The 56,451-nt window shown below is 57.4% G+C and carries 57 protein-coding genes, 1 tRNA gene and 2 pseudogenes (2 of these 60 running past the window's edge); 31 read left to right on the top strand and 29 right to left on the bottom strand.

Going from position 1 to position 56,451, the window contains the following annotated elements:
* The 7 genes from rplP to ACR0BK_RS12235 all read right to left on the bottom strand — a co-directional run.
* Positions 1-105, bottom strand: partial view of a 50S ribosomal protein L16 gene (gene rplP, locus ACR0BK_RS12265; protein WP_267364819.1) — the 5' end (the start) only. The gene continues 309 nt to the left of window position 1, outside the view; only the first 105 of its 414 coding nucleotides appear in the window; the start codon lies at positions 103-105; its stop codon lies beyond the left edge, outside the window.
* A gap of 12 nt (positions 106-117) precedes the next feature.
* Complete coding sequence (gene rpsC / locus ACR0BK_RS12260; RefSeq protein WP_209505853.1) at positions 118-828, bottom strand: 30S ribosomal protein S3; 711 nt, start codon at positions 826-828, stop codon at positions 118-120.
* Entirely contained in the window at positions 828-1,208 is a 381-nt protein-coding gene (gene rplV / locus ACR0BK_RS12255; protein ID WP_039538267.1) for a 50S ribosomal protein L22, read from the bottom strand. The genes rpsC and rplV overlap by 1 nt, the downstream gene beginning before the upstream one ends.
* Before the next feature lie 3 nt (positions 1,209-1,211).
* Complete coding sequence (gene rpsS, locus ACR0BK_RS12250) at positions 1,212-1,490, bottom strand: 30S ribosomal protein S19 (RefSeq protein ID WP_005980699.1); 279 nt, start codon at positions 1,488-1,490, stop codon at positions 1,212-1,214.
* A 3-nt stretch (positions 1,491-1,493) separates the two neighbouring features.
* Positions 1,494-2,336: a 50S ribosomal protein L2 gene (gene rplB, locus ACR0BK_RS12245; RefSeq protein ID WP_170531634.1), complete on the bottom strand. Its 843-nt coding sequence runs from the start codon at positions 2,334-2,336 to the stop codon at positions 1,494-1,496.
* 225 nt (positions 2,337-2,561) lie between these two features.
* Positions 2,562-3,590 carry a hypothetical protein gene (locus ACR0BK_RS12240; protein ID WP_480554838.1) on the bottom strand — a complete coding sequence of 343 codons (1,029 nt, stop codon included), beginning with the start codon at positions 3,588-3,590 and terminating at the stop codon, positions 2,562-2,564.
* Between the two features lie 332 nt (positions 3,591-3,922).
* Entirely contained in the window at positions 3,923-4,957 is a 1,035-nt protein-coding gene (locus ACR0BK_RS12235; protein ID WP_480547319.1) for a fatty acid desaturase, read from the bottom strand.
* Positions 4,958-5,276: 319 nt separating this feature from the next.
* Here ACR0BK_RS12235 and rplO point away from each other — a divergent pair, with 319 nt between their 5' ends.
* The 18 genes from rplO to ACR0BK_RS12145 all read left to right on the top strand — a co-directional run bounded on the left by rplO (position 5,277) and on the right by ACR0BK_RS12145 (position 21,629).
* On the top strand, positions 5,277-5,750 hold the full coding sequence (gene rplO / locus ACR0BK_RS12230; protein WP_480496037.1) for a 50S ribosomal protein L15: 474 nt from the start codon (positions 5,277-5,279) through the stop codon (positions 5,748-5,750).
* Between the two features lie 110 nt (positions 5,751-5,860).
* Entirely contained in the window at positions 5,861-7,225 is a 1,365-nt protein-coding gene (gene secY / locus ACR0BK_RS12225; RefSeq protein WP_480496035.1) for a preprotein translocase subunit SecY, read from the top strand.
* On the top strand, positions 7,222-7,866 hold the full coding sequence (locus ACR0BK_RS12220) for an adenylate kinase (protein WP_480554836.1): 645 nt from the start codon (positions 7,222-7,224) through the stop codon (positions 7,864-7,866). Before secY ends, ACR0BK_RS12220 begins: the two co-directional genes overlap by 4 nt.
* A 16-nt stretch (positions 7,867-7,882) precedes the next feature.
* Positions 7,883-8,242: a hypothetical protein gene (locus tag ACR0BK_RS12215; protein WP_480554835.1), complete on the top strand. Its 360-nt coding sequence runs from the start codon at positions 7,883-7,885 to the stop codon at positions 8,240-8,242.
* Positions 8,243-8,506: 264 nt separating this feature from the next.
* Positions 8,507-8,875: a 30S ribosomal protein S13 gene (gene rpsM / locus ACR0BK_RS12210; RefSeq protein ID WP_209505862.1), complete on the top strand. Its 369-nt coding sequence runs from the start codon at positions 8,507-8,509 to the stop codon at positions 8,873-8,875.
* Positions 8,876-8,890: 15 nt separating this feature from the next.
* Positions 8,891-9,280, top strand: a complete 390-nt coding sequence (gene rpsK, locus ACR0BK_RS12205; RefSeq protein ID WP_170462414.1) for a 30S ribosomal protein S11 — start codon at positions 8,891-8,893, stop codon at positions 9,278-9,280.
* Positions 9,281-9,394: 114 nt separating this feature from the next.
* Positions 9,395-10,411 carry a DNA-directed RNA polymerase subunit alpha gene (locus ACR0BK_RS12200; protein WP_480474044.1) on the top strand — a complete coding sequence of 339 codons (1,017 nt, stop codon included), beginning with the start codon at positions 9,395-9,397 and terminating at the stop codon, positions 10,409-10,411.
* Positions 10,412-10,586: 175 nt separating this feature from the next.
* Entirely contained in the window at positions 10,587-11,009 is a 423-nt protein-coding gene (rplQ, locus tag ACR0BK_RS12195) for a 50S ribosomal protein L17 (RefSeq protein WP_480474043.1), read from the top strand.
* Positions 11,010-11,118: 109 nt separating this feature from the next.
* Complete coding sequence (locus tag ACR0BK_RS12190) at positions 11,119-11,526, top strand: hypothetical protein (RefSeq protein ID WP_480554834.1); 408 nt, start codon at positions 11,119-11,121, stop codon at positions 11,524-11,526.
* Between the two features lie 65 nt (positions 11,527-11,591).
* Positions 11,592-12,977, top strand: a complete 1,386-nt coding sequence (locus tag ACR0BK_RS12185) for a trypsin-like peptidase domain-containing protein (protein WP_480496029.1) — start codon at positions 11,592-11,594, stop codon at positions 12,975-12,977.
* Between the two features lie 3 nt (positions 12,978-12,980).
* Positions 12,981-14,291 carry a replication-associated recombination protein A gene (locus tag ACR0BK_RS12180; protein ID WP_480554832.1) on the top strand — a complete coding sequence of 437 codons (1,311 nt, stop codon included), beginning with the start codon at positions 12,981-12,983 and terminating at the stop codon, positions 14,289-14,291.
* A 186-nt stretch (positions 14,292-14,477) separates the two neighbouring features.
* Positions 14,478-15,521 (top strand): RluA family pseudouridine synthase, encoded by a 1,044-nt coding sequence (locus ACR0BK_RS12175; protein WP_480554831.1) that lies wholly within the window; start codon positions 14,478-14,480, stop codon positions 15,519-15,521.
* Positions 15,518-16,189 (top strand): HAD-IA family hydrolase, encoded by a 672-nt coding sequence (locus tag ACR0BK_RS12170; protein ID WP_480554829.1) that lies wholly within the window; start codon positions 15,518-15,520, stop codon positions 16,187-16,189. The genes ACR0BK_RS12175 and ACR0BK_RS12170 overlap by 4 nt, the downstream gene beginning before the upstream one ends.
* A 3-nt stretch (positions 16,190-16,192) precedes the next feature.
* Positions 16,193-16,900 (top strand): ATP12 family chaperone protein, encoded by a 708-nt coding sequence (locus ACR0BK_RS12165; protein WP_480554828.1) that lies wholly within the window; start codon positions 16,193-16,195, stop codon positions 16,898-16,900.
* A gap of 205 nt (positions 16,901-17,105) precedes the next feature.
* On the top strand, positions 17,106-18,122 hold the full coding sequence (locus ACR0BK_RS12160; RefSeq protein WP_480474036.1) for an amino acid ABC transporter substrate-binding protein: 1,017 nt from the start codon (positions 17,106-17,108) through the stop codon (positions 18,120-18,122).
* Positions 18,123-18,250: 128 nt separating this feature from the next.
* Positions 18,251-19,519 (top strand): amino acid ABC transporter permease, encoded by a 1,269-nt coding sequence (locus ACR0BK_RS12155; RefSeq protein WP_480554826.1) that lies wholly within the window; start codon positions 18,251-18,253, stop codon positions 19,517-19,519.
* A gap of 1 nt (position 19,520) precedes the next feature.
* Positions 19,521-20,825 carry an amino acid ABC transporter permease gene (locus tag ACR0BK_RS12150; RefSeq protein WP_480554825.1) on the top strand — a complete coding sequence of 435 codons (1,305 nt, stop codon included), beginning with the start codon at positions 19,521-19,523 and terminating at the stop codon, positions 20,823-20,825.
* Between the two features lie 12 nt (positions 20,826-20,837).
* On the top strand, positions 20,838-21,629 hold the full coding sequence (locus tag ACR0BK_RS12145; RefSeq protein WP_480484762.1) for an amino acid ABC transporter ATP-binding protein: 792 nt from the start codon (positions 20,838-20,840) through the stop codon (positions 21,627-21,629).
* 44 nt (positions 21,630-21,673) lie between these two features.
* On the opposite strand, the gene ACR0BK_RS12140 is transcribed toward ACR0BK_RS12145, so the two are convergent.
* The 8 genes from ACR0BK_RS12140 to ttcA all read right to left on the bottom strand — a co-directional run bounded on the left by ACR0BK_RS12140 (position 21,674) and on the right by ttcA (position 29,635).
* Positions 21,674-22,171, bottom strand: coding sequence for a SixA phosphatase family protein (locus ACR0BK_RS12140; protein WP_480520349.1), 498 nt, complete (start codon positions 22,169-22,171; stop codon positions 21,674-21,676).
* Positions 22,168-22,854, bottom strand: a complete 687-nt coding sequence (locus ACR0BK_RS12135) for a ferredoxin (protein WP_480554823.1) — start codon at positions 22,852-22,854, stop codon at positions 22,168-22,170. Before ACR0BK_RS12135 ends, ACR0BK_RS12140 begins: the two co-directional genes overlap by 4 nt.
* Positions 22,855-22,876: 22 nt before the next feature.
* Positions 22,877-23,740 carry an acetylglutamate kinase gene (gene argB / locus ACR0BK_RS12130; RefSeq protein ID WP_480474030.1) on the bottom strand — a complete coding sequence of 288 codons (864 nt, stop codon included), beginning with the start codon at positions 23,738-23,740 and terminating at the stop codon, positions 22,877-22,879.
* 60 nt (positions 23,741-23,800) lie between these two features.
* On the bottom strand, positions 23,801-24,454 hold the full coding sequence (gene yihA, locus ACR0BK_RS12125) for a ribosome biogenesis GTP-binding protein YihA/YsxC (protein ID WP_480474029.1): 654 nt from the start codon (positions 24,452-24,454) through the stop codon (positions 23,801-23,803).
* Positions 24,451-25,188 carry an MOSC domain-containing protein gene (locus tag ACR0BK_RS12120; RefSeq protein ID WP_480474028.1) on the bottom strand — a complete coding sequence of 246 codons (738 nt, stop codon included), beginning with the start codon at positions 25,186-25,188 and terminating at the stop codon, positions 24,451-24,453. The genes yihA and ACR0BK_RS12120 overlap by 4 nt, the downstream gene beginning before the upstream one ends.
* Positions 25,185-27,014, bottom strand: a complete 1,830-nt coding sequence (gene yidC, locus ACR0BK_RS12115) for a membrane protein insertase YidC (RefSeq protein WP_480554821.1) — start codon at positions 27,012-27,014, stop codon at positions 25,185-25,187. Before yidC ends, ACR0BK_RS12120 begins: the two co-directional genes overlap by 4 nt.
* Before the next feature lie 126 nt (positions 27,015-27,140).
* On the bottom strand, positions 27,141-28,697 hold the full coding sequence (locus ACR0BK_RS12110; RefSeq protein WP_480554819.1) for a putative bifunctional diguanylate cyclase/phosphodiesterase: 1,557 nt from the start codon (positions 28,695-28,697) through the stop codon (positions 27,141-27,143).
* A gap of 44 nt (positions 28,698-28,741) precedes the next feature.
* Positions 28,742-29,635, bottom strand: coding sequence for a tRNA 2-thiocytidine(32) synthetase TtcA (ttcA, locus tag ACR0BK_RS12105; RefSeq protein WP_480554818.1), 894 nt, complete (start codon positions 29,633-29,635; stop codon positions 28,742-28,744).
* A gap of 114 nt (positions 29,636-29,749) precedes the next feature.
* Between ttcA and ACR0BK_RS12100 the strand changes: the two genes are divergently transcribed.
* Positions 29,750-30,685: an alpha/beta fold hydrolase gene (locus tag ACR0BK_RS12100; RefSeq protein WP_480554816.1), complete on the top strand. Its 936-nt coding sequence runs from the start codon at positions 29,750-29,752 to the stop codon at positions 30,683-30,685.
* On the opposite strand, the gene yidD is transcribed toward ACR0BK_RS12100, so the two are convergent.
* From yidD to rpmH, 3 genes are read right to left on the bottom strand one after another with little or no spacing between them, the layout of a single operon-like run.
* A complete protein-coding gene (yidD, locus tag ACR0BK_RS12095) occupies positions 30,682-30,915 on the bottom strand; it encodes a membrane protein insertion efficiency factor YidD (protein ID WP_209505895.1) in 234 nt (77 codons plus the stop codon). The two genes, ACR0BK_RS12100 and yidD, sit on opposite strands and share 4 nt — an antisense overlap.
* The gene (gene rnpA, locus ACR0BK_RS12090; protein WP_480554814.1) at positions 30,912-31,337 is read right to left on the bottom strand and encodes a ribonuclease P protein component; all 426 of its coding nucleotides are present in this window, start codon (positions 31,335-31,337) and stop codon (positions 30,912-30,914) included. Before rnpA ends, yidD begins: the two co-directional genes overlap by 4 nt.
* A 26-nt stretch (positions 31,338-31,363) precedes the next feature.
* The gene (gene rpmH, locus ACR0BK_RS12085) at positions 31,364-31,498 is read right to left on the bottom strand and encodes a 50S ribosomal protein L34 (RefSeq protein WP_480554813.1); all 135 of its coding nucleotides are present in this window, start codon (positions 31,496-31,498) and stop codon (positions 31,364-31,366) included.
* 269 nt (positions 31,499-31,767) lie between these two features.
* On the opposite strand from rpmH, the gene ACR0BK_RS12080 reads away from it, so the two are divergent.
* The 4 genes from ACR0BK_RS12080 to ACR0BK_RS12065 all read left to right on the top strand — a co-directional run bounded on the left by ACR0BK_RS12080 (position 31,768) and on the right by ACR0BK_RS12065 (position 35,490).
* Positions 31,768-32,526, top strand: coding sequence for a TVP38/TMEM64 family protein (locus ACR0BK_RS12080; protein WP_480554811.1), 759 nt, complete (start codon positions 31,768-31,770; stop codon positions 32,524-32,526).
* Between the two features lie 3 nt (positions 32,527-32,529).
* A complete protein-coding gene (locus tag ACR0BK_RS12075; protein WP_480554810.1) occupies positions 32,530-33,948 on the top strand; it encodes a dihydrolipoyl dehydrogenase family protein in 1,419 nt (472 codons plus the stop codon).
* 15 nt (positions 33,949-33,963) lie between these two features.
* Positions 33,964-35,349 (top strand): ATP-binding protein, encoded by a 1,386-nt coding sequence (locus ACR0BK_RS12070; RefSeq protein WP_480554848.1) that lies wholly within the window; start codon positions 33,964-33,966, stop codon positions 35,347-35,349.
* A 64-nt stretch (positions 35,350-35,413) separates the two neighbouring features.
* Positions 35,414-35,490, top strand: a tRNA-Arg gene (locus tag ACR0BK_RS12065).
* 201 nt (positions 35,491-35,691) lie between these two features.
* Here ACR0BK_RS12065 and ACR0BK_RS12060 read toward each other — a convergent pair.
* From ACR0BK_RS12060 to ACR0BK_RS12045, 4 genes and pseudogenes are all read right to left on the bottom strand, one after another.
* Positions 35,692-36,308 (bottom strand): annotated as a pseudogene (locus tag ACR0BK_RS12060) (transposase family protein); the annotation flags it as partial.
* 241 nt (positions 36,309-36,549) lie between these two features.
* On the bottom strand, positions 36,550-38,379 hold the full coding sequence (locus tag ACR0BK_RS12055) for a caspase family protein (RefSeq protein WP_480554809.1): 1,830 nt from the start codon (positions 38,377-38,379) through the stop codon (positions 36,550-36,552).
* A 38-nt stretch (positions 38,380-38,417) separates the two neighbouring features.
* Positions 38,418-39,098, bottom strand: coding sequence for a DUF928 domain-containing protein (locus tag ACR0BK_RS12050; RefSeq protein WP_480554808.1), 681 nt, complete (start codon positions 39,096-39,098; stop codon positions 38,418-38,420).
* Positions 39,095-41,005, bottom strand: a complete 1,911-nt coding sequence (locus ACR0BK_RS12045) for a CHASE2 domain-containing protein (RefSeq protein ID WP_480554807.1) — start codon at positions 41,003-41,005, stop codon at positions 39,095-39,097. Before ACR0BK_RS12045 ends, ACR0BK_RS12050 begins: the two co-directional genes overlap by 4 nt.
* Positions 41,006-41,446: 441 nt before the next feature.
* Between ACR0BK_RS12045 and ACR0BK_RS12040 the strand changes: the two genes are divergently transcribed.
* The 3 genes from ACR0BK_RS12040 to ACR0BK_RS12030 are packed head-to-tail and all read left to right on the top strand — an operon-like array spanning position 41,447 to position 46,248.
* Entirely contained in the window at positions 41,447-42,442 is a 996-nt protein-coding gene (locus tag ACR0BK_RS12040; RefSeq protein ID WP_480519323.1) for an HlyD family secretion protein, read from the top strand.
* A complete protein-coding gene (gene rbbA, locus ACR0BK_RS12035; RefSeq protein ID WP_480554805.1) occupies positions 42,439-45,132 on the top strand; it encodes a ribosome-associated ATPase/putative transporter RbbA in 2,694 nt (897 codons plus the stop codon). The genes ACR0BK_RS12040 and rbbA overlap by 4 nt, the downstream gene beginning before the upstream one ends.
* Positions 45,133-46,248, top strand: coding sequence for an ABC transporter permease (locus ACR0BK_RS12030; RefSeq protein ID WP_480554804.1), 1,116 nt, complete (start codon positions 45,133-45,135; stop codon positions 46,246-46,248).
* A 158-nt stretch (positions 46,249-46,406) separates the two neighbouring features.
* Here ACR0BK_RS12030 and ACR0BK_RS12025 read toward each other — a convergent pair whose 3' ends face one another.
* Positions 46,407-47,123, bottom strand: a complete 717-nt coding sequence (locus ACR0BK_RS12025; protein ID WP_480554803.1) for a GlxA family transcriptional regulator — start codon at positions 47,121-47,123, stop codon at positions 46,407-46,409.
* Between the two features lie 219 nt (positions 47,124-47,342).
* Between ACR0BK_RS12025 and ACR0BK_RS12020 the strand changes: the two are divergent.
* The 4 genes and pseudogenes from ACR0BK_RS12020 to ACR0BK_RS12005 all read left to right on the top strand — a co-directional run.
* A pseudogene (locus ACR0BK_RS12020) lies at positions 47,343-47,942 on the top strand (CoA transferase); the annotation flags it as partial.
* Complete coding sequence (locus ACR0BK_RS12015; protein WP_480554801.1) at positions 47,935-48,780, top strand: CoA transferase; 846 nt, start codon at positions 47,935-47,937, stop codon at positions 48,778-48,780. The pseudogene ACR0BK_RS12020 and the gene ACR0BK_RS12015, both read left to right, overlap by 8 nt.
* A 6-nt stretch (positions 48,781-48,786) precedes the next feature.
* Complete coding sequence (locus ACR0BK_RS12010; protein WP_480554800.1) at positions 48,787-50,157, top strand: N,N-dimethylformamidase beta subunit family domain-containing protein; 1,371 nt, start codon at positions 48,787-48,789, stop codon at positions 50,155-50,157.
* Between the two features lie 230 nt (positions 50,158-50,387).
* The gene (locus tag ACR0BK_RS12005; protein WP_480519333.1) at positions 50,388-51,734 is read left to right on the top strand and encodes an adenylate/guanylate cyclase domain-containing protein; all 1,347 of its coding nucleotides are present in this window, start codon (positions 50,388-50,390) and stop codon (positions 51,732-51,734) included.
* 150 nt (positions 51,735-51,884) lie between these two features.
* On the opposite strand, the gene ACR0BK_RS12000 is transcribed toward ACR0BK_RS12005, so the two are convergent.
* The 6 genes from ACR0BK_RS12000 to ACR0BK_RS11975 form a co-directional block, all read right to left on the bottom strand.
* Positions 51,885-52,544, bottom strand: coding sequence for a DUF2461 domain-containing protein (locus ACR0BK_RS12000; RefSeq protein ID WP_480554799.1), 660 nt, complete (start codon positions 52,542-52,544; stop codon positions 51,885-51,887).
* A gap of 12 nt (positions 52,545-52,556) precedes the next feature.
* Positions 52,557-52,901 carry a TfoX/Sxy family protein gene (locus ACR0BK_RS11995; RefSeq protein ID WP_480554797.1) on the bottom strand — a complete coding sequence of 115 codons (345 nt, stop codon included), beginning with the start codon at positions 52,899-52,901 and terminating at the stop codon, positions 52,557-52,559.
* Positions 52,901-53,122: an MAPEG family protein gene (locus ACR0BK_RS11990; RefSeq protein WP_480473988.1), complete on the bottom strand. Its 222-nt coding sequence runs from the start codon at positions 53,120-53,122 to the stop codon at positions 52,901-52,903. The genes ACR0BK_RS11995 and ACR0BK_RS11990 overlap by 1 nt, the downstream gene beginning before the upstream one ends.
* Before the next feature lie 24 nt (positions 53,123-53,146).
* Entirely contained in the window at positions 53,147-53,533 is a 387-nt protein-coding gene (locus ACR0BK_RS11985; RefSeq protein WP_480554796.1) for a VOC family protein, read from the bottom strand.
* A gap of 68 nt (positions 53,534-53,601) precedes the next feature.
* Entirely contained in the window at positions 53,602-54,837 is a 1,236-nt protein-coding gene (locus ACR0BK_RS11980) for an RNA polymerase sigma factor (RefSeq protein WP_480554794.1), read from the bottom strand.
* 3 nt (positions 54,838-54,840) lie between these two features.
* Positions 54,841-55,212, bottom strand: a complete 372-nt coding sequence (locus ACR0BK_RS11975) for a YciI family protein (protein ID WP_480554793.1) — start codon at positions 55,210-55,212, stop codon at positions 54,841-54,843.
* A 210-nt stretch (positions 55,213-55,422) separates the two neighbouring features.
* Here ACR0BK_RS11975 and ACR0BK_RS11970 point away from each other — a divergent pair, with 210 nt between their 5' ends.
* Positions 55,423-56,451 carry the 5' end (the start) of a HEAT repeat domain-containing protein gene (locus ACR0BK_RS11970; RefSeq protein ID WP_480554791.1) on the top strand. 1,212 nt of this gene lie beyond the right edge of the window, so 1,029 of the gene's 2,241 nt are visible here — the first part of the coding sequence; its start codon is at positions 55,423-55,425; its stop codon lies beyond the right edge, outside the window.

The raw sequence follows: 56,451 nt of genomic DNA, 5'->3' as shown, positions 1-56,451 counted from the left end.
TTTCAGGCCGTAGGTGCCAAAGTTCAGATCAGAGCCGCCCTTGGCTTCGCCCTTGATCCGGCCTTTGTGCAACTTGCGGAATTTTGTACGCTTTGGTTGAAGCATATCTTTCCCTCCTTAGCGACGACCGCCACCAGCACCACGAGGTGCAGGGCCGTCCTGGAGTTCCTGTGCTTTACGGTCACGTGCCTGCGGATCGTGCTCCATGATCTCCCCTTTGAAGATCCAGACCTTGATCCCGATGATCCCGTAGGGGGTCATCGCTTCGGCATGTGCGTAATCGATGTCGGCGCGCAGCGTGTGCAGCGGCACACGGCCTTCGCGGTACCATTCGGTCCGTGCGATTTCGGCACCACCCAGACGGCCAGCGACGTTCACCCGGATACCCAGGGCGCCCATGCGCATGGCGTTCTGTACGGCACGCTTCATCGCGCGGCGGAACGAAACACGGCGTTCCAGCTGCTGAGCGATCGACTCGGCAACCAGCTGACCGTCAAGCTCGGGCTTGCGCACTTCGACGATGTTCAGGTGCAGTTCGCTGTCGGTCATCGCAGCCAGCTTCTTGCGCAGGACTTCGATGTCCGCACCTTTCTTGCCGATGATGACACCCGGACGTGCGGTGTGGATCGTAACGCGGCACTTCTTGTGCGGACGTTCGATGATCACACGGGCAACACCGGCCTGCTTGCACTCTTTCTGGATGAACTCACGGATCTTGAGGTCTTCCAGCAGAAGATCACCGTAGTCCTTGGTATCTGCGTACCAGCGGCTGTCCCAGGTGCGGTTGACCTGAAGGCGCATGCCGATCGGATTGACTTTATGTCCCATTAGGCTTGCTCCTCAACTTGACGCACCTTGATGGTGATCTCCGAGAACGGCTTCATGATCTTGCCGAAACGGCCACGCGCACGCGGGCGACCGCGCTTCATGACCAGGTTCTTGCCAACCCAGGCTTCGGCGACGATCAGCTCGTCAACGTCCAGGTTGTGGTTGTTTTCGGCATTCGCGATTGCGGACTGCAGGCACTTCTTGACGTCCTGCGCGACGCGCTTGTTCGAGAAAGTCAGGTCGGTCAGGGCCTTCTCGACTTTCTTGCCGCGGATCATTTGCGCTACCAGGTTCAGTTTCTGCGGGCTGGTGCGAAGCATGCGCGTTTTCGCCATTGCTTCGTTTTCAGCCACGCGGCGGGGGTTCTTTTCCTTGCCCATGACTTACTTCCGCTTCGCTTTTTTGTCTGCGGCGTGGCCATAATAGGTCCGTGTCGGCGAATATTCACCGAACTTCTGACCGATCATGTCTTCCGAGACGTTTACCGGGATATGCTTCTGGCCGTTGTACACACCAAAGGTCAGACCCACGAACTGGGGCAGGATGGTGGAACGACGCGACCAGATCTTGATGACTTCGTTGCGGCCCGACTCGCGCGCTGCTTCGGCTTTTTTCAGCACGTAAGCATCGACGAAAGGACCCTTCCAAACAGAGCGAGACATGGATTAACGTCCCTTCTTCTTGGCGTGCCGCGAGCGGATGATCAGCTTCTGGGACGCTTTGTTCTTGTTGCGGGTACGCTTACCCTTGGTGTCCTTACCCCACGGCGTAACCGGCGTACGGCCACCCGAGGTACGACCCTCACCACCACCATGCGGGTGATCGATCGGGTTCATAGCAACACCACGAACCGACGGACGCACGCCCTTATGGCGCATACGACCGGCTTTACCGAGGTTCTGGTTGCTGTTGTCGGGGTTGGACACGGCACCGATGGTGGCCATGCATTCCTGACGGACCATGCGCAGCTCGCCCGAGCTCAGACGGATCTGAGCGTAACCGCCATCGCGGCCCACGAATTGCGCGTAAGTACCGGCCGCACGTGCGATCTGACCGCCTTTGCCAGGCTTCATCTCGATGTTGTGGACAATGGTACCGATGGGCATGCCCGAGAACGGCATTGCGTTGCCCGGCTTGATATCGGCCTTTGCCGACGCGATGACCTTGTCACCAACAGCCAGACGCTGCGGAGCCAGGATATACGCCTGCTCGCCGTCTTCGTATTTTACCAGTGCGATGAACGCGGTCCGGTTCGGGTCATATTCGATCCGCTCGACGGTTGCCGCGACATCAAATTTGTTCCGTTTGAAGTCAACGATCCGGTAGAGACGCTTTGCGCCACCGCCGCGGCGGCGTGAAGTGATCCGTCCGGTGTTGTTCCGGCCGCCCGATTTGGTCAAACCCTCTGTGAGAGACTTGACCGGACGTCCTTTCCAAAGCTCCGAACGGTCGATCAGCACCAGCCCGCGCTGGCCCGGCGTCGTCGGCTTGTACGACTTGAGTGCCATGCTTTCTGTCTTCCGTTTAGCAAGTGCAGGGGAGGTCCCCCGCTATGTGATAGGCCCCCGTAGGTGCCAAAGGTATAGGGCCCCGAAGGTCCCCGGTTGCAAAATATCTAAGGCCCCGGAACGAATCCGAGGCCGCAAGATTGGGAGCGTTTAGCAGTGTTGGGGGTGGGTGTCTATAGGTGATCAGCTAGTTCGACGTCTTTTGTCACTCAAGTTACTTTCAGCTTAACTAGTATCATTCCAAAACGCCGAGGCTTCAGCAACTTTTATGTTTTCCGATGCAGCATTTAACAAATCGACAATCGCATAGTTGGCCGGATCTCGAAGGCGCACTTGATATTCTGGAAACATATCCGGCCCGAAATCCACAGCCAAAAGAAGCGATTCCAAAATTTCACTACATGCCTCGATAGTTCCCAAAACCAGATGCGCCACCCAAGGCTTCAATGAAACCAAGTTCTCATTATACCGGTGATAGTCTTGCCACTCTATCTCATCAAACGGAGCGCTGTTTGGGTTAACCGCAAAACCGCGCTCAGTAATGTATATATGCTCTGTACTCCTAGTGCCGTGGACGATCAAATCTCTCGCACCCCGTATCCGTTGAAGTGACGAAGCGTGTTTATTGTAGGTTTCGGCTATTTTATCCGGGAGGGCATATGTATTCGTGATATCGACAGCAGCGCGTATCTTGTCATCTTGCAGGACAAATTTCGTGAGCTTTCTTGGTAATCTGTTTTGTCGTTTCTTGGCGTCATCCTGTTTGTTTAACAAAGCGACGCGATCATTCCAAATCTTACTAAAAACCTCGTGAGTAAGGTCGAACACCGATCTTGATGTCACTAGCATGCCTTCTAACTCTGAGCGAACAAATGAGGATAATAGCGTAGCCGCCACAGTATCTCTTTGTTCAAAGAAGAAGGACAGCTTCGCGGCGTGAACGGCGAGGAGGTGAAAATCATCCTCAATCGCATGAACAAGGCCTCGAATTTCAGGGAAGCTAAGCTTTTGATGTGAAAAATTCAAAAACGAAAACAAAAGATCGTTTTCGTCAGCCAAAGCGCCTTTTGTTAGGTAGGTGCAATGTGCTGCATCTTGCATTTTCGCTTTGATTAGCAACCCGTCCTGCGTCGGCATCCAAAGCGTCCATTCTAGACCATTCCAAACCGGGCACATTACGACGTGACGTTCCCCGACAGCCATAGGATTAAGGTGTTTAAGCTTGCTCAGTTCTTCCGGTTTGATGATTGGCAAAGATTATTACCTGCATAAATCATTGAGAATTGAGTAAGGGCTAACTCGCCAAGCATCGACCTACAACTATCAACTATAAACCTGCCTCCTCAAAGCCCGTTCATTGACGCGACCAAGCGCGGGACAAGGCCGAAGGCCGCCGCGCCAGCGACTGCCCGCCCCGGCGGGCTGGCGCTTTGGGGGCGTTAGCGCCTCGCTGGGAATTCGGATGTATCTGGTACCATAAAGCGCGCTGATCAGCTGTTGCAGCGCCACCCCACGGGCAGTCGCTGGCGCGGCTCACGGACCGGTAACTCTGAAAACTCCGCCTGCGCTCGACGCCGCGGAGGACCTCACCCATAAAGCGCGCGGGCCTCGGCGAAGGACAGCAGTCGGCGGCTTTGCTCATCCCACAGGTGCAGGCGCGCGTTGGCGAGGCTCTCGCGGATGGTCATCCGGTTGCTGTTTGCCAGTTCATCATGGTCGCGCAGCACTTCGGTCAGGCGATAGAACGGAATGCGGCTGTACAGGTGATGCACGTGGTGGATACCGATATTGGCGGTGAACCACTGCAACACGGACGGCAGTATATAATGAGAGCTTCCGTGCAGCGCCGCTTCGTGCAACTGCCAGTCTTCATCGGCGTCCCAATGTGTGTCCTCGAACTGGTGTTGCACATAGAACAGCCATACCCCGGCGGTGGCGGCAATCAGGGTCGAGGGCAGGAAGATCAGCACCATCGGCATCAGCCCGCCAAAATAGTAGATGGCCACAAGCGCAACCAGAATGGCAAGATTGGTGGCCATCGCGCTGACCCAGAACCGGACGCTGTCTGTCAGACCCAGTGGAAGGCGGTTCTGAAACAGGAACAGATATCCGGGGCCAAAGACGAACAGGGTGATCGGGTTTCGATACACACGATACCAGAACCGGTTCATCGGGGTTTTCGCCTGATACTCGGCCACGGTCAGGGTGTGGATATCGCCCATCCCGCGTTTGCCCAGATTGCCGGAACTGTTGTGATGTGTGGAATGCGTGCGGCGCCAGACATCATAAGGTGTCAGCGTCAGAACTCCGATCGAGCGTCCAACCCAGTCACTGACCGTCCGGTTCTTGAAGAACGCGCCGTGCCCGCAATCGTGCTGGATGGCAAACAGGCGCAACAGAAAGGCCGCGTTGAGAACGGAAATCGCAAAAGCAAGCCAATAGCTGACCGACAGCGACATCCAGGACAAAGCCCAGAGCGCGAAGAAGGGGATGATACTGACGCCCAGCTCAAACGCGCTGCGCAGCTGGTCGGGTTCGCGATATTTGGCAAGCGTTGTTACCCAGTCACGTGCAGCGGTAGTCTCCGGCTGTTTCCGGGTCGAGAGAGTGGTTTCAGTCATGCGCCTGCCAAGTTCTTGTTTGTGGCAATCCGGATAGACTACCGCCCGGTCATGGCAAGCGATAATTGCCAAAATCGCCATATTTCGTGCTCGATTTTCGGTCAGACCCCGGTGAAGGTGTCCTTTTGGGTTCACCCGCGGGGCCGGTCCCGGGGCTTTTGCCGGTCATGACAAGCGGCTGGCGATCTACAGTCTTGCCAAGCCCTGCCATCGGGCCTATACGCCTGCGGTGGCTTTTTGGCCGCGAGAATCAAAACCAAGAAATGCCGTGTTTGGCCCATCACGCTTCGGGGGTCATATCCGGCTTAGGAGAAGCGAAATGAAACTGAACGAATTGCGCGACAATCCTGGCGCCGCCCCAAAACGCACCCGCGTTGGCCGTGGTCCGGGTTCCGGCAAAGGTAAAATGGGTGGCCGTGGTATCAAAGGCCAGAAATCCCGCTCGGGTGTGGCCATCAATGGCTATGAAGGCGGTCAGATGCCCTTGTACCAGCGTCTGCCCAAGCGTGGCTTCAACAAGCCAAACCGCAAGGAATTCGCCGTCATCAACCTGGGCCTGATCCAGAAATTCGTCGAAGCCGGCAAGCTGGACGCCAAGGCCGCGATCACCGAAGACGCTCTGGTTGCGTCCGGTCTGGTCCGCCGCAAGCTGGACGGTATCCGCGTTCTGGCCAAAGGCGAGATCAGCGCCAAGGTTGATCTGGAAGTGACCGGTGCGTCGAAAGCTGCCGTCGAGGCAGTTGAAAAAGCGGGCGGTTCACTGAAAGTCACAAAAGCCGCTGCGGCAGAGTAAGCGCTTGTGAGCGGGCAAAGACCCGCTTACATAGACTTCAGAGTTTTCCAAGACGCCGTCCGAGCCGGAAAACGGTTCCGGGCGGCGTTTGCATAAGAGAGACCGACTTTATGGTATCAGCAGCAGAACAAATGGCAGCCAACACAAGCTGGGCTGCCCTTGGCAAGGCCACCGATCTGCGCAACCGCATCCTGTTCACGCTGGGTTTGCTGATCGTCTATCGTCTGGGCACCTTCATTCCGGTGCCGGGGATCGACGGAGCAGCATTGCGCGAGTTCATGGAGCAGGCGGGGCAGGGCATCGGCGGTATGGTTTCGATGTTTACAGGCGGGGCGCTTGGCCGAATGGGCATCTTTGCCCTTGGCATCATGCCCTATATCTCGGCCTCGATCATCGTGCAGCTGCTGACGTCGATGGTTCCCGCGCTCGAACAGCTCAAGAAAGAGGGCGAGCAGGGCCGCAAGAAGATCAACCAATACACCCGTTTCGGCACCGTGGCGCTGGCCACCGTCCAGGCCTATGGTCTGGCCGTTTCGCTGGAATCGGGCGATCTGGCGACCGATCCGGGGCTGTATTTCCGCATGTCGACCATGATCACACTGGTCGGCGGCACCATGTTCCTGATGTGGCTGGGTGAGCAGATCACCGCACGCGGCATCGGCAACGGTATCTCTCTGATCATTTTCGTCGGCATCATCGCCGAGGTCCCCGCCGCCTTGGCGCAGTTCTTCGCGTCGGGCCGTTCGGGCGCAATCAGCCCCGCCGTGATCGTTGGCGTGATCGTGATGGTGATTGCCGTCATCATGTTCGTGGTCTTCATGGAACGGGCGCTGCGAAAGATCCATATTCAGTACCCGCGCCGTCAGGCCGGGATGAAAATCTACGAAGGCGGCTCCAGCCACCTGCCGGTCAAGGTCAACCCCGCGGGCGTGATCCCGGCGATCTTTGCCAGCTCGCTGCTGCTGCTGCCGGTGACGATCTCGACCTTCTCGTCGGGCGCGGCAAATGGGCCGATCATGTCGTGGCTGCTGGCCAATTTCGGCCCCGGACAGCCGCTGTATCTGCTGTTCTTCGCGTCGATGATCGTGTTCTTTGCGTATTTCTACACGTTCAACGTGTCGTTCAAACCGGATGATGTGGCGGACAACCTGAAAAAGCAGAACGGGTTCGTGCCCGGTATCCGCCCGGGTAAGAAAACCGCCGAGTATCTGGAATACGTGGTCAACCGCGTGCTGGTTCTGGGGTCGGCCTATCTGGCACTGGTCTGCCTGCTGCCCGAGATTCTGCGCAACCAGTTTGCCATCCCGTTCTATTTCGGCGGCACCTCGGTTCTGATTATCGTCTCCGTGACCATGGATACGATCCAGCAGGTTCAGAGCCATCTTCTGGCGCATCAATACGAAGGGCTTATCGAAAAGTCTCAACTGCGCGGCAAAAGCAAGAAACGCGGCAGGAAGGGACCCTCTCGTCGATGAATATCATTCTGTTGGGCCCCCCGGGGGCTGGGAAAGGAACGCAGGCCCGTCACCTGGTGGAAACACGCGGCATGGTGCAGCTCAGCACGGGCGACATGCTGCGCGAAGCCAAGACCTCGGGCACCGAGATGGGCCGGAAGGTTGCGGCGATCATGGATGAGGGCAAGCTGGTCACCGATGAAATCGTGATCGGCCTGATCGAAGAGAAACTGACCACCGAAACAGGGGCCGGTTTCATCTTTGACGGCTTTCCCCGCACGCTGGCGCAGGCCGATGCTCTGGCCGCTTTGCTGGCCAAGCTGGGCCAGTCGCTGCACACCGTGATCGAGATGCGCGTTGATGACGACGCGCTGGTGGGCCGGATCACCGCACGCTCAACCTGTGGCGGATGTGGTGAAGTCTATAACGACAACACCAAGCCAATTCCGGCGGATGGCAAATGCACCAATTGCGGCAAGGAAAATGACTTCCAGCGCCGCGCCGATGACAACGAAGACAGCCTGCGCACACGGTTGATGGAGTACTATAAAAAGACCTCGCCGCTGATCGGTTATTACTACGCCAAGGGCGATCTGCGTCCGGTGAATGGGCTGGCGGATATCAAGGAAGTCACCGCGTCGATCGAGGCGATACTGGGTTAGTCCGCCGGGACTTCGTATGATTTATCGAAACGCAGCTGTGCCTCCTGAATTGGAGCCAAAGATTGATCTTTATAGAGAACTTTTGGAAGAGGGGCGCAGCCTTTTCATAAAGTCTACGAAGCGATGGTTCTTGCTTGGATTACCCATCGTTGCATTGTGGCTGTTCTTGGCAGAGTACATTTTGCAGCATATCAGCGTGTCTCTGTTTTACCTCCTTACTGTATTTGGTCTACCTGCTTTGATCACGTGGGACATCCGTCGTAAGCGTGATGCTTTGCAAAACCAGATTTTAGTTATTCAGTATGAGTTTCAACGAATGGGATTGAGCATCGCTCACGATCCAGGGTCAAACATCAGCGTTGATAAGTGGTCTTAACTGCTCCAAAGTTCGCGATATCTAGGCTTTTGAGTTCTCTGTAATTACCATCGAGATTGATGGTCCTCGTTTCGGACTTGACGCCAGCGCCAAAAGCCCATATCGACCCCCATCCCTAAAGGGAATCAAGACCGCATGCGGGATTCGTCCCAATTGCCCCGACCACCTCGAATAATACTGGACCCTCTGGCGTCACTGCCACGGTAAAGTGTTGTGAAAAAAGGTTCCGGAGTTACGGAACCGCAACAAAAAGGAAAGTGACACGTGGCACGTATTGCCGGCGTAAACATCCCGACTGCAAAGCGGGTTCCAATCGCCCTTACATATATCACCGGTATCGGCAACACCTCGGCCAACGCGATCTGCGAAGCCGTGGGCATTGAAGCGCACCGCCGCGTCAATGAACTGTCGGATGCCGAAGTTCTGGCCATCCGCGAACATATCGACGCCAACTACACCGTCGAAGGTGACCTGCGTCGCGAAGTTCAGATGAACGTCAAGCGTCTGATGGACCTGGGCTGCTATCGCGGTCTGCGTCACCGCCGCAACCTGCCGGTTCGCGGTCAGCGTACCCACACCAACGCTCGTACCCGCAAAGGCCCCGCAAAGGCCATTGCCGGTAAGAAGAAATAAGGGAGGGTCTGACCGATGGCACGCGATAAGACTCGCATCAAGCGCAAAGAGCGCAAGAACATCGCATCGGGCGTTGCCCATGTGAACTCGACCTTCAACAACACCAAGATCCTGATCTCGGACGTACAGGGCAACGCCATCTCGTGGTCGTCTGCCGGTACCATGGGCTTCAAGGGATCGCGGAAATCTACCCCGTATGCCGCGCAGATGGCTGCGGAAGACGCAGGCAAGAAAGCGCAGGAACATGGCGTCAAGACGCTGGAAGTCGAAGTTCAAGGCCCCGGTTCGGGTCGTGAGTCGGCTCTGCGCGCACTGGCTGCCGTGGGCTTCAACATCACGTCGATCCGTGACGTGACCCCTATTGCTCACAACGGCTGCCGTCCGCCGAAGCGTCGTCGCGTCTAAGCGATCTGAAATTAAGCTGGGGCTGTGTTTTTACACGGCCCCAGCACGTCATTTTGAACCTCGGGCGTCTGCACCTTGTTGGTCATGGGGCGCGGGCAGGAATGGAGGGATTACATGATCCACAAGAATTGGGCAGAATTGATCAAGCCGACCCAGCTGGAAGCCAAGCCGGGCAATGACCCTGCGCGTCAGGCGACCCTGGTTGCCGAACCGCTGGAGCGTGGTTTTGGTCTGACCCTGGGCAACGCCCTGCGTCGCGTCCTGATGAGCTCGCTGCAAGGCGCGGCCATCACCAGCGTCCAGATCGACAACGTCCTTCACGAGTTCTCCTCGGTTGCGGGCGTGCGTGAAGACGTCACCGACATCATCCTGAACCTCAAGCAGGTTGCCCTGCGCATGGAAGTCGAAGGCCCCAAGCGCCTGTCGATCAATGCCAAAGGTCCGGCAATCGTTACCGCAGGTGACATCAGCGAAAGCGCAGGTATCGAGGTTCTGAACCGCGATCACGTCATCTGTCACCTGGACGACGGCGCCGACCTGTTCATGGAGCTGACCGTCAACACCGGTAAGGGTTACGTTTCGGCTGAAAAGAACAAGCCGGAAGATGCGCCCATCGGCCTGATCCCGATCGACGCGATCTATTCGCCGGTCAAGAAAGTCGCCTATGACGTGCAGCCGACCCGCGAAGGTCAGGTTCTGGACTATGACAAGCTGACCCTGAAGATCGATACCGACGGTTCGATCACTCCCGATGACGCACTGGCCTACGCCGCGCGCATCCTGCAGGATCAGCTTTCGATCTTCGTCAACTTCGACGAGCCGGAATCGGCAAACCGTCAGGACGAAGACGATGGTCTGGAGTTCAACCCGCTGCTGCTGAAGAAAGTGGACGAGCTGGAGCTGTCGGTCCGTTCGGCAAACTGCCTGAAGAACGACAACATCGTCTATATCGGCGACCTGATCCAGAAGACCGAAGCCGAGATGCTGCGCACCCCGAACTTCGGCCGCAAGTCGCTGAACGAGATCAAGGAAGTGCTGTCCGGCATGGGTCTGCACCTCGGCATGGATGTCGAGGATTGGCCGCCCGACAACATCGAAGATCTGGCAAAGAAATTCGAAGACGCATTCTAAGCATCTTCGGCTGTGGCGGCGGGTCCAACCTGCCGTCGCAGGTTTTGTACATTTCGGACCAATGGGGTCTGAAAGCCGGTACAAAACGTACAATCCGGGCAATCCCGCCCCAAGGTGAGCCTCTGACACGCATCGGAGGCCGGACAAAGCAAAACGCGAAAGAAGGAATTGAAAAATGCGTCACGCACGTGGTTACCGCCGCCTGAACCGTACTCATGAGCACCGCAAGGCTCTGTTTGCAAACATGGCTGGCTCGCTCATCGAACATGAGCAGATCAAGACAACTCTGCCCAAGGCAAAAGAACTGCGCCCGATCATCGAAAAGCTGATCACCCTGGGCAAGCGCGGCGACCTGCACGCCCGCCGTCAGGCCGCAGCACAGCTGAAAGAAGACAAAGACGTCGCCAAGCTGTTCGAAGTTCTGGGCCCCCGCTATGCTGAGCGTCAGGGCGGTTATGTCCGCATCCTGAAAGCCGGATTCCGCTATGGTGACATGGCTCCGATGGCGATCATCGAATTCGTCGATCGCGACATCGATGCCAAAGGCGCCGCGGACAAAGCCCGCGCTGCCGCCGAAGAGGCCGCAGCCGAAGAATAAGCACGACGGTCATCGACCTGATGCGCCTGCCCGAGCAATCGGGCGGGCTTTTTTGTGCCTCAGCCAACCAATTGCCTTCATTCGATTTGCGCCATAAGTTCAGGCTGTTATGGCAAGTGAACCCACAGCAGGATACTCGGGCAAACCGCTCTGGGCGAAACTGGGATTCAAACCCGGATACATGGTCCGTACGCTCAACGCCCTTGCCCATTATGCAAACCTGACAGCGGGTGCCGACGGTGTTCTGTTCGACCCCGTAGCCGATCTCGCGGATGCGGTTCACATGTTCCTGAACCACCCGAACCAGATCGCCGAAATGGCCGCTGAGCAAATCGCCCACATACGGCCCGGAGGAATGCTGTGGGTGTCCTGGGCCAAGAAATCTTCGCCACTGCACGCAGGTGTGACCGAGGATATGCTGCGCAGTGAAATCCTGCCGCTGGGCTGGGTCGACGTGCAGGTTTGCGCGGGTGACGCCGATTGGTCCGGGCTCAAGTTCCTGCGCCGCCGAAGCTGAGCGCGCGGCTTGCATTTATCGCCTTTGCCCCGCATATCCCAAGGATGATCTAATCCGGAGCCCCCATGATCCGCGCATCCATTATTTCTCTTATGCTTGTCATGGCCCTGCCAGCATTTGCCGAAACCCGCGTCCCGCAATCACAGTCCGAAATCTCTCTGGGCTTTGCTCCGGTGGTCAAAAAGGCCTCGCCTGCGGTGGTGAATATCTACGCCAAGATCGTGCGGCAGGGGCGGGCCAGCCCGTTTTATTCGGACCCGTTCTTTCGGGATTTCTTCGGCGGCAGCCTGGGAACACCGCAGCCGCGGGTTCAGAATTCGCTGGGCTCCGGGGTCATCCTGTCTGAAGATGGTTACGTTGTGTCCAACTACCATGTTGTAGGCTCGGCGACCGAGATCAGGGTCGTGACAACCGATCGGCGCGAGTTTTCTGCCACGGTCGTACTGGGGCACGAAGAAAGCGATATTGCGATCCTGCGTCTGGAAGAGGCGCAAGATCTGCCCTACCTGACCCTGCGCGATTCCGATCAGGTCGAGGTTGGCGAACTGGCCCTTGCCATCGGCAACCCGTTCGGGGTGGGGCAGACGGTGTCCTCTGGCATCATCTCGGGCTTGGCGCGTACAGGTACGGCGACGGGCAATGCGCGCGGGTATTTCATTCAGACAGATGCAGCGATCAATCCGGGGAATTCCGGCGGTGCGCTGATTGATATGAACGGGGACCTGATCGGGATCAACACGTCTATTCTGACACGCTCGGGCGGGTCGAATGGCATCGGTTTTGCCATCCCCGCAAATCTTGTGGCCGAGTTCCTGAAACAGGCACAGCAGGGCAATGACAGTTTTGTCAGCCCTTGGGCAGGCATGACCGGTCAGCATATGAGCGCGGATATTGCTGAATCCCTTGGTCTTGCCATCCCACTGGGTGTTGTCATCTCGGACCTGCATGACCTTAGCCCGCTGCGCGAGGCGGGGCTTAAGGTGGGGGATGTCGTGACCCATGTGGACGGGGACGAAGTGAACTCACCTGCCGAGATGAAGTTTCGCATGTCTGTCGCAGGGGTTGGGGGAACATCGGTTCTGACACGGCTGCGTGGCACCCAGAGCGAAGAGGTTGAGGTGGCACTGATCAAAGCGCCCGAAGTCCCGGCGGCTGAAGAGACGACATTGGATGAAGACACTGTCCTGCCGGGGCTGGTGGTGTCCCGCGTCAACCCTGCGGTGATCTCTGATATGGGCTTGCCACTGTCCCAGACAGGTGTCGTTGTTGTTGATCCCGGTCCCTATGGTGGACGCGCGGGTTTGCGATCGGGGGATATTCTTGAAAGCATCAATTCCAATGACATCGAACGTCCTGGGGATGTAGAGAATGCGCTGACAGATCCGGGTCGTCGTGTGCAGATGGGTCTTCTGCGCGGTGGCCGGTCAGTCTCATTGCGGTTCCGGCTGTAACCCGTGAGCGATCTGTTCGATACCGGGCCAACGGAACCCACCGCTGCGCCACACCGTCCCCTGGCGGACCGGTTGCGCCCGCAGACTCTTGCCGAGGTCATCGGTCAGGAACAGGTTCTTGGCCCGAATGCGCCGCTGGGGGTCATGCTGGCGTCGGGCAGTCTGTCCAGCCTGATCTTCTGGGGGCCGCCCGGTGTCGGAAAGACGACGATCGCACGGTTGCTGGCGCAGGAAACCGATCTGCATTTCGTTCAGATCAGTGCGATTTTCACCGGTGTGCCGGATTTGAAGAAGGTTTTCGAAGCGGCCAAGATCAGGCGTCAGAATGGGCAGGGGACCTTGCTGTTCGTGGACGAGATTCACCGCTTCAACAAGGCACAGCAGGACGGTTTTCTGCCGCATATGGAGGACGGCACGATCCTTCTTGTCGGGGCAACGACCGAGAACCCGTCCTTTGAGCTGAACGCCGCTGTTCTCAGCCGGTCGCAGGTTCTGGTGCTGGAACGGCTTGGCCTTTCCGATCTTGAACGCCTGACCCAGCGTGCCGAAAAAGAGCTGGGCCGCGCGTTGCCGTTGACACCCGCAGCCCGCGATGCGTTGCAGGAAATGGCCGATGGGGACGGACGGGCGTTGTTGAACCTGATCGAACAGGTTTCGGCTTGGAAGGTTGATGCGCCGTTGGACACGGACGCGCTGTCGACGCGTCTGATGCGGCGGGCGGCGAAATATGACAAGTCGGGCGATGAACATTACAACCTGATTTCAGCCCTGCACAAATCGGTACGCGGGTCCGACCCGGACGCGGCGCTGTACTGGTTCGCGCGAATGCTGACAGGGGGCGAAGACCCGCGCTATCTGGCGCGTCGGATCACACGGATGGCGGTCGAGGATATCGGTCTGGCCGACCCGCAGGCGCAGGCCATATGCCTGCAATCCTGGGAAACGTATGAGCGGCTCGGCTCCCCCGAAGGTGAGCTGGCGCTGGCGCAGGCGCTGGTCTATCTGGCCCTGGCCCCGAAATCCAACGGCGCCTATGTCGGCTATAAGGCAGCGATGCGGCTGGCCAAGCAATCGGGAAGCGAGCCACCGCCCAAACATATCCTGAATGCCCCCACATCACTGATGAAGGATCAGGGATATGGTGCCGGCTACGCGTATGACCATGACGCCGAAGACGGGTTTTCCGGTCAGAACTATTTCCCCGAAACGATGAAACGCCCGGTTCTGTATCAACCGGTCGAGCGTGGGTTCGAGCGTGAGCTGAAAAAGCGCCTCGATTACTTCGCCAAGCTTCGGACCCAGCGCAACAGCTAGGCTGGCTGGGAATGCACTGATCGTGCCGAGAAGTGGCGGGCGGCGCTGAGCCCTCGCGAACGCCAAAGGTTCCTGTCTGATACCTTGACTCTTGCCGCGTTGCGCGCGAGAGACCCCCATGATTTCTGGGATACGGACAAAGACGCAATCCGGGCGGATCACCCGCGCGGCGCAAGGGGCAATGGCATGAGTGGCGTACAGATGATTACAGTCGCTGAAGGGGACGGCGATCAGCGTGTGGACCGCTGGTTGCGCCGCCTGTTCCCGCATGTCAGCCAGGGCCGCATCGAAAAGATGTGCCGCAAGGGGGAACTGCGCGTGGATGGCAGCCGGGCCAAGGCCTCGACTCGATTGGAGGTCGGGCAGGTGGTTCGTGTGCCGCCGTTGCCGGGGCCAGATCACAAACCGGTTGAGGTCAGGCATCGTATCTCGGATGCGGATGCCAAGATGATCCAGTCCTGCGTGATCTACCGTGATGATCACATTCTGGCCCTGAACAAGCCGCAGGGCCTGCCGGTTCAGGGCGGCAGCGGGCAGACCCGGCATGTCGACAGCCTGTCCGAGGCGTTGCGGTTTGGGTATGACGAAAACCCGCGTCTGGTTCACCGCCTGGACAAGGACACGTCAGGTGTTCTGCTGCTGGCCCGCACGCGCGAAGCCGCAAAGGGGCTGACAGCCGCTTTCCGTCACCGCGACACGCGCAAGATTTACTGGGCGCTGGTTGCGGGTGTCCCGACGCCATATCTGGGAGAAATCAAGACGGGTCTTGTGAAAGCAGCTGGTCATGGCGCGCACGGCGAGGGTGAAAAGATGATCCCCGTCCATATGAACGAGATCGACAGCACCCCCGGTGCGAAACGGGCACATACACATTATGCGACCCTCTACCGCGTGGCCGGGCGCGCCGCTTGGGTGGCGATGGAGCCGATCACGGGCCGCACCCACCAACTGCGCGCGCATATGGCAGCGATCGGGCATCCGATCATCGGCGACGGCAAATACGGTGGCTCGGGGCAGGAAAACCTGGGTGATGGCTGGGGCGCGCAACTGGGTGGGATTATCAGCAAAAAGCTGCATCTGCACGCGCGGCGACTGTCATTCCTGCATCCGACAACGCGCAAACCTGTGATCGTGACAGCGCCCTTGCCGGAACATATGAAACACAGCTGGGACACCTTCGGCTGGACCGAGGATCTGGCCGCCGACGACCCGTTTGAGGCGCTGCAATGAGCGCACCCCTGCGGTTGGTTCTGTTTGATGTAGATGGCACTCTGGTCGACAGTCAGGGCAGTATCGTTCACGCCATGACCACCAGCTTTCAGGCCGCTTCGGTACCTGTACCGACGCGAGAAGTGATCCTGTCCATCGTCGGGCTGTCCCTGCCACATGCCATCGCACGGTTGGTGCCGGACCAATCTTCCTCGGTCCAGAACGATCTCGTTGAAGGGTATAAGGAAGCCTATCACGCGCATCGCTTGGATTTGGGCGCGACCAGCTCTCCGCTCTATCCCGGTGCAAGAGAGGCGATTGAAGCCTTGCACGCCGTGCCCGAAGTGCTTCTTGGGGTGGCAACCGGCAAATCCCAGCGCGGGCTTGATGCGTTGATCGAAGTGCATGGGCTTGAGCCCTACTTCGTCACCCGACAGGTTGCCGACCACCATCCGTCGAAACCGCATCCATCCATGGTGCAGACCGCGTTGGCCGAGACTGGTGTCGAACCCGACTGCGCGGTGATGGTCGGCGATACAAGCTATGACATGGACATGGCTGCCGCTGCCGGAGTGCGCGGCATCGGCGTGGCATGGGGGTACCATGATCGGTCTGCTTTGACCTCGGCCACCTGCGTGATTGAGACCTTTGACCAGTTGCCCAATGCGCTGGCCGGGATATGGAACTGAAACATGAGCGACTGGAAACCGAAACGCTTCTGGAAAGAAAGCCGGATCACCGAAGTCGACGGCGGGTTTACGGTTGAACTGGATGGCCGCCGCGTCAAGACCCCTGCCAAAGCGGCGTTGATCCTGCCGACCCGCGCAATGGCCGAAGCGGTTGCGGCAGAATGGGATGCCCAGCAGAAAGAGGTAGATCCGTCGACAATGCCATGCACCCGTTCAGCGAATGCGGCAATCGACAAGGTTCGGTTCCAGCACGGGGAAGTTGCCGATATGCTTGCGGATTATGGCGATTCCGACCTGCTATGTTATCGGGCGACACACCCGTCAGAGTTGCAGGAACGTCAAAGCGCCGAATGGGACCCGGCGCTGGACTGGGCCGAGGCCGCGCTGTCTGCTCGATTGCAGCCAGTTATCGGTGTGCTGCACAAGCCGCAATCTGATGCTGCCCTGTCGGCGCTGAGTGCTCGCGTCCACGCGCTGGATGCGTTTCAACTGGCGGCGTTCCACGATCTGGTCAGCTTGTCGGGGTCATTGATTCTCGGGTTTGCGGCGGCCATGGATTGGCGCGAACCAGCCGAAATTTGGCGCATTTCGCGGCTGGACGAAACCTGGCAGGTCGAACAATGGGGTCACGATGACGAGGCCCATGTGGTCGCCGAAACGAAGAAAGCCGCGTTTCTGCATGCTAAACGCTTCTTTGATATGTCGGTTTGATCCTTATTTTCCGATTTTTGGCCAAATGTTCAAATTGGTTGGGGTCTGATCCATCGTTTTCGATGATCCGACCCTTGACGTTTGTTTATGAATACGCCCAAACTCAGTGCCACTAAAGGGGAGACACCTTTGGAGTAACCTATCCGGCATCCACTTGCCGGGCAGAGCCGCCTCTGATGGGGCGGGAAATCAGGAAGAGGTAAAAATGAAAAAATCCGTAATCTTGGGCGCGGCAACGATTGCCGGTCTTGCTGCTGGCGCAGCCGTGGCAGGGACCGTTGACGACGTTAAAGCGCGCGGCAAGCTGAACTGTGGCGTGACCACCGGTCTGGTTGGCTTTGCTGCTCCCGATGCCAATGGCGAATGGCAGGGCTTTGACGTATCGCTGTGCCGCGCCGTTGCTGCTGCTGTTCTGGGCGACGCAAGCGCGGTAGAATTCGTTCCGACCACCGGTAAGACACGTTTTACCGCTCTGGCCTCGGGCGAGATCGACATGCTGGCGCGTAACACCACCTGGACTTTCAGCCGCGACGTCGACCTGAAGTTCGAATTCACCGGTGTGAACTATTATGACGGTCAGGGCTTTATGGTTCCCAAGGCGCTGGGCGTAAGCTCGGCCAAGGAACTGGACGGCGCAACCGTTTGTATCCAGACCGGCACCACAACCGAGCTGAACCTGGCGGATTTCTTCCGTTCGAACAACATCAGCTACGAACCGGTTCCGATCGAAACCAACGCCGAAGCACAGCAGCAGTATCTGGCTGGCGCATGTGACGTTTACACCACCGACGCTTCGGGTCTGGCGGCAACCCGCGCCACATTCGAAAACCCCGGTGATCACATCCTGCTGCCCGAAATCATCTCGAAAGAGCCGCTGGGCCCGCTGGTCCGTCACGGCGACCACGAGTGGGGCGACGTTGTGCGCTGGACTCTGAACGCGCTGATCTCGGCTGAAGAGCTGGGCGTAACCTCGGCCAATATCGATGAACTGGCCGCTGGCACCGAAAACCCTGAAATCAACCGCCTGCTGGGTACCGAAGGCACCCTGGGCGAGATGCTGGGTCTGAACGCTGACTGGGCAGCCAAGGCGATCAAAGCCGGCGGCAACTATGGCGAAGTGTTTGCCAAGAACATCGGTGAAGAAACTCCGATCGGTCTGGCACGTGGCCTGAACGCACAGTGGACCGAAGGTGGCCTGCTGTACTCGCCGCCGTTCCGCTAATATCGACGGAAAAGGGCGCAGGGAAACCTGCGCCCTTTTTCCATCCATAAGAATCACGCCCGTACGGTTTTGAGCAGGGATCAACTCTGCCGACATATTTACGGGATGCACGGGGATATACATAGGTCATGACGACTCTCACTGACCCGCCGAAGGAGCAGTTCCGGCTGTCCATGCTCCTTTATGATACGCGGTACCGATCTGCGACCATTCAGGTCATTGCAATGATTGGTTTTATGCTTCTGGCAGCCTGGATCATTTCCAATACCATCCAAAACCTCGAAGCGCTTGGGAAACCGGTTGAGTTCGGCTTTTTCGCAGAACCGGCCAGTTACGATATCAACCAGCGCTTGCTTGAATACGATTCGCGCGACAGTCACTTGCGCGCGGCCTTTATCGGCTTGCTGAACACGCTGGTTGTGGCGGTTCTTGGTTGTATCACAGCAACGATAGTCGGAGTTTTGGTTGGTGTTCTGCGCCTGTCCAACAACTGGCTGGTTGCGCGGATCATGACCGTCTATGTCGAGATGTTCCGCAACGTACCTGTGCTGCTGTGGATCGTTCTGGCCATGGCCATTTTGATCGAAAGCCTTCCGGCACCAAGCGCGTTCCGCGGAGAAAACCCAGAAGCCACGATGAATCTGTTCGATTCGGTTGCGGTGACCAATCGCGGGATATATGTCCCGGAATTCCTGTTTTCGCGCAGTCTGGGTGACATCCACGTGTTCGGCACGTCGAGCTTACGGTTCGATATCTCGCTGGACCTGATCGCCATTTTGATCGTGCTTGGCGGCAGCATCTTTGCGATGCGCAAGGTTTCGGCCTGGGCACAAGCCAAGCAAGAGGCATCCGGTGATCGTCCGACCATCTGGCACATCCAGCTGGGTATTCTGTTTGTGCCGATGATTGTCCTTCTCAGCATCCTGGGGTTCCACCTTGGTTTCCCTGAGCTGAAAGGCTTCAACTTTACCGGCGGCACACATTTGCGTAACTCACTGATCGCGCTGTGGCTGGCCTTGTCGCTTTATACGGCGGCTTTCATCGCCGAAATCGTTCGTGCGGGTATCCTGGCCATCTCGAAAGGTCAGACCGAAGCCGCATCGGCGCTGGGTCTGCGCCCAGGCCGGACCATGCGCCTAGTGATCCTGCCGCAGGCATTGCGGGTGATCATTCCGCCCATGATCTCGAACTATCTGAACCTGACCAAGAACTCGTCACTGGCGATCGCGGTCGGATATATGGACATCACGGGTACCCTTGGCGGCATCACAATGAACCAGACCGGTCGCGAGCTGGAATGTGTTCTACTGTTGATGCTGGTCTATCTGTCCATCTCGCTGAGCATCTCAGGGGTGATGAACTGGTACAACAACCGTGTAAAACTGGTGGAGCGGTAATATGAGTGATGTTTCATTTGTCCGCACGGAAATGCTGCCGGAAAAAGCTCCGCCTGCTTCCGAGGTCGGTGCACTGGGATGGGTCAAGCACAACCTGTTCTCAAGTTGGTTCAACACGATCCTGACGCTCGTTTCACTGATCGCGATCTGGTACGTGCTTTCTGGTGTTCTGCCCTGGATTTTCCAGTCCGTCTGGAATGCTGAATCGCTGAACGAGTGCCGCGAGATCATGATGGCCACCTGGGGTTCGACCCATGGGCACGCCTGCTGGGCGGTGATCAACGACCGTTGGTTACAGTTGCTGTTCGGCTTTTATCCAAGTCATCTGTACTGGAGGCCGATCCTTGCGCTGGTTCTGTTGCTGGTCGCCTTGGCGCCGGTACTGTATTCGGATCGCGTGCCAACCAAGATGCTGATCTTAACGGCAATCTACCCGTTCCTGATGCCTTTCCTGATGTGGGGCGGAACCATCTGGGGGCCAATCTCGGTTGCGCTTGGGTTTGTCGCTGGTTGGTTCGTATACTCGGTTCTCAGCAAACAAGTGAGCGAACTGGTGGGTATGATCGGTGCGGTCGTTGCCGCAGTGATCTGGTGGCTGGTGCTGTCCAGCTATTTCACGGGCGCGTTGGACTCGGTTCTGCCGATTGGCATCGAAGCTGTCGAAAGCCGTCAGTTCGGTGGTTTTATGCTGGCGATCCTGCTGGGCGTTGTGGCCATTGGTGTCTCACTTCCGATCGGTATCGTTCTGGCGCTGGGGCGTCAGTCGGACCTGCTGATCGTCAAATACCTGTGCGTGGGCTTTATCGAGTTCATTCGCGGTGTGCCGCTGATCACTTTGCTGTTCGTGGCGTCGCTGCTTCTGAATCTGTTCCTGCCACCGGGCACCAACTTTGACATCATCCTGCGGGTGATGATCATGATGACCCTGTTCTCGGCGGCCTATATGGCCGAGGTGATCCGGGGTGGTCTGGCTGCCCTGCCACGAGGTCAGTACGAAGGCGCCGACAGTCTGGGCCTGAACTACTGGCAGGCGCAGAGGCTGATCATCATGCCGCAAGCCCTGAAGATCTCAATTCCGGGCATCGTGAGCACATTCATCGGGATCTTCAAGGATACGACGCTGGTGTCGATTATCGGGTTGTTCGACGTGATCGGACTGGCATCTGCCATCCGCGCCGACACAGCCTGGAACGGCATCTATTGGGAACTGTTCGCGTTCATCGCGTTCCTGTTCTTCATCGTCTGCTTCTCTATGTCCCGTTATTCCATGTATCTGGAGCGCAAGCTTCAGACTGGCCACCGTTAAGGAGTTCAACACATGTCTGAACTTGCAATTGACCGCGAAATCGACCGTTCCAAAATGCAGGTGAGCGACGAGGTCGCCATCGAAATCACCAACATGAACAAATGGTACGGGTCCTTTCACGTGCTGCGCGACATCAATCTGACCGTCAACCAAGGCGAGCGGATTGTTATCGCGGGCCCGTCTGGATCGGGGAAATCCACCCTAATCCGCTGCCTGAACGCGCTGGAGGAACACCAGCAGGGCACGATCATCGTGGATGGGACCGAGTTGTCGAATGACCTCAAGAACATCGACAAGATCCGGTCCGAGGTTGGCATGGTGTTCCAGCACTTCAACCTGTTCCCGCACCTGACCATTCTGGAGAACTGCACGCTGGCGCCGATCTGGGTGCGCAAGACGCCCAAGAAAGAGGCCGAAGAGCGCGCGATGCATTTCCTGGAGAAGGTGAAAATCCCCGAGCAGGCCGACAAGTATCCTGGTCAGCTTTCGGGTGGTCAGCAGCAGCGTGTGGCGATCGCCCGCTCACTGTGCATGATGCCGCGGATCATGTTGTTCGACGAACCGACATCGGCGTTGGACCCGGAGATGATCAAAGAGGTGCTCGACACCATGATCGAACTGGCCGAGGAAGGCATGACCATGCTGTGCGTGACGCACGAGATGGGCTTTGCCCGTCAGGTTGCCAACCGCGTGATCTTCATGGATGCGGGCCAGATCGTGGAACAGAACGAACCGGAAGAGTTCTTCAACAACCCGCAAAGTGAGCGGACCAAATTGTTCCTCAGCCAGATTCTGGGACACTGAACGTTTCAAGATGGTGGAAAGGCGGGGTTTTGTCCCGCCTTTTTCTATTCCAGCAACTCACGCGCGGTGGTGAAACCCAGCACAGTGCCCGTATGCCAGCGCACGTCCGACCAGCTGTCGGCGTCAAATGTCATCACAGTTGTTGCACAAGTCGGATAGTCTAAAAAGCGCATGTGATCCGGCGACTGTCGCACAAGTTGGCTGGCGAACTCGGCGATGCCGGGGTTATGGCCCAGCATCAATATTACGGGTTCCGTAGCGCCTGCCAATTCACGCAACATGTCTTCTGCGTCGGCGTGGTAGAGCGCTTTGTGAAAGCGGACCTTATCGGCCTTTAACCCCATTCCATCCCATGTCTCGCGGGTGCGGTTAGACGTCGAGCTGAGCACTTCATCCGGCATCCAGCCGTTTTCGCGCAGCCATGCACCAATGGCCGGGGCCGACCTGCGCCCGCGCTTGTTCAGGGGGCGTTCATGATCGGCAAGTCCTGGGTTATCCCAGCTGGATTTTGCGTGTCGCGTCAGGATCAGGGTGCGGGTCATGACGGATGAAAAGCCTTCATATGATGGGCTGATTGTTCGGGGTTGCGCCCTGCGCCCACGCTGAGCGGGCAGGCGAGACGGGCCAGACAGCCGCCTGTCATGCAGTTTTGACCCTCAGCGGTATCAAGATGGTCGTGGCAGGCCGCAAGGTCATAGAAGTTTTGCGCGTTCAGTGCGCCGACAGGGCAAGCTGTCGTGCACGGGGCGGCGCAGGTGTCACAGGGGGAAACGCCGGGCGCCTCAGGGATGGTAAGCTCATGGGCGAAATGCAGTGCGCCGCGATATGAGATCATCATGCCGACCGTGTCATGTACCAAGGCCCCCACCGGGCTGCTGAAGGTGCGTCCCGATTTCAGGGCCCAGTCGATGAAAGGCGCATAGGGTGGATCACCAAAGGGGAAATAGGCCTGTGCACCGAACGTATGTGCCATCTGGCCGACGACTCTGGTTGACCAGCGGTCTACTGGATCAGGCCCCCGCCATTCGGGCGAGGCTTTCAGAGCAGGCCAGAAATCAGAACCCGCGCCCAGCAAGATCAGCGTGCCTGTGTTGAGTTGCCGGGCTGCCACGCGATGGGGATGCAGCGCGCCCATGACAATCAACCCCGCCTGACGCGCCGCGTGTTCAACGCGGCCATAAGTTCCCGCATCCGGGCCAGAGGAAGGTCGCGCGAGATCTGTCATCTTCCCTCGGCTGTTGCAGTGATCAGTCTGGCCGTATCAGAGACCCGGCGCCATGTTCTGTGAACAGTTCAAGCAGAACCGCATTTGGCGCACGCCCGTCAAGTATCACGACGGCCCGAACGCCGCTGCGCAGGGCGTCCAGGGCAGTTTCGGTCTTGGGGATCATGCCGCCTGCGATGGTGCCTTCGCGGGTCATCTCGCGGATCTGGCCGGCTTTCAGCTCGGTCACCACTTCACCAGCCGCGTTCTTGACGCCCGAGACATCAGTCAGCAGCAGAAGGCGGTCAGCTTTCAATGCCGAGGCAATCGCCCCGGCTGCCGTATCGCCGTTCACGTTGAACGTTTCACCCTCACGGCCCGCACCCAGCGGGGCGATTACCGGGATCACATCATGTGAGAACAGATCATGCAGGATTTTCGGGTTCATCTCGGCAGGGGTGCCGACATAACCCAGCGACGCATCCGTCTGGTCGCAGATCATCAGGTTTGCATCCTTGCCCGACAAACCCACGGCCGAACCGCCCTGACCATTGATCGCCTGAACGATGCGCTTGTTCACCAGGCCAGACAGAACCATCTCGACAACTTCGACGGTTGCCGTGTCAGTCACGCGCTTGCCGTTCACAAAGTCGGACTGGATATTCAGCTTGTCCAGCATCGCGTTGATCATCGGACCACCGCCATGCACAACGACGGGGTTCACGCCGACCTGACGCATCAAGACGACATCGCGCGCAAAGCTCTCCATCGCCTCGTCACTGCCCATGGCGTGCCCGCCCAGCTTGATGACGACGATGGCTCCATCATAGCGCTGCAGATAGGGCAATGCGCTGTTCAGGGTTGCTGCGGTGGCGATCCAGTCCCGGTTCATGTCACGTGTCTTCATTGCTAAGGTCCCTCTGACCGTCCGTGTTAGGGCCTTTGCACCGCGCTGCCAAGGGCGAAGCTATTCCAGATGTGCAATGATCGAGCGCAGGGTCGGAATCCCGTCGCCTTTTTCGGACGAAGTCAGGACGATTTCCGGGAATGCTGCGGGATGTTTGGACAAGGCCGCGCGGGTTTGCTCCAGAACCTTTTCGCGCTCGTTGGCCTTGACCTTGTCAGCCTTGGTGAGAACGCATTGAAAGGTCACGGCACTGGTATCCAGCAATTTCATGATTTCAGCGTCGACCGGTTTTACCCCGTGTCGTGCGTCGATCAGGACAAAGGCACGGCGCAGTGTCTGACGACCGCTCAGGTATTGCTTGAGAAGCTTCTGCCATTTTTCCACCACGTTAACCGGTGCATTCGCATACCCATAGCCCGGCAGGTCCACCAGATAGAGGTCGGGGCCTTGCGTGAAGAAGTTGATTTCTTGCGTGCGGCCAGGTGTGTTCGAGGCTCGCGCCAGACCCTTGGTTCCGGTTAGCGCGTTGATCAGGCTGGATTTGCCGACATTCGAGCGTCCGGCAAAGCAAACCTCTAACCGGTCAGGGGCGGGCAGACCCGTCATGGCGACCACGCCTTTGATAAATTCAGACGGGCCGGCAAACAGTTTGCGACCGCGTTCTTTGGCGAAGTCATCCGGCTCTTCAGCCAGCGGAAACGGAAGCGTGGTCATAGCAACTCCAGCGTATCATTCAGACGGATTTCACCACCCTGAACAACTTCTGCATAAACACCGAAATCCTGATGATCCCAGCTGTTCAGCGCGCCCAAAGTATCCGCGTCGCGTTCGCCGGTTTCCGGATTTGCGGTCGTGGCCAGACAGCGGGTGATACGCTCGCGAACCCGGAGTACGGTTTCGCCAATGCGAAGGTCACGGCCCAGCCAGTCAAATTCATCCCACTCAGGCAGGCCTTCGAACCAGATGTTTCCGCGCCACCGCGCCGCAGACAAAGACTGGCCCAACTTTTGTTCAACAGCGCGATGAGAGGCCATGTTGCACAGGCTGATTGACGGGAAATCGGTATCGGTCATGCCGCGCCCGGGCACCCGGACAATTCGGGCAGACGCAGCGCGGTCTATAGGCATAAGCGGCTTTACCCAATCCAGGAAAACCGATTGCTCCGTGTCGGGGTGAAAGCTCAGATCCGGGCGGTCCGGGTGGTGCAAAGTGACCTGGTCGCCGTCCAGTTTCGCCCAAATTGCCATCAGCTTGGGAGCTTTTGAACCGCGGCTGAAATTCACACACGGGGCCCATTCTGTTCCGTCGGTCTTGGTCGCTTCATGGGCAACCGCCCAAACGCGATCCCCGGGCATGGTCTGCCCGGGGTTGAGGGTAATCAGGCTCAGGGCTTCACGCCCATGGCTTTTGATCGGGTGACGCCAAAGGCCTGAAACAGTTCCGCTCATTTCTTGTCCGTGTTCGGCAATCGCTTAAATCCGGATTTGATGTTTCCGAATACGTCCGGCGAATAGCCCTGACTGCGCATGATCAGATACTGTTGGGTAAAGGTGATCGTGTTGTTCGCAATCCAGTACACGACCAGACCGCTGGCAAAGCCGCCCAGCATGAACATGAAGACCCAGGGCATCCACGCGAAGATCATCGCTTGTGTGGCATCGGTTGGTGCCGGGTTAAGTTTCTGTTGCAGCCACATCGAGATCCCCAGCAGCAGCGGCAGAATACCGATAAAGATCAGCGCCATCAGGGTATCCGGTTGCGGGCCGGCCCAGGGCAGCAAGCCAAAGAGGTTCATGATTGAGGTCGGGTCAGGTGCGCTCAGGTCCTGGAAGGGGCCAAACCACGGTGCTTGACGCAGTTCGATTGTGACGAAAATCACCTTGTACAGCGAGAAGAAGATCGGGATCTGCAACAGGATCGGCAAACAACCGGCAGCGGGGTTCACCTTTTCCTTCTTGTACAGCTCCATCATGCCCTGCTGCATCTTCTGGCGGTCGTCGCCCGCGGCTTCTTTCAGGGCTTCCATCTGCGGTTGCAGTTCCTTCATCTTCGCCATCGAGACGTAGGACTTGAAGGCCAGCGGGAACAGGATTGCCTTGATGATCAGTGTCAGGCCAATAATGGACCAACCCATGTTGCCGATCAGCGCATGAATGTTGTGCAGCAGCCAGAAAATCGGCTTGGTCAGGAAGAAGAACCAGCCCCAGTCGATACTGTCGATGAATTTCTGCACACCGTCAGCCTGGTATTCGCGGATGGTCTCCCATTCCTTTGCGCCAGCAAACAGCTGCGTTGTCACCTGCTCGGTCGCTCCCGGTGCCACGGTCAGCGTCAGAAGTACCGTTTCTGTCTGGTAAATCTTGCGACGCGAGTCGTATTTGGCAGCCGCCTTGAAAGCAGAACCGGGTTCCGGGATCAGCGTGGTCATCCAGAAGTGATCGGTGAACCCGATCCAGCCGTTTTCCTTGACCTGGAATACCTCGGCCTGCGCGCGTTCGTCCGGATCGATATCGAAATCACGAACGTCGCCATAATCCACTTCGGTCAGAGTGCCGTCGGCCATACCGATCACACCTTCATGCAGAATGAAGAAGTTTTTCAGGTCCGGCAGGTCGCCGTCTTCGCCAATGCCGTGGCGCGCAAGAATGCCATAAGGTGCCAGTCCAACTTCGGTTCCGGTGGCGTTTTCGACAGATTGCGTGACCGTGAACATATAGTTCTCGTCAACCGCGATGGTGCGGCGGAATGTCAGTCCATTGCCGTTTTCCCAGGCCAGCGTCACCGGCGTGTCAACACCCAGGGTTTCACCCTGCTCAAGCGTCCAGATGGTATTTGGTCCGGGTACGTCTGTACCGGTCAGGCCCGCGCCGGGGGCCCAACCATAGAGGGCGTAATAGGCGGATTGCGATCCGACCGGCGACAACAGCTCGACAATCGGAGAATCCTCGGCCAGTGAGACCTTGTAGTCTTTCAAAGACAGCTCGTCGATCCGACCGCCAGCAAGGGACAGGCTGCCGGTCAGGCGGGGCGTGTCGATATTGATGCGGGGCGCTTCGGCCTTGGGCTCAGCTTCGGTGGCGGCCGCAGTTGCCTCTCCGACAGTGCTGGTATCGGCTGTGCTGGGCGCCTGAACCTCATTGCCTTCGACGCTGGTTACTTCAGCCTGATCCGGCGTTGTCGTCTGTTCCGGAGGGGGGAACAGCACGAACCAGACCAGGATCACGAGAAAGCTGAGCGCGGTTGCGAGGATAAGGTTCTTGTTCTGATCGTCCATCGGGGACAGCCACCTTGAGCAGTGAAAGACACCCGCAGGGTTCAACAGAGTGCAGACCCAAAGGTCAAGCGGAATCGCCCGTCATTTCGTCACGGAGGGGTCTTCTTTGTCACGATTTCCGGTTCCCTACCGCGTTTGCCGCCCGATTTTAGGAACTCCTTCGATCTTGTTGCGGTAAGACGAGATCCAATCCTTGGTTTTCTCAAATGGCATGGGCTTGCCGATGCCAAACCCCTGAACATGATCGCAACCCAGTTGGGCCATCAGAGCGTGTTCACCCGGTGTTTCGACACCTTCGGCCAAAGTTTCCAGATGCAAACGTTCCGCCATCATCAGAATGGCGCTGGCAAGCTGTTGCTGGCTTGGGTCCAGATCCGCTTTGGCAACAAATGACCTGTCTATCTTGATGCGGGATACGTTGAACCGTTTGATAGAACCGATCGAGGCATGTCCTGTCCCGAAATCGTCCAGATCAATACAGCACCCCATTGCGGCAAGCCCGGTGACGTTGCGGGTGATGACATCGTCGGGCCGTCTGGAGAACACGGTTTCCAACACCTCGACCGCCAGCCTGTCAGGGGTCAGATCGAATTGATCCAATTCCCATTTCAGACGGTCGATCAGGCCCGGATTGCGCAGTTCGTCAGATGAGAAATTGATCCCGATGCGCGGCACCGACAGCATGGACCGATCCCATTCGCGCATTGCAGAGAAGGAATGATGCCGCATGGCCTGCCCCAGCCGGTCCATCAGTTCGGCCTGTTCGGCAAAGGGCAGGAACACATTGGGAGCAAGAACCCCTTTTTTCGGATGTTCCCAGCGGGCCAGAGCCTCAAACCCACTGATACGCCCAGTATCGGTTGAGATCTGGGGTTGAAACCACGGGCGGATTTCACCGCTGTCCAGCGCCGCTTCGAACTCTTTGCGCAAGTTGATCCTGACCTGCGCCCGTCTGCGCGTCTGAGAGGAAAAAGCGCGAATCGTGGAAGGCCCATTTTGTTGCGCCTCCAAAAGGGCGTTATTTGCGGCTTCCTGCCATTCGATTGCCGAGCCGTCAGTGATATTGCTGCTCAGGCAAAAGCCAATGGAACAGGACATATACACGCCGGTGCCATTCAACATGATGGGGTCTTCAACGGCGTTTTGCATACGGCCCGACATCTGAATACATGCTTCCAGATCCAGTTGCCGTGCCGGGTGCAGAACAACCATCATCCTGTTTCCACCCATCCGGGTTGCGCAATCATTGGAGCGGATCATGGACAAAACGCGCGAGCAGAATTGCTGTGCAACGTGGTTTGCCGCCGCCTGTCCGTGCAGATCAAGCAATTGCGTGAAGTCATCCAGAACCACCGCGAAACAGGCCGAGTTTTCCCCCTTCAGGCGGGCGTCGGCAAATACCTTCTCCAAAACTGTTTCAAACTGGTCCTTTGACAGCAGACCGCCGGGGCGCCAAAGCCCCTTACGCGACGGATCGGCTGCGAATGCATTGATGCCTGCGACGATCAGAGGCAAAATCAGGGCCAGTGCAACCAGGGCCTGTTCACCCCCAATCCAAAACGCACTCAGACAAAGCGCAGGAACAAAGGCCAGCGCGGCTGGGCCGCCCAGAACGGTTTTCAACGAATGGACAAAACGGTCGGTAAGGGGATGGTTCCGCATCAGCTTTCTGGCCTTGGGCATGATCTGCACAAGGCAAAGCCTATGAAACCAGTCTAAGTCAGTCGTTAACGCAGAAGCGGAATCTCTTCTAAGTTCCCAGATTTTTCGTCGGAATTTAGTGAAAGGTTAATGAAATCAAACAGCTTTCCATCCAGAAGGTGCGATGGCCGCGCGTTTGTTAACGCTCGGAACATAACCTGTCGCCGACCCGGGCTGTTCTTTTCCCATTGATCCAGAATCTGTTTGACCTGCTGGCGCTGCAACCCATCCTGACTGCCGCACAGGTCACAGGGAATGATCGGGTATTGCATCGCCTTGGCAAATTTCTCGCAATCGGCTTCGGCGACATGGGCGAGCGGGCGGAATACAAAAAGATCGCCTTCTTCGTTCACCAGTTTCGGCGGCATCGTGGCCAGGCGTCCGCCGTGGAACAGGTTCATGAAAAACGTCTCAAGGATATCGTCGCGGTGATGCCCCAGGACGACCGCCGAGCACCCTTCCTCGCGCGCGATGCGATAGAGGTTGCCACGGCGCAAACGGGAACACAGGGCGCAATAGGTCCGGCCCTGCGGAACCTTGTCCATCACAACGGAATATGTGTCCTGATATTCGATCCGATGCGGCACGTCCATTCGACCCAGAAACTCGGGCAGGACCGTCGCCGGAAAGCCCGGCTGGCCCTGATCCAGATTGCAGGCCAGCAGATCGACAGGCAACAGGCCCCGCCACTTGAGCTCGTAGAGAACGGCTAGCAATGTATAGCTGTCCTTGCCACCCGAAAGGCACACCAGCCAGCGGGGTGGCTTACCATCCTTTTTGTGGGCGGACGGATCCACCATCCCGTATTGCTCGATCGCTTCACGGGTCTGGCGCACAATGCGTTTACGCAGCTTCTTGAACTCGGTTGTCGAGGGCGCGCCGGCAAACAGCGGGTGGATATCGTCTGCATCATCAAACATGCGCCGTGGTTACAGCGGACAGAAGGCCCGGGCAAGGCGTAGAAGCAGGATCAACCGCATTTGGAGAGTAGTTACACCCGTGTTACCCTGCGCGTATTTTTCAGGAGGTATATTATGGACTATTTCTTTTCCGTCCGCGCCCGCAGCGGCGAACACTATTCAAATAAGATGGGCACCGCGCGATATCTGGCTATTCCGGGGAATGTCGGGCAACCGGCACGGCAGCATGAAATACCGCAATCTCAATGGATAAGCCGGATTCAGGCCGAAGCCGGGGCGACGGCTACCGAGAACGGGCATATTGTTGTCTTCGTGCACGGGTTCAATACCGAGCAATACCAGATGCTGGAACGTCACCGCAAAATTCGCACCGGTCTTGAGATGCATGGCTTTAACGGTGTGGTCATCAGCTATGACTGGCCAAGCGATGGATCTGTTCTGGGCTATAACGTTGACCGGGCTGACGCGCGGCGTGCGGCAGAGAAATTGTTCAGTCACGGGATCACGCGGCTGTCCCGGATGCAGACTGCGGATTGCCGGTACAACGTCCATGTTCTGGCACATTCCATGGGCACGTTCTTGGTGCGAGAAGCCATGGATTATGCCGATGACGACCACGAAACCGCGCAACACAGCTGGATGACCAGCCAGATCGCGTTTGTCGCGGCGGATGTATCCGCGAAATCGTTCCGCGATGGCAGTTCCAAGACGTCCTCTCTGATGCGACGTTGTACAAGGCTGACATGCTATTACAGCCCGTTTGACGAGGTTTTGTCGATCTCAGAGGTCAAGCGTGTCGGAGTATCGCGCCGACTGGGCCGTGTCGGAATGCCAAACGACCGGCCTGAAAAAGCGGTTAATCTGTATTGCGGGTCCTATTTCAAAAACACCCGCGATGAATACGGGGATGGGCCATCTGCGACACACAACTGGTATTTTGATTCGCCCCGGTTTTTCGAAGACCTGCACCATACATTGATGGGAAAACTGGACCGAGAGGTCATTCCGACCCGCAGCTTCACCGACCGCGGCAATCTGGCGTTGATTTAAGGGTCTGTATTGTCGGGCACCGGATCGTAACCGTCACCGCCCCAGGGATGGCAGCGGCATATCCGGTGCGCAGCCAGCCATGATCCCCGGATCGCGCCATGTTTTTCCAATGCTTCCAGCGCATAGGCCGAGCATGTGGGCTGATAGCGGCAATTGAAACCAACCCAGGGGCTGAAAATCAGCCGGTACGCGCGAACGGGCAGGGCGACGATATGGGACAGAAAGGTCATTTGCGATCCGCATGCACTTTGCGAAGCGCATACCGCAAGTCGCTCAGCAGGACGTCATAAGGGAGATCGGCGGTTACATCAGCCCGCCCGATCAGCACATAGTCCCATCCCTCAAGACCGAACACAGGCAAGACCGCCCGTGCGACTTCTCTCAGACGGCGCTTGGCACGATTGCGGGCCACGGCATTGCCGACTTTCTTTGAGCAGGTAAAGCCAACGCGCAGCCCGACCGCTTCATCCGGAGCGCGTCGGCGGGCCTGCACCATCATCGAAGACGTTCCCTGTCTGCGCGCGCGCGCGGCTTTCAGGAAATCGGCTCTTTTTTTTAGGATCGTCAGAGATGTGGGTAGACAAACAGAAGCCGCCGGGGGCGTATTCCCGGGGTGGTTCTTACCATCCTCAGGGGCCTCCGGCGGCATCATGTTCATACCCTGATCAGTGGGCGGTTTTACGTGCTCAGCGATTTGCGGCCGCGGGCGCGGCGCGCATTCAGGATCTTGCGGCCGGCTTTTGTGGCCATGCGCGCGCGGAAACCGTGGCGGCGTTTGCGAACCAGGTTCGAAGGCTGATAGGTGCGTTTCATCGCTCCGTCTCCAATCTATAGCGGTCGGGTGCGGCGCGGATTCGCCTGGCCCTAGTGTTCGAAGCCCGTCCTCTACTGCCAAGCGAAGTGTAAGTCAAACCCCAACGGCCCGGTTTTCGCGGCTTTTGCAACAATTCTGTAAACCGATTGCTGAAAAGATTTCAAATCGGTCGATTATCGTCTGAAACTGTCACGTTCGCGGCCACATAGATCAAGGCCCCGTGAACCCCCTGTTGCCAAAAGCGCAAGCAGCGCATGTTGGGCGTAAGATGAAGCAAGAAGAGTCGGAAGACCAGATGTCCGAAACAAGCCACGCTCCACGATACGGGTTGGCGCGCCATATCCCTTTGCTGGTGATTCTCGGTGTCGCCGCGGTGGGTTTTTTCACGCTGGGTGATTACCTGACCTTCGAAACCCTGCGCGACAACCGCGAAGCGTTGTTAGCGTGGCGGGACGCAAACTATTGGGCCATGGTGGCCGGGTTCGTTGCCATCTATATCGTGATCGTCGCGTTTTCGCTGCCCGGGGCTGCTGTCGCCTCGATGACCGGTGGGTTCCTGTTTGGACTGTTTGCCGGAACGGTGTTCAATGTATTTTCGGCCACTATTGGCGCATCGGCCATCTTTTTGGCCGCCCGCTGGGGGTTGGGCAATACTTTGACGACCCGGTTGGATGCCTCAAAGGGGACGATTGGGAAGCTGAAAGACAGGTTGCGCGAGAACGAAATCTCGGTGCTGTTCCTGCTGCGGCTTGTCCCGGTTGTGCCGTTCTTTGTGGCCAATCTGGTGCCTGCGCTGGTGGGCGTCAAATTTCGCAATTTTCTGATCACGACGGCGCTGGGCATTATTCCGGGGGGTATCGTTTACACCTGGATCGGCGTTGGGCTGGGCGGTGTGTTCGACCGTGGCGAAACACCGGACGTTTCTTTGTTGTGGGAACCCTTCGTCATTGGCCCCATTGTCGGCTTGTGTGTGCTGGCTGCTTTGCCGATTGTCATCAAGTCCCTGCGTGGCGGAAAGGACGCCTGACCCATGCAACACCTCAAGACAGATATCCTGGTCATTGGGGCCGGGTCCGGAGGGTTATCGGTTGCGGCCGGTGCCAGCCAGATGGGTGCGAAGGTGATCCTTCTGGAAGGGCACAAGATGGGCGGCGACTGCCTGAACTTCGGCTGCGTCCCGTCGAAAGCGCTGATCGCAAGCGGCAAAGCGGCCTTTGGTCAGGCGCATTCCGCCGCGTTTGGCGTGGCCGATGTAAACCCTCAGATCGACTATGCGGCGGCGAAGGATCATGTGCGGGATGTGATTGCCCAAATCGAACCGATGGACAGCCAGGAACGCTTCGAAGGTTTGGGTGTCAAGGTGATCCGCGAGTTCGGCAGCTTTATCTCCCCGACCAAGGTGCAGGCCGGAGATCATGTCATCACCGCGCGCCGGATCGTGATTGCAACCGGGTCGTCGCCAATGGTTCCGCCGATCCCGGGACTGGACACAGTGCCTTATCAAACAAACGAAACCATCTTCGACCTGCGCGAGCGTCCGGAACACTTGCTGATCATTGGCGGTGGTCCGGTTGGTATGGAAATAGCGCAGGCTCATGTCCGGTTGGGCAGCAAGGTAACAGTTGTTGAAGGGCAGAAGGCATTGGGCAAAGACGACCCCGAGGCCGCGTCCGTGGTGCTGGAGGCTTTGCGCGGCGAAGGTGTCATGGTCCACGAAAATGCCGTGGTGGCCCAGATTCGCGGAAGGGAAGGCGTTGTGGAAATCGTGACCGAGAATGGCGATATTCACAGGGGCTCTCACCTTTTGATCGCCGTAGGGCGCAAAGCCAATATCGAGCGTCTGAACTTGGCCGCGGCAGGAATTGACCGCACCCGAACCGGGATCAAGACGGATGACAGCTTGCGAACGTCAAACCGCCGGGTCTATGCGATTGGCGATGTCTTGGGGGGGCTGCAATTCACCCATGTAGCCGGGTATCATGCGGGTATCATCATTCGATCCGCCTTGTTCGGCCTGCCCGCTAGGGCGAAAACGGCGCATATCCCATGGGCAACGTTCACCGACCCTGAACTGGCGCAGGTTGGTCTGACCGAAACTCAGGCCCGCGACCGGCATGGCGACAGGGTGCAGGTTGCGCGCTTTGACTATCATCATAATGACCGCGCTTTGGCCGAGCGCAAAATCAAAGGGTTCATCAAGGTCATGGTGGTGAAGGGCAGGCCCGTCGGTGCCACGATTGTGGGCCTTCAGGCGGGCGAGTTGATCAACATGTGGTCGCTGGCTTTGGCCAATAATCTGAAGATGGAACAGATCGCTGCTATGGTTTCACCGTATCCAACGATCGGAGAGCTTAACAAACGCGTTGCTGGCGCTTATTTCTCTCCAAGGCTGTTTGAGAATCAGACAGTTAAACGTGTGGTCAGGTTCGTCCAGCGCTGGATTCCCTGACCTGAAGAGGAGCGTATTTTGAACTCGCTGTCGGGCCGATTTCTGATCCTGACGACGGTCTTCGTTATGTTGGCCGAAATCCTTATCTTTGTCCCGTCGATTGCTCGGTTCCGCGAGGATTTCCTGCTAAACCGTCTGGAACGCGCCCAGATCGCATCGCTGGCGTTGCTGGCTGATGATATGCTGGCCGAAGATCTTGAGGCGGAATTGCTTGCGAATGCCGGTGTCTACAACGTTGTGTTGCGTCGGGATGAAGTCCGCCAACTCATGCTGTCGTCACCAATTCCCGAGGCAATCACCAAAACATTCGATCTACGGGATGCCGGTCCGTGGATTTTGATCCGGGATGCGGTGAGCCGGATATTCATACCCGAAAATGAAGTCATCCGTATCATTGGCGAGCCGGTCAAGGGCGCGGGGTTGCTAATTGAGGTTACGATCGACAGCGCCCCCCTGCGTATGGCGATGGTTGACTACGGCCTGCGCATTCTGGGGCTGTCCTTTGTCATCTCAATCATCACGGCGTCCTTACTGTTCCTTGCGGTGCGAGTGGTTCTTGTTCGCCCAATCAAAAGCGTAGTGGGATATATGCAGCGCTATGCCAGCGCACCCGAGGATGCGCGCGGCATCATCTCGCCGAATTCCAGAGTGACGGAATTGCGCGAGGCCGAAGAAGCGCTGAAGATGTTGCAAACGGAACTGACGCAGGCGCTCAAACAGCGCGAGCGGCTGGCGCAACTGGGTGGGGCGGTTGCAAAGGTCAGTCATGACCTGCGTAACATCCTGACATCGGCGCAGCTGTTCACGGACAGGATCGAATCCAGTGATGACCCGCTGGTCCGGCGAATGGCTCCGAAGTTGGTGAATTCGATCACCCGTGCTGTATCGCTGTGTGAAAGCACATTGGCATTCGGCCGTGCAGAAGAACCTGCGCCGACCTTGACGATGGTGCCCCTACGGACAATTGCGGCTGACGTCGCCACCAGCGAACAGCTGGCAGTCGCAGGGGGCTGCGTCGAGATCGTGAACGAAGTGCCTGAAGATCTGATCGCCCGCGCCGACCCCGAGCAGTTGTTTCGTGTCATCATGAACCTCGTGCGTAACGCAAGACAGGCGTTGGAAGCTTCGGGTAAGCCGGGTCATATCACCATCGACGGGTGTGAATATCAGGACGCCTGGTGTCTTGAAATTCGCGACACCGGGCCGGGTCTTCCGCCAAAAGCACGTGAAAACCTGTTCACACCGTTTCAGGGTGGGGTCCGCAAAGGAGGCTCTGGCCTGGGCCTTGCAATCTCTCAGGAACTGGTGCGCGGGCATGGCGGTAACCTGACACTGAAAGAGACCGGGCCCGAAGGAACGATCTTTGAAATAAGGCTTCCGCGCGGAGACATGACTTTTTGATTTTTTTTTGAAGAATCGGCTTGCACGTCTTTGACCACAGGTCTAAACAGCGCCTCACCAACGCGGACCGATAGCTCAGCTGGATAGAGTACTTGACTACGAATCAAGGGGTCGGGGGTTCGAATCCTCCTCGGTCCGCCACTTGGTAATTTGTCAGGCGACACATAGTTCTGCCACCAGCGACAGAACCTTGACTTTTTTGCCTCACTTCCTTCATCCAGCACCTAGACCGATTTCATTGATCCTGACTTCCTTTTGGTAAAATCAGGGCTGATTTGCAGATCAGACGCCGACGGCGCCTGTTCCTGCTGATCTGCCACGTGACGAACGCGGATGGGGCGAGCCTCCCCATTTCCAGTTGGGCTCGTATGCTGTGAAGTCCCGGTTCAACAGGTTCGGCGCGATATTGAAGGCGTTATTGCAGTCGGTCGTCACTTTGTATTACTTCGATCTCTCGACTCGTATGCTATTTTCACGCATCAGCCGACCAACACGACGACGCCCGACGCTCAGACCAAGTTCCTTCAACTCGCCAGTCATTTGTGGACGGTCGTGGCTGCTCAGGCTGAGACGAGATCGCTCCTGGACATGAGTCAGCACGACCGCGTTGGTCCGCTGCCTTTGGCTGGCTGGGCGGCTGCAATAAGCGCGCAGGATACATGAGCTGACATTCAGAACTTGGCAAAGGCGGTTAACTGGGAATTCGCTTCCATGCTCTTAGATGAAACTAAACCTCATGGCTTCTGGCTCGCGAAGTAGGTTGTGGCCTTTTTTAGAATACCCCTCTCCTCATTGAGAACCCGGTTCTCCCGTCGAAGTCGCTCGTTTTCACGGGCGAGGTCCAGATCCTTGTCCGACACAACGCCGGCGTTACGATGCGCCGGTACCCACTTGTTCAGCGGCGAAAGGCCAATACCTAAGTCTAAAGCAACCCGCCGACGTGTCAGCCCGCTCGTCAGCGGAGTCTACACTGCATCAGCACGGAAATCGTCCGTCAGTTTCAGTCCCAAAGTCCGTCTCCTTTGCTGCAATAAGTGCCATCAAAGGAGCGGCATCAAACCGCGACACGTCCAGATCGGGCTTGAGAGCGATCGGATTTCGATTGCATTGCAAGTATTACTAGCCGGGATAGCCCCTGTCTGAATCTTTTGTAGAGCTGAGCAATGCACCTGGGCTGCAATCCATTTGAACTTATCCCGGTTAGGGCAACCTGCCTTCCAGAACGACTGAACGTGCAAAGCGTCCCGACCCGTCGAACCATTGTGTCGGCACGATCTCACTCAGGTCTCGGCGTCCGTTTCGTTCATACTGAAACTGAGCGAAAGCCTTGTTGCCTTTCCCATGGGTCTTGTTCGGTTTCGATGGTAACCAATTTGTGAAATTGACCGGCTCTCCGGTGTACCACCGCCAGCCTGTCACGGCATTTTCTTCCTTTGGGTCCTTCCGGAAGCCGAAATAGGGGCCAGCCTTGTAACTGGTGTTGGTTCGACTGTCATAGCCTTGTTCAAACAAGGCCGGATCATGGGCGATCATGCGCACCACGAATGCGTTCTCGTCAGCCGATGTCAGGGATGCAAGATCGATGCCACAGCTCTCGGCGAGGCGGCGCGCGTCGTCGATCGAGCCGGAATAAATCATGGCGATGTAGAAGCTGCCCCGGTACTTGCCATAGATGCTTTTCCGCAAGCCAAGGCACTTGAGCACTGTTATGATCTCTTCGTTTTCACCCAGCATTTCAAGGTCATCCGGCATTTGACGCACAGCAAATGGATTGCTGACAAAACTATCGTCAGACCCATCCTGCCATTCCATTCGCAAGCTTGCCAGAACGGCCGCATCGACATGGCCCGTCGGATCAAGCCCTCGGGCCTCCTGCAAAGCCTTTATTCCCGCCCGCGTCTTCAGTCCGAACGCTCCATCCGGCACGCCGACCTCGAAACCGGCGGTATTGAGCGCCTCTTGCAGACGCTGTTTCCGTTCGCGGTCCGGTAAAAGGAAATCCTCCATTGTGGACAGGTGGCCCTGTTTCTTCAGCCAATCCGGCGTAATCTCGGCCATGCGCCCCAGAATCTCGGGCTCGACGATGGTGGCCGCCCGGTACTTGCCGGCGACCAGCGACCAGCCACGCATGGTGTTCACTTTCATCGCGGCGCTGATTGCAGTGTCGCGGGTCGCAAGGGGGCGCACGGCGACGGGCTGGGTCGTCTGGTCTGCAGGTGCCAGCATTGCCACCTGTTCGACCTGTGGCACAAGGTAGATGTCTTCGCCAGGCAGTGAGCCATATGTAAATGGCTCCTGAAATCCATCCGTAAGCTCCACCACCCGATCGCGCACCCGGCGAAACATTTTCCCAAGCTCCAACCCCGGCTGTTCGATATGTTCCAAAAGTGCCGTCGCATAGGGGCTGTTCCGGCCGCCCCCGTCCTGCGCCAGCGTTCCACCACGCGCGGCATAGCCCACGACAACCCCACTAGGTTCCACTGCGGCCAGCCCACGCCCGATCGACCGAGTGGCCGACGCGCGCGACATCTGCGCAACGAAAGGATTGTTGCGGCAGGCATCGACCAGAACCAGTTTCAGCCCCGGCGTATCGGCAATCGAATTCACGATTGCATCCAGACGAATGGCCTCGAAGTCGACGTCGCGGTCGCTTTTCAGTGCTGCGTTCACCGGGATCAGGTAGTTGGTATTCTCGATCTCAATTCCGTGGCCCGCGAAATAGACAAGCGCCACATCGGCACCCGCGGCAGTTTCGGTAAAGTCCCGAAGCGCGATGCGCATACCGTTGTAATCCAGGTCCAGACCCGTGGTGACCTCGAACCCTATACGTGCCAGCGATTTCGAGATGTCCTGAGCATCATTGATCGGGTTCTCCAGACTCGAGACATGCTGATAAGCGGAATTGCCAATGACTAGAGCCACGCGTTTTTCCGTCGCCGCAAAGGCCGCTGCTGAAATGGTGCAGATCAGTGCAACGGCCAGCAGAGCGCAGCGTAGAGCCAGACCCGAAAAAGACCGGTATATCATCATGCGTCCCCCGCCTGTTTGCCGAGGGGTTGGAGCGTGTCCTATGGCAGCGAAATGCCAGCAGACCGGACAAGGCTCGCAAACCCCGCATTCCGGTTGACCCGAACTTTACCCGATAACTCGATTTCGACAAAGGGGTGCAGGGCATCGAACCATAATCCCTTGGCGGCCAAGGCCGGCACATCCTCTGCGGCGGGCTCTGGGGCGGCGACCCGTTCCACGTAAGTCGTCACCGTCGCGATGACGGCCCCCGCCTCAGGTTCCGCCAGAACCACTGTCCAGACATAAATACGCCCCGGCTCCAGCACGAGTTCCGAGCGCGACAGGTCGAGCGCGTAGAACCCTTTTCGGAACCGACCGTTGCCGGAAATACCGACTCCGTTCTGCTGCGACCCGACCGGGGCCAACTGCGCGGACATCTGGCCTGAAAAATTATCAGCCAAGTGCCAGATCAGCGGGGGTTTGCCCAATGTGGTCACGCCGCCGCCAGCCGGTGCGAGCACGGCCAGTGCTCCAGCCTCTTGCCCGACATCGCGCGTGGCAGCGCCGACGCGGTCCGCCGGGGCACCGATGGTGGGCGGAATGAAAATGACCTCGTCTGGATCAGCCTGCTGACTGCCTTCGCTTTCTTGCGCCGACAGGGAAATGGTCGAGCCCAGAAGCAGCAGCAGACCGGTTATCAAAGCGCCAAGAGTGTTTCCCGAACATGCCGGTGTCATCATTGCGATGCCCCCCTCTGTGCCGATCCTGTCAGCAAGAATAACGCAATTTCCCGCGACTTGTCGTCGTGGATAAGGTGCCCGACCAACTGAAACGTGAAATAGCGTCCAACGAGTTCTCGAAGATCAGCGCTGGCACAGATCGCGGTTGCCGACGCGCGCCTAACTTGCAACGCTTTTCCGAATGCCTCGATACGGGCTGCGATGTTCACCGTGTCGCCCATGATGTTGTATTGAAGGCTGCCCGCGCTGCCCAACGTGCCGCCCAAAACCACGCCACTATGGAGCCCGATCCGCAGACCATAAGGTGCCAACAGACCACCTTCTGCATTCAGTCTGTCAATCCGGTCAGAAATTTGCAGTGCCGTCCGGCAGGCCGCGACAGCGTCCTTCTGGATGTCCTCCTCGGTAGTTCGAGGCAGCGGCGCACCGAACACCACCAGGATTCCGTCACCGGTGAACTTCTCAATGAACCCGCCATTTTCGCGAGCGACCTGGCTCATTTCATCCAAAATCCGGCTTGTCCAGTCCATGAAGGCACCCGGTTCGGCCGAGCCGCCGACGGTCGTCGAGCCTTCCAGATCAGCAAGAAGGACACTGACGCGCAAGCGGCGGGGGCGCGGCTTTCCGCCAGCAAAAAGGATATCACGCGCGTTCCATATCTCGGCTGTGAGTTCCGGGGACAGATGATCCGAGAACAGTCTGGCGATGGCCTGGCGTTGCCGACGCGAGATGATCCCGACAGTGAGGAGCGCTAAAAGAAAGGCGGTAAACCAAGCAACCGATGTCGGAACGACCGGCAACCATATGCCACGAGACAAAAGGTTCGAAAGCGCCACTCCAATAGCGATGGCAAGGCCTGGTCCAAGTAGTATGACGGTCAGCACAGTGCGCGACAGAACCCCAGCTAATGCCCCGAACAATGCGCTGGCGAAGATTATCGCCAAGTGCGCACTTTGCCCGGGGCTGCGCATCGGTTGGCTGCGGCCCGCGGCATAATCGATTAATTGCTGGGTGGTGGCTGCATGCACCAATACGCCATAGCTGAATGGCGTCTGTGGCGGGTTGTTCAGCGGTGTGCGGAAATCGTCTTTGATCGACTTGCTGGTAACCCCGATCAGGGCGACTTTTCCTTCGATCATGTCCGCGTCTGCTTGTCCGGCGAGCAAGTCGCGGGCCAGTATGATCGGGGCCATCGGCAATGCGTTGGTGTAATCCAGCAGCACCTGATAGCCCGTATCATCTAGCCCGCGATAGCTGCCGAACCTGTCTTCCAGCCGTCGCACCGGCGTCTGACCAAACAACAGGGTCCGGGGATCGTCCGGCCAGGCTTTCAGGCTGTTTTGACCCGTGGCGCGCAGGGCCAACTGTGTGCTGAACGCCAAAGAAATGCGATCGGTGCCGCTGACCAGCAGAATACTGCGCCGGGCGACACCATCCGCGTCGACGGGGATATCAGCAAACCCCACGCTGCCGTCGTTCTGCGCAAAATCCGGCGCCTCGATGCTCAGCCCGCCGCTGTCGTTCAGTTTCACAACCCAGATCGCATTGGTCTTCAGGAACGCCGCTTCGAGTTGCTGCCGCCCCTCGATCACCTCATTGTCGCGATAGATATCGATACCGATTACAGCGGCACCTGCCGACGACAGTGCGTCGATAATATTCGCAATCTGACCATCTGAGAGGGGCCAGCCCCAGGTGCGCAAATCCTCGTCATCGACCGCGACCACGACAACATCCTGTGCCAACGCATCGCTGGCCCTGCGGTCCAAAACCCAATCGTAATGTGCAAGCTCGGGCCGCTGCAGGTAACCTTCAGAACGAAGGCCTGCGAGGATCGTGAAAACTCCAAGCGCGGCAAGACCCGCCACGAAAAGCGCCTGCACCGGACTAAGAAGCCTTCTGTTCATCTTACAAGTTTGCAGTTGTTCGAAGGTAAATAGCAACTTACGTTCGTTGTTTTCTCAAGACCATCGGGGAGTTTGCGGGGCTGAACGCCGCTCAAACCGTGTCTTTGAGGGTGAACTGTACATGGCGGTCTTTTGAGGAACCTGCTAAAGCTATCGGTTCAGGGTCGAGAAATTGACTCCGATATCGGCCACCACTCGTTTTCACTTCAGCTTGGCTGTCAACGCGGTGCGCATTGCCTTAGTGTGCGAAGCCAGGGTTGGTTTGCATGCCATGTTGTTTCTCTTTTGTGGTAAAGTTTCAGGTCACAAAGGCTGAACATGTCCGGGACAGGGTCGCAGAGTCTTTCTTTGCCCTGACGTCGTTGGCTTGATCCAAAGCAAAGCCCACGGTTCAGCAGCAGTATAGAGGAATACCCGCAGCGAGTTTTCAGGCGGTGGATAATGAAGAAAAACTCATTGATTTTTTTTGCTTTGGCTGCGCTCGCGATGGTGGGCGTGGTGCTCTATTCCCTGGTCTCTGAAAATGGAAGCCAGTTGCCTGATGGATTTGCCCGGGGGAATGGTCGGATCGAGGCCGAGCAGATTGAAATTGCGCCGACCTTAGCCGGACGTGTCGAAAGCGTCATGGCGGTTGAAGGCGGTATGGTCGCCACCGGTGACGTGCTGGCCGAAATGGACAGTGATGAGTTGTCCGCCACGCTAGATCGTGCCAAGGCTGAAGTGGCGCTGGCGCATCAGACCAAAGTGGAAGCAGAGGCACTTGTTGTGCAGCGGAAAAGCGAACTGCGCCGGGCCGCGCAGGAGCTTCAGCGCGCAACGGCTCTTCTGACTGGGCAGAATATCTCTGAAACGGTTTTCGAAGAACGCGAAACCATACATCAGGTTGCCGCGGCGGTTCTGGGTGCCGCACAGGCGCGCGTGGCCACTGCAGAAAGCCAGATTGCGGCCGCCGAGGCCGAAGTGCGCCGTATCGAGGCGCTGATCGAAGACAGCTCGCTTTTGGCTCCGACACGCGGGCGTGTGCTTTATCGGCTGGCGGAACCCGGCGAGGTCGTTGCCGCGGGTGAACCAATCCTGACTCTGCTCAGCCTTGAGAATGTATATATGGAGGTGTTCCTGCCTGCGCGCGAAGCCGGATTGCTGCCTATTGGTGCCGAAGCTCGCATCATTCTTGACGCCCTGCCGGACTATTCCATTCCAGCCTTTGTAACCTTTGTCTCTCCTGAAGCACAATTCACACCCAAGCAGGTCGAGACTTTGGATGAACGCGAACAACTGGTGTTCCGCGTCCGTGTGCGCATCCCCGAGAATCTGGTCCAACGCCGGATTGAGCACGTCAAAACCGGGCTTCGCGGTGTTGCCGTGATCCGGATCGATCCAAACCTTGCGTGGCCAGAGGCGTTGGAACAGGGTATCCCGCCCGAGCTGTTCGAATGACGCCAGAGGCCGACATTGAGATTCGCATCACGGGTGTCACGCACCGGTATCGCAGCGATGTCGCGTTGCAGTCGGTTTCGCTTGATCTTCCCAGGGGCCAGCTGGTCGGCTTCATCGGACCGGATGGGGTGGGAAAGTCGACCCTGCTGGGGTTGATCACCGGTGCAAAAAAACTGCAAACCGGATCAATCAATGTTCTAGGTGGCTTGATCGACGACGCCGCGCACCGACGCCTTATCTGCCCGGCCATTGCCTTCATGCCACAGGGCTTGGGTCGAAACCTTTATTCTGAGTTGTCAGTACGCGAGAACCTTGAGTTCTTTTCGGGGCTTTTTGGCCAAGGGCAAGAAGAATGTGACATCCGGATCAATGCGCTGTTGTCGGCGACAGGGCTGTCGCCGTTTGAAGACCGGCTTATGGGCAAGCTTTCGGGCGGGATGAAGCAAAAGCTCGGCCTGTGCTGTGCTCTGATACATGATCCGAAGTTGCTGGTTTTGGATGAACCGACAACCGGTGTCGATCCACTCTCACGCCGTCAATTCTGGGCATTGATTAATGCCATTCGGGCAGAGCATCCCAGACTGTCCGTCCTTGTGTCCACTGCTTACATGGAGGAGGCGGAAAGCTTTGACCGAATTGTTGCAATGGACGGAGGTCGCGTCATCTTTCAAGGCAAACCTGCTGAACTGAAAGGGCAGGACCGGGATCTCGAAACCGCATACCGGCGCTTGCGGTCACACGATGGTTTTGGATTGGCGTCGGAACAAACACCTGTTCGGCAGGTCAACCCGAACCCTGTGATTTCTGCCCGAGGCCTGACACGTCGGTTCGGGGATTTCACCGCTGTCGACAGTGTCGATTTCTCGATCCATCGCGGAGAGATATTCGGTTTTCTTGGGTCAAACGGTTGTGGCAAATCCACCACGATGAAGATGTTGACCGGCCTGTTGCCAGTCAGTTCCGGAGAGGCATTGTTGTTTGGCAACCCGGTTGATGCACGTGATCGCAAGATGCGTCGCGACATCGGATACATGAGCCAGGCTTTTTCGCTCTATGGCGAGTTGTCAGTTCATCAGAACCTACAGCTTCATGCCCGGATATTTGCAATCCCTGATCGAGAGGAGCGCATATCGGAATTGACCGAACGTTTTGGTCTGACGGCCCATCGCGACACACTAGCTGCCGCGCTGCCTCTTGGAATCAAACAACGTTTGTCATTGGCGGTGGCGGTTATCCATCGTCCCCGAGTTCTCATTCTTGATGAACCAACCTCGGGTGTGGACCCCGAAGCACGCGATGTCTTTTGGGCTTTGCTGGTCGAACTTTCGCGCAAGGACTTGGTGACGATCTTTGTCTCCACGCATTTCATGGCCGAGGCAGAGCGCTGCGACCGCGTATCATTCATGCATGCGGGCCGTGTTCTGGCGGAAGGTACGCCCGCGGACCTGATCGCCGCAGAAGGCACCGGCAGCCTTGAGGAAGCTTTCATTTCAGTTTTGGAGGCCGCAGAAAAACCTGCACCTGTCCTGGCACCCAAAGTTGACTTTGTCACCAAGACCAAGGTCACCGGACAAGGTATCGGTCGTGCCCTGACTTACACACGACGCGAAGCGGTTGAAGTGGTCCGCGATCCAGTTCGTCTGGCATTTGCATTTCTTGGCTCGGCGATTTTGATGCTGGTGTTCTGCTTTGGCATATCACTCGACATAGAAGATCTTGAGTTTGCCGTTCTGGACTTGTCTCAGAGCCCGGAAAGCAGGGCTTACACGGAAGAAATATCGGGATCGCCTTATTTCAAGCAAACGCCGCCTTTGATCAGCGCCACAGAAGGGCGCAGACGGTTGCAGGCAGGGGACGTTTCGATGGTGATCGAGTTGCCACCTGATTTCGGGCGCAAGTTGCGCACAGGTGAACCTACCCAAGTGCTGGCAACCGTTGATGGCGCGATCCCCTTCAAGGGGGAAACAGTCGAGGGGTATGTCGCCGGGCTGCACCAGTCGTTTCTTGACGGGCAGTCGAGGACCACAGGCGAACACGCGGTTGAGATCGCCCGTATTGAACCCCGGTTTCGCTATAACCAGAGCTTTGAGAGCATTGCCGCGATGGCCCCGGCCATGCCCGCCATCCTGCTGATCATGCTGCCTGCCGTGTTGGCTGCGGTCAGCGTCGCGCGAGAGCGCGAGCTGGGCTCGGTCGTCAATTTCTACGTAACACCGACAACGCGGCTCGAGTTCCTGATCGGCAAACAGATACCCTATATCATGATTGCCTACGTGAATTTCCTGTTGCTGGCCGCAATGATTATTTTTGTCTTCGATGTGCCGCTTAAGGGCGATCCCCTGCCTTTGGCATTGGGTGCGTTTTTGTATGTTTGGGCGACGACGTCTTATGGATTGCTGATCGCAACCATGACATCCAGCCAGGTGGCAGCGACTTTTGCCACTGCTATCGCTTCGGTCGTGCCTACCATCCAGTTCTCGGGTCTTTTGCAGCCCGTTTCGACGCTAGAGGATGGTGCGCAGCTTATCGGCTCTCTCTGGCCCTCATCCTACTTTCTGCACCTCAATGTCGGGGCCTTCACCAAAGGGCTTGGATGGGAGGCGCTCGCACCGGACATTTTGGCACTGGCCTGCTTTGGACCGGCGTTGACACTGATCGCCGCGCTTTGCCTTCGCGCGCAGGAGAAGTGAATGCAGCGATTGTCCTGCATATTCTGGCTTGGCCTGAAAGAAGTGATGAGCCTGCGTCGGGACTGGGTGATGATGGCGCTGTTGGTCTGGTCTTTCACGCTGGCACCCATGATGGAGGCAACCGGCGTAGCGACCTCGGTCAACAACGCGTCGATTGCATTTTCTGATGAGGACAATTCTCCACTGTCCCGAGCGCTTGCCACGGCATTTTTTCCACCCGAGTTCCAGCCGGTCGTACAAATCGGACCAGGTAGCGGTCCAGCGCAAATGGACGCCGGAGAATTCATCTTCATAGTTGTTGTTCCACCGGGATTCGAGAAAGACCTGAGGGCAAGGCACAAGCCTGAAATCCAAGTTCTGATCGACGCCACGGCGATGGAGCAGGCCGGGATCGGCGCCAGCTATATCACCAATATTTTGGGTGCCGAAATTCGCCGCTTTGCGATCGGTGTCGATCTTGTAGATCCACCGCTGGTCGATGTCATCCTAAGAAGCGCTTTCAACCCCAACCGTGATACCGTGCGTTTTGCCGGGATCGTTGCCCTGATCGGACAGATCATGTGGCTTACCACCATTCTGACCGGCGCTGCCATGATCCGAGAGAGGGAGCACGGGACGATCGAACATCTGCTGGCAATGCCGCTGACCCCGTTTGACATTGCAGCAGCCAAAATCTGGGCCAATGCAGCAATTGTCCTGATCGCGGCCAGCCTGTCGCTGACCTTTGTCATGCAGGGTGCGCTGGGAATTGAAATCTCGGGGTCAAAAGGACTGTTCCTGTTTGGCACTGCCCTGTTTCTGTTCACCGCAACCGCACTCGGGGTTTTTCTCGCTACGATTGCGCGTTCGATGGCGCAGTTTGCGCTTTTGGTCATGCTGATCGTCCTTCCCATGCTGATGCTGTCCGGAGGAGAGACGCCGGTTGAAGGGCAGCCAGACTGGTTGCAGGTCGGGACGCTGCTATTGCCGTCTCGTCACTATATGGCCGCCAGTCAGGCAATTGTATTCAAGGGTGCCGGTCTCGAAACAGTTTGGCCAGAGTTCATCTGGATGGCATTGCTGGGCGCTGTCCTGCTGGCAACAAGTCTGGCCCTCTTTCGGAGATCTGTTGAGTAATTGAGTCAAACCGGTTTGGGATAATGTTCAAGGGCGATGTCATAATGCCTCTGGGACGATTGATTTATTCATATGTGACCGGATGCACGGCCTCCGATCAGCTGTTAGAATCCCCTTCTCCCGCTTCGAAAACTTGCACGCGTCGTTTGGCAGAACCTTCAATCATCCACCTCTTTCGGGCCACATCTTTGGATCGTGTGGGAAGTTTTTGCGCAGGCTGCGGATAAGAGTGGCGTACTCGCAAAACCGCAACGCAGAGCGATTTCCCCAGGCGCAAGATCACTGTAGCGAAACATTTCGCGGGCACGTGCCAGACGTAGAAGCAGATAATACCGCCCCGGTGTTGTCTGAAGCTCCGTCCAGAACAGACGGCGCAAGGAGCGTTCGGACATATGAACCTGTTTTGCAAGGGCAGAGACCGGCTGCGGTGTTTCGAGTGCTCCGGACACCAATGCGACAATCCGTTTGAGTTTTGGCGACACCGCTGACGACAGCGCCTGATCTGGATAAGAGGCACCGTGCCGCCTGGAATTGTCATGCAGGAACATCGCCGCGGCGTCAAAGGCAACTGATGGGCCAAACCTGCTCCGGATAAAGTGCAGCATCAGGTCTAGGGCCGCTGCGGCGCTGCCGCATGTCCAGAAACGACCATCCTGAACATAACGGTCAAAGAGGACATGGGTTTCGGGAAACTCCTCTGCAAACTCCTCAAGAAGTTGCCAGTGTAACGTCGCCTTCCGGTGGTTCAGAAACCCGCCCCGCGCCACCACCCATGCTCCTGTATCCGCTGCAATCACTGTTGCGCCCTGCATCAGCCGGCCAAGGCCCCGGCCACGGCGCAGCGCAGCACTGCCGAATGGCTGGCCGACGACCATGCAGTCACTTAGGGGCTGGTGGCCGTACTTGATGACCCCCGCCACGGGCGGATGCGTCAGATGGGCAATGTGGCCTGGCTGGCCGACGATCCGGGTGTGATGACCAAAACCGCTGGCCCTTAAGCGGATGGATATCGCAGCGAGCTTGCCCGTGTTTTCGCGGAACCACCCCGAAATTTCAGCGTTGGAGAAGGGCAAGACGATTGGCTTGATGGGCTCAAGGTTCTGGATCTGACCAACGTCATTGCCGGGCCGACCATCGGGTCGTCATTGGCCCGTTTTGGGGCGCAGGTCACACTGGTACAGCCGGTACGACCTTCGGTCGATCCGTGGAGCGCGGTGTTTTTTGGCCTGCATGCTCAGCGCGGCAAGAAGAGCATCTTGCTCGATCTGCGTTCGGAGGGCGGGCAGCACGTCTATTGGCAAATGGTCGCTGAAGCAGACGTAATCACAATGAACGGAACAGACCTGCAACGAGAAAGCTTGGGGCTGAGTGAAGCCCGGCTGACAGAGGTTAACCCGCGTCTCATCGTTGTGCAGCTTGACGCCTGGGGCGGACCGCGTCGGGGACCAAAATCGGATCATCTGGGTTATGACGATCTCGCACAGGCCGCGACCGGCGCGATGACCCGCTTTGGCGGCGGGCCGGAAACGCCCGAGGAACACGCCCATTTTGGCACGATTGATGCATTGACGGGGCATTGCGCCTGCGTGGCGCTGGGCGCCGCGCTGGAGCGGCTTAGAATGACAGGCAAGGGTGGCCGCCCGCGCGTCGCTAGCCGCCGCAAGAGAGTTGATTCAAGCGCAGTTCATGTATGATTTCGACACGCGCGCGCCGTTTGACGAACCTTCGGGGCGTAAAACGCTTGGTTGGGGGCCGTTCAATCGCTGCTATGCCGCGTCCGACGGCTGGATGTTCTTCGCCGCACCGACCGAGCGTCACGCCGCCTTGGCGCGCGTGCCTGACCCGTCCGATCTTGCCGGCTTGGACGATACTGATCTGGACTCTGCTCTGTCCGAGCGTTTCGCGCAAAAGCCGGTGGCCGTATGGGCGCAGGCTTTCGCTGGGAGCTCGGTGGGTGTGACCCGCCTCGGTTCGCTGCACGACACCCGCGATGTGGGCCTTCAGGCTGAAAGCACAGGCGCTATCGACATCCGCAATGCAACCTTCCGAGCCGTTCGACATGACCAGCACCCGATGGGCCGATGGGTTGATCTGGTTGCCCCCAATGCGGTGCGACCGCAGAATGCCACGATAACCATCCCCGGCCCGGCACCAAAATACGGACAAGACACGCGCGAAATCCTTGCGCGTCTGGGTTATGGTGACACCGAGATACAACGTATGATCGAAAAAGCCGTGGCAGCTGAGAGCTGGTCGGAAAATATCTGCCGGAATAGACACATGACCCAAGACAAGTTCGGACCGGAAATCACGCCACGCACCCGTGCAAAGGCGCGCCATATCCTAGATCATTATTACATCGGCCCGTCCCGAAATGATGCGGTTCTCGAGATCTGGGGATATACCCCAAAGATGAGCTATGCCCCCGGAGATCGCGTGGTACTTTATGTGTCGACCACGGCGCGTGAATGGGATCTTGAGATCGGTCGCGACGGGCTGGTCTATCAACCACTCCTGACCGAGACGGGCTAGCCGGGGGTGTATCACCCCACGCCGGAGGATTGCTCGGTCAAGGGTTGTGGCTGGCCCGAGGCCTATGGTTTTTGCATTCCCGAAGACTGGGCGCCTGGCGGCTACCTTGTCACCTTCCGCGCCCGCAGTGGCGACGAGATGGTCGAAGAGCATCACATCATCCTTGTAAGAAGCGCCCCTGATGCCACGCCATCACTCTATGTTCTGGTTTGTGCCACCGGCACATGGCTGGCTTATAACTGCTGGGGCGGCTCGAACCATTACGAAGGCATCACCGGTCCCGAAGGTAACGCCTTTTCCCCGGTTCTTTCGACCCAGCGACCCTGGTCGCGCGGGTTTTGCAGGCTGCCTGAAGGCACCCCGCGGGCGCTGCGGGAAAAGCTGACCAGACCGGGCGAAATGGTGCGCTACCCCTATATGGAATGGGCTTACGCTTATGGCTATTCCAAGAAATACGCCTCGGCTGGGTGGGCCAGCTATGAACGCCATTTCGCCCGTTGGGCCGAGGGGGAAGGCTATGATTTCGACGTGATCGCGCTGCATGATCTTGAGCACGACCCGAAGCTGCTTGGCCAGTATGCCTGTGCCGTGTTTGTCGGCCATGACGAAAACTGGAGCGCGATTATGCGTGATGCTGTTGACGCCTATGTCGATGGCGGTGGCAACGTTGCACGGTTTGCCGGAAACTTCCTGTGGCAGACCCGGATCGAAGACGAGGGTCACACGCAGATCTGTTACAAGTATATCGCGGATCAGGACCCGCTTATGGGCACCGAACAAGAGCACCTCTTCTCGGGTGCCTTCGAGGTCGCACCAGTTGACCGCCCGGGTGCCTTGACATTCGGAGTTAACGCTCTGCGCGGTGTTTACGCCGGTCTTGGGAATTGCGTTGGCGGCGGCGCAGGCGGCTTTACGGTCTACCGCCCCGACCATTGGGCATTTGACGGAGTCGGGGTCGGCTATGGCGACATTTTAGGCGCGCACGCCCGGATTTTTGGCTATGAGGTCGATGGTCTGGATTACCGTTTCGAAGACGGTCTGCCATTTCCCACCTGTACCGACGGCGCTGTTCCAGAGATCGAGATACTTGCCATGGGGCTTGCCACCAATATCGAGGCAGATCACGGGGTCTGGGGTGAAACGCTCTACATCGGTGCCGACGATGCGCGGTTCAAGGCGCAGGTGCTGTTCGGCGAAGTCACGCCCGAGACGCTCGACACCTGTAAACGTGGCAATGGGATGATCATCTCGTGGCGTCGCGGCAAGGGTCAGATCTTTACAGCCGCAACCTGCGAATGGGTTGCCGGGCTGATCCGCCGGGACGAGCAGGTAGAACAGATCACCCGCAATGTGCTCGACAGGTTGGGAAAGGGTTAGGTTAAGTGCTCAAATGAAGGTTGGGGCGTATTGCCTTTCCAAAGAATTACTTGTTTCGCGGATACATGACCTTCACGTTTACTACCGGCAAGTGATGCGGTGACTAACAACTCGATCAGACGAGAGACGATCAGCAAATTTAAGCCCAAGCCGAACTGGTTTTTTCAGGTTTCACCACACAACAGGAATGGCTTAGCGAATTAGCAAAGGCCGTTTAAGATATCCGGCAAATGTCCGATACCGTACAAACCAGAATACAATCGCGCAGCAATGTGGCGTTCGCCGAAGAAGAGCGTCAAGGGACATTGCTGGCAGCTAAAGTCCGAACACTTGCATTGGCCGTTGTTCTTCTTTGGCAGGCGATCGACAGCCCGGAAACAGGACCGGCTTATTACTTCAATCTTCTGGAAATTTTTTTCTTTATTTTACTGGGAGGTTTGCAGTTTGTCGCTGCCTACACGCGTCGCGGCGGGCGTGGTCTTCCGTATGTGTTCGTTACGTTAGATTGTGTTTCGCTTGCAGCCGTTTTTACCTTGGGATCACCATATATCGACAGCCCCTTGCCACCCGCCATAGCGATGGACACGGCGCGGTTTTTGTTTTTCTTCCTATTTCTGATGCAGACATCTTTCAGTTTTCGGCCTTCCCTTGTGGTTTGGTGCGGTGTCAGCATCATTGTGTCCCGCCTCGGGATGTGGGCATGGTTTCTGAGTCAGCCTGACGTACGCAGTAACTTGGAGTTGACCGAGCAATCCGTTGAAGCCTGGCTTGCCGGGGCAAGAGACTTGAACTTTCTGTTTCTTGGCTATGCAGCCATAGAATTGATGGTCGTGCTGATCGTGTCTGCCGGGCTTGCAATCGTCGTCGCGCGCTCTCGCAGGCTGGTTCAGAATTTCATTTCGACCGAAAGAAAGCGAGCCAGCCTGGCGAGGTATTTTTCACCCAACGTGCTTGACGAATTGAGCAGTCTGGAAGCCGGAATTGCGGCTGGTAGGCAACAAAACGTTGCCGTGTTATTCGCGGACATAATGGGGTTTGCGAAGCTTTGCGAGAACGCGACTGCCGACGAGGTGATCGAACTTTTACGAGACTACCATGATCGGTTGGGTAAATCGGTATTCGATAACTCTGGCACTTTGGACAAGTATATCGGCGACGGTCTTATGGCCACGTTTGGCACTCCAACGCCCAGTGCACACGACCCTGCCAATGCGTTGAACTGCGCATTCGAGATGATAGAAGCGTTGGACAAATGGAACGCAGAAAGAGAGTTGTCCGGGAAGGAACCGGTGCGTGTGGGAATCGGGCTGCATTGGGGATCGGTTGTAGCTGGCGACATAGGCAACGAGCGGCGACTGGAATACGGCGTGATTGGGGACAATGTGAATGTCGCAAGCAGGATCGAGCACCTGACCAGAGAACTGAACACGCAATTGGTCGTGAGCCACGATTTGGTGCAGGCCATCGGGCACAACGATGCAATCCCAAACTTAAGCCGGTTGACTGACGCCGGAGAACAAAAAATCCGGGGGCGCGCCGCTCTGGTTAAGGTTTGGGTTTATCCGGCAAGCCGATGACATCTCAGCGCGACAGCATCGCGACAGTTGAGCTCGCATTTATTTCCGAGCTCACTTGTAGACGGTGATCCTATCAAGGCATTGGGCGATTGAGACCGGCACGGCAGTGAGGCCTGTCAAACCTCCGCCCCCCCGTAAACCAGGCAGGGGTTACTCGATCCGAGAAAGCAATTGGAAAACCGGCAAGAGTTGCCCAAAAACACCTTTCGTTCGTTCAATGAGGTTTGGTTCGATAGCTAAGGCAGGATTGCTCAAATCTGTCCAGACGGTAAAGCCTTTGCGGCGCAATGCCTCTTCATTTGGATGATCTTTGTCGAAACCGGAGGGAACACGTTTCAATTCAGGATCCCCGACCCGGAAACCACGCTTTCGCATCTCAGCGGCAAGCTGTATCACCTCTGCCCCATTGGGGCCTGCCATCTCTGTTCGGAAGGCATCCAACGCTTCCTTTTCGTACTGAAACACCCCGCAGCCAAGCGCCAGATCATCGGGTGAGAGACCGAAGAACCACATCGGCGGCTGATCCGCACTCCCGTCTGGAATAAACGCAATATGCAGGTGTGCGTTGTAAGGTGTTTTGTCCTTGGAAAATCGGACATCCCGATGAATACGAAAAATCTTGCTGCTATGGGTCTGGCCGGTCAGATCACGCAAGGCATCCGCCATGTCATTCGCGAACTGCGTGCCTGCCTGCTTCAAATGGGTCTCGTAAGTTGATTTGTTGGCTGCAAACCATTCCTTCGTGTTATTGGCCCGCAAATCCCTGAGAAAACCAAGCGCTTCGGGTGAGAAACTTTCAAACTGAGCCATTGCTTTCTCCGTTCAGTCTTTCGCGGGAAGGGCCGCGGCGTGTTCGAGACAAAGGTGTAACCAGCGCCGCAAAGCGGCGTCATCGCAATCACTCTCATCCACGCGGATAAAACCACCCAGCTTGCGTGCACCGTGAATCACTTCTTGAGCCGCAGGGTCCGCCAGCGCAATTCTTTCGTTGTCCTTGCCCACCCGGAACATGAAACGGCCCAGCCCGTCGTTATGCCGCCGCGCCCCGCACAGCATGTTGCCGTTCAAGAAAAAGCAATTGCCACCCATCATACGCTTTTCTGAAATGCCCACATGCGCGGCCAAAGCGTCACGAATGCGTGCGTTGAGGGATTCATCCACCGGCATCAGCTGGATGCCTCAAGCTGCCGGTGGATTGATGGCGTGAAGGGAACATAATCGACGAAGTTTCCATGTGACCGCATTACGCGCACGAACCTGTCGCCCCCATCCCATAGCGGATGGGCAACCGTCCTGAATCGACGCAGGTCAACAGCAATCGCCAGTGGAACGGTTACCCAGTCTAATAACGCTGCAACAACCTGCACAATGTGCGAACTTTGTTCCATCTGCGCCCTCCTTTCAGACAGTTCTCAGGGTCTCATGCTTTCATAGGTGATCAATGCAAAGCGAGCACCTTGGGGGTCGTTCAGCGTGGCCATGCGCCCGACCCCCGGCATATCCATCGCGGGTTGAAGAACGGTGGCGCCTTTGGCTTCGGCCTTTGCAACACTCGCATCCACATCGGCCACTGTGAAGAAGACCGTCCAGCTTCCACGCGCCTCTGGCATTGGTGAAAAGCCTCCGATAGCGGTCTCGCCCACAACTGCAGCTGAATAACTGGACCCATCCTGCATCGGCATATCGCTGATCGTCCAGCCCAGCACATCCTGGTAAAAGGACTTGGCTTTGCTCTGATCCGGCCCGGAATGCCCGATCCATCCTGAATTTCCGACAGCCGTCATCTCAAGTATACTCATGGGTACCTCCGTTGGTTACGCCCGCCACATGCGGGTCTGACCCAAGGACGTATGAGGAGTGTGTGTTCCTACAGGCCCTCCAATTCTTTTTGACTGATTTTGATTTTTTCTTTGATCACGTCACATTCCAACGCGGTGGGGGAAAGCGCCAACACGGTTTCAAAGGCGGAAATGGCGTCGTTATGATCCCCCGCTTCTTGCAAAAGGCCACCTCGCATCGCGTGAAACCAACGATAGTTGGACAACTCCTGTGACAGCGGATTCATTGCTTTCAATGCATAGTGTGGGCCGTATAGCTTGGCCTTTGCGGCAATCTGGTTGAGCCGGATCACCGGTGTCGGTTGTAATGCGTAAAGGGCAGCATAGTGACTTTCGATCAACGCCCAGTTGGTTTCTTTCGATGAGGCGGAACAGGCATGTGCCGCTGCGATTGCAGCCTGGATGATATATACCCCGCGGTGGCCAGTCCGCTGGGCTTTTTGCAACAGCGATGTAGCCTCAGCGATATTCGAGCGATCCCAAAGATCGCGGTTCTGATCGTCGAGTGCGACAAGCTTGCCTTCCACGTCAATCCGGGCCCGGCGCCGGGCGTGTTGAAACAACAATAGCGCCAGCAATGCGGCCTGCTCGCCCATTGCAGGGAACAATGCGACAAGAAGGCGGGCAAGCCGGATGGCTTCTTTACACAGCGTGAGCTTGATTTGCTGTGGCCCGGCCGAGGTCGACCACCCTTCGCTGAACATCAGATAAACCATTGTCGAGACTTCGCCCAACCGGGCTTGCCTCTCTGCCGGGCTTGGCGTTTCAAAGGCGACCGGGTTATTTGCGATCTTCTTTTTGGCGCGGGTAATGCGCTGCTCCATGGTTTTGGATTTGACCAGAAATCCGCTGGCGATCTCATCGACACTCAGCCCCACGACCACCCGCAAAGCAATGGCGATCTGATCCCGCCGATCCAGTTCCGGATGACAGCAGATGAACAGCAAGCGCAGGACATCGTCCCGCATCTCGTCTGGGTCGGGTGTGTCCGCCGGCATCGGTTGAAACTCCTCTGCGTGGCGCGACAAGATTGCCGTGCGCCGCCGGGATTTGCGTAATTCGTCCAGACCCGCATTCCGGGCCGTGGCCAGAAGCCATGCCAATGGATCACGAGGCGCCCCGTCCTGGGGCCAAACTGCCAAGGCTTTCAGGCAGGCGTCGGCAAAGGCCTCCTCTGCGGTGTCCAAATCCCGAAAAACCCGCGTCAGGGCAGCAATGGCGCGCGGGCGTTGTTCAGCAAATGTGGCCTCGAGCCAATCTGACATGATCTATTCCGACGATATGGCACCCCCGGCCCAGGCCACAGGCCGAACTTCCAGCCGAGCGACCGGTGAAGAGATCAGTTTTGCATGTTCCAACGCTTCCTCAAGGTCTTTGAAGTCAGCGGCGTAAAACCCAAGGAAGTTTTCCTTGGTCTCGGAAAACGGGCCATCGGTGATCAGGGGGGCAGCGCGCTCAGACGTGGCCGGTTCGACCATTACCGCTGACGTTGGCGGCATCAGTTTTATCGACACGAACTCTCCGTGTTCCGACAATACTGCTTGCAGGGCGCGATGGCCTGACATCACTTCGTCCTGGCGATCTTTCGGCAATGCCTCGAACACGCCCGGTTCCCCATAAATTGTGATTGCGTAAATCATTCTCGCCTCCTTGCGTTGGTCGCATAGTGCAAGGACGCGCGACGCCATGCAAATCCGACAACGACCAGAACCGACAAAATTGCCCAGGCCGCTTTTGTCTGAAATCCCAGCGGCCCGGGCTTCCATTTCCATCCAGATAACAGGTCGGGGGTTTTCAATAACCGGAGCAAAACCGGTACCTTGAAAACCGGTTCCCAGAAAAATGTCCAAATGGTAGGCTGCGAAACTATGGAAAGCCGGCCAAATCGTCGATTAGCAGCCATCTTAGCCGCCGATATCGCAGGCTATTCAAGATTGGTTGGCTTGGATGAAGAAGGCACCATCGACAAGCTGCGCCGGATCCGCGCTGAAGTCATCGAGCCCTTGATCGCCGGGTATTCAGGGCGCATTGCGAACACAGCGGGTGACAGTTTTCTGATCGAATTCCCCAGCGCGGTCGATGCGGTTCGCGCGGCCGTCGCGATACAGGCTGAACTGACGAAAAGAAACTCAGATGCGGAACCCGACCGCGCAATCGTTCTTCGGATCGGTTTGAATGTCGGCGATGTCATCTCAAACGCAGACGACATCCTGGGTGATGGTGTCAACGTGGCCGCACGGCTTGAGGCGCTGGCAGAACCTGGGGGGATTATCGCATCGCAGGCGATTGTCGGATACGCGCGCAACAAGGTGCCCTTCGCCTTTACGCCAATTGGCCCGCAATCCGTCAAGAATATTGCGGACCCCATTGAGGCGTTCCGCGTCGAAACAGATGCGTTGACCCCGGCGGTAAAGCACAAAACGAAGAAAGCACCGCGTCTAATGAAGCTGGCTGCAATCCTGATCGTGTTGGGTGCGACCGGGTATGTCGGGACAAAGACATGGGAAAAGGGTCGGCTGCGCGCCTCTGAGGCACAGATGGCTTACCCACTTCCAGACCTGCCTTCGATCGCCGTGCTTCCGTTGACGAACTTCACCAGCGACGCGTCCAACAAGATGTTGATAGATGGCGTTTCCGAGGATCTGATAACGGACTTATCCCGCATATCAGGGTTATTTGTCATCGCCGGAAACACATCCTTCGCATTTCAGGACCGCGACATTGATGTGGCAGGCTTTGCCGAGAAACTGGGCGTTCGCTATGTCGTTGATGGAAGCCTTAGACGCAGCGGAGAAGGTTTTCGGGTCAACATCCGCCTGACGGACACTTTGAACGGCAGATTGATCTGGGCGGAGCGTTTCGACGGTGAAATCGATGAG

The sequence above is a fragment of the Ruegeria sp. AF1 genome, from assembly GCF_056542125.1.
This window is presented reverse-complemented; position numbering and strand designations above follow the sequence as displayed.

Bases quoted from the DNA above. Each gene is read 5' to 3' on its own strand.
- ACR0BK_RS12235 (WP_480547319.1), bottom strand. From the start codon at position 4,957: ATGACTGAAACCACTCTCTCGACCCGGAAACAGCCGGAGACTACCGCT.
- ACR0BK_RS12160 (WP_480474036.1), top strand. From the start codon at position 17,106: ATGAAAAAATCCGTAATCTTGGGCGCGGCAACGATTGCCGGTCTTGCT.
- ACR0BK_RS12050 (WP_480554808.1), bottom strand. From the start codon at position 39,098: ATGATGACACCGGCATGTTCGGGAAACACTCTTGGCGCTTTGATAACC.
- ACR0BK_RS12220 (WP_480554836.1), top strand. From the start codon at position 7,222: ATGAATATCATTCTGTTGGGCCCCCCGGGGGCTGGGAAAGGAACGCAG.
- yidC (WP_480554821.1), bottom strand. From the start codon at position 27,014: ATGGACGATCAGAACAAGAACCTTATCCTCGCAACCGCGCTCAGCTTT.
- ACR0BK_RS12215 (WP_480554835.1), top strand. From the start codon at position 7,883: ATGATTTATCGAAACGCAGCTGTGCCTCCTGAATTGGAGCCAAAGATT.
- yihA (WP_480474029.1), bottom strand. From the start codon at position 24,454: ATGACCACGCTTCCGTTTCCGCTGGCTGAAGAGCCGGATGACTTCGCC.
- ACR0BK_RS11985 (WP_480554796.1), bottom strand. From the start codon at position 53,533: ATGAGTATACTTGAGATGACGGCTGTCGGAAATTCAGGATGGATCGGG.
- ACR0BK_RS12120 (WP_480474028.1), bottom strand. From the start codon at position 25,188: ATGAGCGGAACTGTTTCAGGCCTTTGGCGTCACCCGATCAAAAGCCAT.
- rplQ (WP_480474043.1), top strand. From the start codon at position 10,587: ATGCGTCACGCACGTGGTTACCGCCGCCTGAACCGTACTCATGAGCAC.
- ACR0BK_RS12015 (WP_480554801.1), top strand. From the start codon at position 47,935: ATGTATGATTTCGACACGCGCGCGCCGTTTGACGAACCTTCGGGGCGT.
- ACR0BK_RS12030 (WP_480554804.1), top strand. From the start codon at position 45,133: ATGCAGCGATTGTCCTGCATATTCTGGCTTGGCCTGAAAGAAGTGATG.
- ACR0BK_RS12200 (WP_480474044.1), top strand. From the start codon at position 9,395: ATGATCCACAAGAATTGGGCAGAATTGATCAAGCCGACCCAGCTGGAA.
- ACR0BK_RS12075 (WP_480554810.1), top strand. From the start codon at position 32,530: ATGCAACACCTCAAGACAGATATCCTGGTCATTGGGGCCGGGTCCGGA.
- rpmH (WP_480554813.1), bottom strand. From the start codon at position 31,498: ATGAAACGCACCTATCAGCCTTCGAACCTGGTTCGCAAACGCCGCCAC.
- ACR0BK_RS12150 (WP_480554825.1), top strand. From the start codon at position 19,521: ATGAGTGATGTTTCATTTGTCCGCACGGAAATGCTGCCGGAAAAAGCT.
- rpsC (WP_209505853.1), bottom strand. From the start codon at position 828: ATGGGACATAAAGTCAATCCGATCGGCATGCGCCTTCAGGTCAACCGC.
- ACR0BK_RS12100 (WP_480554816.1), top strand. From the start codon at position 29,750: ATGGACTATTTCTTTTCCGTCCGCGCCCGCAGCGGCGAACACTATTCA.
- rplO (WP_480496037.1), top strand. From the start codon at position 5,277: ATGAAACTGAACGAATTGCGCGACAATCCTGGCGCCGCCCCAAAACGC.
- ACR0BK_RS12045 (WP_480554807.1), bottom strand. From the start codon at position 41,005: ATGAACAGAAGGCTTCTTAGTCCGGTGCAGGCGCTTTTCGTGGCGGGT.
- ACR0BK_RS12005 (WP_480519333.1), top strand. From the start codon at position 50,388: ATGTCCGATACCGTACAAACCAGAATACAATCGCGCAGCAATGTGGCG.
- rplV (WP_039538267.1), bottom strand. From the start codon at position 1,208: ATGGGCAAGGAAAAGAACCCCCGCCGCGTGGCTGAAAACGAAGCAATG.
- ACR0BK_RS11975 (WP_480554793.1), bottom strand. From the start codon at position 55,212: ATGATTTACGCAATCACAATTTATGGGGAACCGGGCGTGTTCGAGGCA.
- ACR0BK_RS12175 (WP_480554831.1), top strand. From the start codon at position 14,478: ATGAGTGGCGTACAGATGATTACAGTCGCTGAAGGGGACGGCGATCAG.
- ACR0BK_RS11990 (WP_480473988.1), bottom strand. From the start codon at position 53,122: ATGGAACAAAGTTCGCACATTGTGCAGGTTGTTGCAGCGTTATTAGAC.
- rplB (WP_170531634.1), bottom strand. From the start codon at position 2,336: ATGGCACTCAAGTCGTACAAGCCGACGACGCCGGGCCAGCGCGGGCTG.
- argB (WP_480474030.1), bottom strand. From the start codon at position 23,740: ATGAAGACACGTGACATGAACCGGGACTGGATCGCCACCGCAGCAACC.
- ACR0BK_RS12185 (WP_480496029.1), top strand. From the start codon at position 11,592: ATGATCCGCGCATCCATTATTTCTCTTATGCTTGTCATGGCCCTGCCA.
- ACR0BK_RS11995 (WP_480554797.1), bottom strand. From the start codon at position 52,901: ATGCCGGTGGATGAATCCCTCAACGCACGCATTCGTGACGCTTTGGCC.
- yidD (WP_209505895.1), bottom strand. From the start codon at position 30,915: ATGACCTTTCTGTCCCATATCGTCGCCCTGCCCGTTCGCGCGTACCGG.
- rpsS (WP_005980699.1), bottom strand. From the start codon at position 1,490: ATGTCTCGCTCTGTTTGGAAGGGTCCTTTCGTCGATGCTTACGTGCTG.
- ACR0BK_RS12155 (WP_480554826.1), top strand. From the start codon at position 18,251: ATGACGACTCTCACTGACCCGCCGAAGGAGCAGTTCCGGCTGTCCATG.
- ACR0BK_RS12170 (WP_480554829.1), top strand. From the start codon at position 15,518: ATGAGCGCACCCCTGCGGTTGGTTCTGTTTGATGTAGATGGCACTCTG.
- ACR0BK_RS12145 (WP_480484762.1), top strand. From the start codon at position 20,838: ATGTCTGAACTTGCAATTGACCGCGAAATCGACCGTTCCAAAATGCAG.
- rnpA (WP_480554814.1), bottom strand. From the start codon at position 31,337: ATGATGCCGCCGGAGGCCCCTGAGGATGGTAAGAACCACCCCGGGAAT.
- ACR0BK_RS12025 (WP_480554803.1), bottom strand. From the start codon at position 47,123: ATGGTCGTCGGCCAGCCATTCGGCAGTGCTGCGCTGCGCCGTGGCCGG.
- secY (WP_480496035.1), top strand. From the start codon at position 5,861: ATGGTATCAGCAGCAGAACAAATGGCAGCCAACACAAGCTGGGCTGCC.
- ACR0BK_RS12055 (WP_480554809.1), bottom strand. From the start codon at position 38,379: ATGATGATATACCGGTCTTTTTCGGGTCTGGCTCTACGCTGCGCTCTG.
- ACR0BK_RS12080 (WP_480554811.1), top strand. From the start codon at position 31,768: ATGAAGCAAGAAGAGTCGGAAGACCAGATGTCCGAAACAAGCCACGCT.
- ACR0BK_RS12165 (WP_480554828.1), top strand. From the start codon at position 16,193: ATGAGCGACTGGAAACCGAAACGCTTCTGGAAAGAAAGCCGGATCACC.
- ACR0BK_RS12110 (WP_480554819.1), bottom strand. From the start codon at position 28,697: ATGCCCAAGGCCAGAAAGCTGATGCGGAACCATCCCCTTACCGACCGT.
- ACR0BK_RS12135 (WP_480554823.1), bottom strand. From the start codon at position 22,854: ATGACAGATCTCGCGCGACCTTCCTCTGGCCCGGATGCGGGAACTTAT.
- ACR0BK_RS12190 (WP_480554834.1), top strand. From the start codon at position 11,119: ATGGCAAGTGAACCCACAGCAGGATACTCGGGCAAACCGCTCTGGGCG.
- ACR0BK_RS11980 (WP_480554794.1), bottom strand. From the start codon at position 54,837: ATGTCAGATTGGCTCGAGGCCACATTTGCTGAACAACGCCCGCGCGCC.
- rbbA (WP_480554805.1), top strand. From the start codon at position 42,439: ATGACGCCAGAGGCCGACATTGAGATTCGCATCACGGGTGTCACGCAC.
- rpsK (WP_170462414.1), top strand. From the start codon at position 8,891: ATGGCACGCGATAAGACTCGCATCAAGCGCAAAGAGCGCAAGAACATC.
- ACR0BK_RS12000 (WP_480554799.1), bottom strand. From the start codon at position 52,544: ATGGCTCAGTTTGAAAGTTTCTCACCCGAAGCGCTTGGTTTTCTCAGG.
- ACR0BK_RS12040 (WP_480519323.1), top strand. From the start codon at position 41,447: ATGAAGAAAAACTCATTGATTTTTTTTGCTTTGGCTGCGCTCGCGATG.
- ttcA (WP_480554818.1), bottom strand. From the start codon at position 29,635: ATGTTTGATGATGCAGACGATATCCACCCGCTGTTTGCCGGCGCGCCC.
- ACR0BK_RS12140 (WP_480520349.1), bottom strand. From the start codon at position 22,171: ATGACCCGCACCCTGATCCTGACGCGACACGCAAAATCCAGCTGGGAT.